49 protein-coding genes, 1 tRNA gene, 2 rRNA genes, 1 other RNA gene and 2 riboswitches are annotated in these 49266 nt (G+C 50.0%); of the genes, 38 read left to right on the top strand and 15 right to left on the bottom strand.

What is annotated here, in order from left to right; genetic code table 11:
• The 13 genes from ACAN56_RS34185 to ACAN56_RS34245 all read left to right on the top strand — a co-directional run.
• A 23S ribosomal RNA gene (locus ACAN56_RS34185) occupies window positions 1-101 on the top strand; the annotation flags it as partial.
• A 77-nt stretch (window positions 102-178) separates the two neighbouring features.
• A 5S ribosomal RNA gene (rrf, locus tag ACAN56_RS34190) occupies window positions 179-295 on the top strand.
• A gap of 430 nt (window positions 296-725) precedes the next feature.
• Window positions 726-2183, top strand: coding sequence for an IMP dehydrogenase (guaB, locus tag ACAN56_RS34195; RefSeq protein WP_038584466.1), 1458 nt, complete (start codon window positions 726-728; stop codon window positions 2181-2183).
• A 127-nt stretch (window positions 2184-2310) separates the two neighbouring features.
• Window positions 2311-3702, top strand: coding sequence for a D-alanyl-D-alanine carboxypeptidase family protein (locus tag ACAN56_RS34200; RefSeq protein ID WP_038584469.1), 1392 nt, complete (start codon window positions 2311-2313; stop codon window positions 3700-3702).
• Window positions 3703-3808: 106 nt separating this feature from the next.
• Window positions 3809-4690 (top strand): pyridoxal 5'-phosphate synthase lyase subunit PdxS, encoded by an 882-nt coding sequence (gene pdxS, locus ACAN56_RS34205; RefSeq protein WP_038584472.1) that lies wholly within the window; start codon window positions 3809-3811, stop codon window positions 4688-4690.
• A 19-nt stretch (window positions 4691-4709) separates the two neighbouring features.
• A complete protein-coding gene (gene pdxT / locus ACAN56_RS34210) occupies window positions 4710-5294 on the top strand; it encodes a pyridoxal 5'-phosphate synthase glutaminase subunit PdxT (protein WP_038584475.1) in 585 nt (194 codons plus the stop codon).
• A gap of 86 nt (window positions 5295-5380) precedes the next feature.
• Window positions 5381-6667, top strand: coding sequence for a serine--tRNA ligase (gene serS, locus ACAN56_RS34215; protein ID WP_076114073.1), 1287 nt, complete (start codon window positions 5381-5383; stop codon window positions 6665-6667).
• A 67-nt stretch (window positions 6668-6734) separates the two neighbouring features.
• Window positions 6735-6823, top strand: a tRNA-Ser gene (locus ACAN56_RS34220).
• Between the two features lie 221 nt (window positions 6824-7044).
• On the top strand, window positions 7045-7365 hold the full coding sequence (locus ACAN56_RS34225; RefSeq protein WP_379148435.1) for an ArsR/SmtB family transcription factor: 321 nt from the start codon (window positions 7045-7047) through the stop codon (window positions 7363-7365).
• 99 nt (window positions 7366-7464) lie between these two features.
• Window positions 7465-7983, top strand: coding sequence for an SRPBCC family protein (locus ACAN56_RS34230; protein ID WP_379148437.1), 519 nt, complete (start codon window positions 7465-7467; stop codon window positions 7981-7983).
• Between the two features lie 143 nt (window positions 7984-8126).
• Window positions 8127-8468 (top strand): hypothetical protein, encoded by a 342-nt coding sequence (locus ACAN56_RS34235; RefSeq protein WP_038584483.1) that lies wholly within the window; start codon window positions 8127-8129, stop codon window positions 8466-8468.
• 14 nt (window positions 8469-8482) lie between these two features.
• Window positions 8483-8632 (top strand): small acid-soluble spore protein P, encoded by a 150-nt coding sequence (locus ACAN56_RS34240; RefSeq protein WP_038584486.1) that lies wholly within the window; start codon window positions 8483-8485, stop codon window positions 8630-8632.
• A gap of 104 nt (window positions 8633-8736) precedes the next feature.
• The gene (locus tag ACAN56_RS34245) at window positions 8737-9828 is read left to right on the top strand and encodes a hypothetical protein (RefSeq protein ID WP_038584489.1); all 1092 of its coding nucleotides are present in this window, start codon (window positions 8737-8739) and stop codon (window positions 9826-9828) included.
• Window positions 9829-9926: 98 nt separating this feature from the next.
• Here ACAN56_RS34245 and ACAN56_RS34250 read toward each other — a convergent pair whose 3' ends face one another.
• Window positions 9927-10505, bottom strand: coding sequence for a GNAT family N-acetyltransferase (locus ACAN56_RS34250; protein ID WP_379148441.1), 579 nt, complete (start codon window positions 10503-10505; stop codon window positions 9927-9929).
• A 30-nt stretch (window positions 10506-10535) separates the two neighbouring features.
• Window positions 10536-11039, bottom strand: coding sequence for a tRNA adenosine(34) deaminase TadA (gene tadA, locus ACAN56_RS34255; protein ID WP_379148444.1), 504 nt, complete (start codon window positions 11037-11039; stop codon window positions 10536-10538).
• Window positions 11040-11359: 320 nt separating this feature from the next.
• Between tadA and ACAN56_RS34260 the strand changes: the two genes are divergently transcribed.
• Window positions 11360-13687 (top strand): ATP-binding protein, encoded by a 2328-nt coding sequence (locus ACAN56_RS34260; protein WP_379148446.1) that lies wholly within the window; start codon window positions 11360-11362, stop codon window positions 13685-13687.
• Window positions 13677-14378, top strand: coding sequence for a 23S rRNA pseudouridine(2604) synthase RluF (rluF, locus tag ACAN56_RS34265; protein WP_038584496.1), 702 nt, complete (start codon window positions 13677-13679; stop codon window positions 14376-14378). Before ACAN56_RS34260 ends, rluF begins: the two co-directional genes overlap by 11 nt.
• Window positions 14379-14469: 91 nt before the next feature.
• Here rluF and motB read toward each other — a convergent pair whose 3' ends face one another.
• Together motB and motA are read right to left on the bottom strand one after the other, a co-directional pair.
• Window positions 14470-15285, bottom strand: a complete 816-nt coding sequence (gene motB / locus ACAN56_RS34270) for a flagellar motor protein MotB (protein ID WP_341119302.1) — start codon at window positions 15283-15285, stop codon at window positions 14470-14472.
• Window positions 15269-16069, bottom strand: a complete 801-nt coding sequence (gene motA / locus ACAN56_RS34275; protein ID WP_341119303.1) for a flagellar motor stator protein MotA — start codon at window positions 16067-16069, stop codon at window positions 15269-15271. The genes motB and motA overlap by 17 nt, the downstream gene beginning before the upstream one ends.
• Before the next feature lie 204 nt (window positions 16070-16273).
• Here motA and ACAN56_RS34280 point away from each other — a divergent pair, with 204 nt between their 5' ends.
• Window positions 16274-16567 (top strand): hypothetical protein, encoded by a 294-nt coding sequence (locus ACAN56_RS34280; RefSeq protein ID WP_038584505.1) that lies wholly within the window; start codon window positions 16274-16276, stop codon window positions 16565-16567.
• Between the two features lie 235 nt (window positions 16568-16802).
• A complete protein-coding gene (locus ACAN56_RS34285; protein WP_038584508.1) occupies window positions 16803-17090 on the top strand; it encodes a 4a-hydroxytetrahydrobiopterin dehydratase in 288 nt (95 codons plus the stop codon).
• 103 nt (window positions 17091-17193) lie between these two features.
• On the opposite strand, the gene ACAN56_RS34290 is transcribed toward ACAN56_RS34285, so the two are convergent.
• From ACAN56_RS34290 to ACAN56_RS34315, 6 genes are all read right to left on the bottom strand, one after another.
• Window positions 17194-17550 (bottom strand): c-type cytochrome, encoded by a 357-nt coding sequence (locus ACAN56_RS34290; protein WP_038598290.1) that lies wholly within the window; start codon window positions 17548-17550, stop codon window positions 17194-17196.
• A gap of 106 nt (window positions 17551-17656) precedes the next feature.
• Window positions 17657-18163 carry a GNAT family N-acetyltransferase gene (locus tag ACAN56_RS34295; protein ID WP_379148452.1) on the bottom strand — a complete coding sequence of 169 codons (507 nt, stop codon included), beginning with the start codon at window positions 18161-18163 and terminating at the stop codon, window positions 17657-17659.
• A gap of 262 nt (window positions 18164-18425) precedes the next feature.
• Window positions 18426-18917: a C40 family peptidase gene (locus tag ACAN56_RS34300; protein WP_038584516.1), complete on the bottom strand. Its 492-nt coding sequence runs from the start codon at window positions 18915-18917 to the stop codon at window positions 18426-18428.
• Between the two features lie 5 nt (window positions 18918-18922).
• Window positions 18923-19065, bottom strand: a riboswitch (cyclic di-AMP (ydaO/yuaA leader).
• A gap of 385 nt (window positions 19066-19450) precedes the next feature.
• The gene (locus ACAN56_RS34305; protein ID WP_052092407.1) at window positions 19451-19879 is read right to left on the bottom strand and encodes a C40 family peptidase; all 429 of its coding nucleotides are present in this window, start codon (window positions 19877-19879) and stop codon (window positions 19451-19453) included.
• A 57-nt stretch (window positions 19880-19936) separates the two neighbouring features.
• Window positions 19937-20075, bottom strand: a riboswitch (cyclic di-AMP (ydaO/yuaA leader).
• Between the two features lie 220 nt (window positions 20076-20295).
• Window positions 20296-21126, bottom strand: a complete 831-nt coding sequence (locus ACAN56_RS34310) for a hypothetical protein (protein WP_038584522.1) — start codon at window positions 21124-21126, stop codon at window positions 20296-20298.
• A gap of 11 nt (window positions 21127-21137) precedes the next feature.
• Window positions 21138-23165 (bottom strand): M1 family metallopeptidase, encoded by a 2028-nt coding sequence (locus tag ACAN56_RS34315; protein ID WP_379148457.1) that lies wholly within the window; start codon window positions 23163-23165, stop codon window positions 21138-21140.
• A gap of 105 nt (window positions 23166-23270) precedes the next feature.
• On the opposite strand from ACAN56_RS34315, the gene ACAN56_RS34320 reads away from it, so the two are divergent.
• Entirely contained in the window at window positions 23271-23777 is a 507-nt protein-coding gene (locus ACAN56_RS34320) for a YwhD family protein (protein ID WP_038584525.1), read from the top strand.
• Between the two features lie 115 nt (window positions 23778-23892).
• Here the strand turns inward: ACAN56_RS34320 and ACAN56_RS34325 are convergent, their stop codons facing one another.
• From ACAN56_RS34325 to ACAN56_RS34335, 3 genes are all read right to left on the bottom strand, one after another.
• Window positions 23893-24363, bottom strand: coding sequence for an AbrB/MazE/SpoVT family DNA-binding domain-containing protein (locus ACAN56_RS34325; protein ID WP_038584528.1), 471 nt, complete (start codon window positions 24361-24363; stop codon window positions 23893-23895).
• A gap of 217 nt (window positions 24364-24580) precedes the next feature.
• Complete coding sequence (locus ACAN56_RS34330) at window positions 24581-25261, bottom strand: DNA-3-methyladenine glycosylase (RefSeq protein ID WP_341119306.1); 681 nt, start codon at window positions 25259-25261, stop codon at window positions 24581-24583.
• Window positions 25262-25364: 103 nt separating this feature from the next.
• Window positions 25365-27434 (bottom strand): transglycosylase domain-containing protein, encoded by a 2070-nt coding sequence (locus tag ACAN56_RS34335; RefSeq protein ID WP_038584531.1) that lies wholly within the window; start codon window positions 27432-27434, stop codon window positions 25365-25367.
• A gap of 270 nt (window positions 27435-27704) precedes the next feature.
• Between ACAN56_RS34335 and ACAN56_RS34340 the strand changes: the two genes are divergently transcribed.
• The 6 genes from ACAN56_RS34340 to argS all read left to right on the top strand — a co-directional run bounded on the left by ACAN56_RS34340 (window position 27705) and on the right by argS (window position 33601).
• Window positions 27705-28883 (top strand): beta propeller repeat protein, encoded by a 1179-nt coding sequence (locus ACAN56_RS34340; protein WP_052091736.1) that lies wholly within the window; start codon window positions 27705-27707, stop codon window positions 28881-28883.
• Window positions 28884-29093: 210 nt separating this feature from the next.
• Window positions 29094-29951, top strand: a complete 858-nt coding sequence (locus ACAN56_RS34345) for a carbon-nitrogen hydrolase family protein (protein WP_379148461.1) — start codon at window positions 29094-29096, stop codon at window positions 29949-29951.
• 15 nt (window positions 29952-29966) lie between these two features.
• The gene (locus ACAN56_RS34350) at window positions 29967-30644 is read left to right on the top strand and encodes a GNAT family N-acetyltransferase (RefSeq protein WP_038584537.1); all 678 of its coding nucleotides are present in this window, start codon (window positions 29967-29969) and stop codon (window positions 30642-30644) included.
• Between the two features lie 43 nt (window positions 30645-30687).
• The gene (locus ACAN56_RS34355; protein ID WP_038584540.1) at window positions 30688-31359 is read left to right on the top strand and encodes a hypothetical protein; all 672 of its coding nucleotides are present in this window, start codon (window positions 30688-30690) and stop codon (window positions 31357-31359) included.
• 116 nt (window positions 31360-31475) lie between these two features.
• A complete protein-coding gene (locus tag ACAN56_RS34360) occupies window positions 31476-31919 on the top strand; it encodes a YwiB family protein (protein WP_038584542.1) in 444 nt (147 codons plus the stop codon).
• The gene (gene argS / locus ACAN56_RS34365) at window positions 31916-33601 is read left to right on the top strand and encodes an arginine--tRNA ligase (protein WP_379148467.1); all 1686 of its coding nucleotides are present in this window, start codon (window positions 31916-31918) and stop codon (window positions 33599-33601) included. Before ACAN56_RS34360 ends, argS begins: the two co-directional genes overlap by 4 nt.
• A 379-nt stretch (window positions 33602-33980) precedes the next feature.
• Here the strand turns inward: argS and ACAN56_RS34370 are convergent, their stop codons facing one another.
• Window positions 33981-35156, bottom strand: coding sequence for a S8 family peptidase (locus tag ACAN56_RS34370; protein WP_038584547.1), 1176 nt, complete (start codon window positions 35154-35156; stop codon window positions 33981-33983).
• 607 nt (window positions 35157-35763) lie between these two features.
• Between ACAN56_RS34370 and rpoE the strand changes: the two genes are divergently transcribed.
• From rpoE to ACAN56_RS34440, 14 genes are all read left to right on the top strand, one after another.
• Window positions 35764-36324 (top strand): DNA-directed RNA polymerase subunit delta, encoded by a 561-nt coding sequence (gene rpoE / locus ACAN56_RS34375; RefSeq protein WP_038584553.1) that lies wholly within the window; start codon window positions 35764-35766, stop codon window positions 36322-36324.
• Between the two features lie 296 nt (window positions 36325-36620).
• Entirely contained in the window at window positions 36621-38228 is a 1608-nt protein-coding gene (pyrG, locus tag ACAN56_RS34380) for a CTP synthase (RefSeq protein WP_038584556.1), read from the top strand.
• Between the two features lie 502 nt (window positions 38229-38730).
• Window positions 38731-39117 carry a response regulator gene (locus tag ACAN56_RS34385; RefSeq protein ID WP_038584563.1) on the top strand — a complete coding sequence of 129 codons (387 nt, stop codon included), beginning with the start codon at window positions 38731-38733 and terminating at the stop codon, window positions 39115-39117.
• Between the two features lie 207 nt (window positions 39118-39324).
• The gene (gene fba / locus ACAN56_RS34390; RefSeq protein WP_038584566.1) at window positions 39325-40179 is read left to right on the top strand and encodes a class II fructose-1,6-bisphosphate aldolase; all 855 of its coding nucleotides are present in this window, start codon (window positions 39325-39327) and stop codon (window positions 40177-40179) included.
• A 236-nt stretch (window positions 40180-40415) separates the two neighbouring features.
• On the top strand, window positions 40416-41669 hold the full coding sequence (murA, locus tag ACAN56_RS34395) for a UDP-N-acetylglucosamine 1-carboxyvinyltransferase (protein WP_038584569.1): 1254 nt from the start codon (window positions 40416-40418) through the stop codon (window positions 41667-41669).
• Window positions 41670-41819: 150 nt separating this feature from the next.
• Entirely contained in the window at window positions 41820-43178 is a 1359-nt protein-coding gene (gene rho / locus ACAN56_RS34400; RefSeq protein WP_038584572.1) for a transcription termination factor Rho, read from the top strand.
• A gap of 24 nt (window positions 43179-43202) precedes the next feature.
• Entirely contained in the window at window positions 43203-44480 is a 1278-nt protein-coding gene (locus tag ACAN56_RS34405; RefSeq protein WP_038584575.1) for a radical SAM family protein, read from the top strand.
• 117 nt (window positions 44481-44597) lie between these two features.
• The gene (gene rpmE, locus ACAN56_RS34410; protein ID WP_038598301.1) at window positions 44598-44795 is read left to right on the top strand and encodes a 50S ribosomal protein L31; all 198 of its coding nucleotides are present in this window, start codon (window positions 44598-44600) and stop codon (window positions 44793-44795) included.
• A gap of 140 nt (window positions 44796-44935) precedes the next feature.
• Window positions 44936-45204: signal recognition particle sRNA large type (ffs, locus tag ACAN56_RS34415), an RNA gene on the top strand.
• A 145-nt stretch (window positions 45205-45349) separates the two neighbouring features.
• Complete coding sequence (gene dnaX / locus ACAN56_RS34420; RefSeq protein WP_379148478.1) at window positions 45350-47125, top strand: DNA polymerase III subunit gamma/tau; 1776 nt, start codon at window positions 45350-45352, stop codon at window positions 47123-47125.
• Window positions 47126-47174: 49 nt separating this feature from the next.
• Entirely contained in the window at window positions 47175-47486 is a 312-nt protein-coding gene (locus ACAN56_RS34425; RefSeq protein ID WP_038584581.1) for a YbaB/EbfC family nucleoid-associated protein, read from the top strand.
• Between the two features lie 36 nt (window positions 47487-47522).
• Window positions 47523-48119, top strand: coding sequence for a recombination mediator RecR (recR, locus tag ACAN56_RS34430; protein WP_038584584.1), 597 nt, complete (start codon window positions 47523-47525; stop codon window positions 48117-48119).
• A gap of 235 nt (window positions 48120-48354) precedes the next feature.
• Complete coding sequence (locus ACAN56_RS34435; RefSeq protein WP_038584586.1) at window positions 48355-48612, top strand: hypothetical protein; 258 nt, start codon at window positions 48355-48357, stop codon at window positions 48610-48612.
• A gap of 31 nt (window positions 48613-48643) precedes the next feature.
• On the top strand, window positions 48644-48910 hold the full coding sequence (locus tag ACAN56_RS34440) for a pro-sigmaK processing inhibitor BofA family protein (protein ID WP_038584589.1): 267 nt from the start codon (window positions 48644-48646) through the stop codon (window positions 48908-48910).
• A gap of 58 nt (window positions 48911-48968) precedes the next feature.
• On the opposite strand, the gene ACAN56_RS34445 is transcribed toward ACAN56_RS34440, so the two are convergent.
• Window positions 48969-49266 (bottom strand): hypothetical protein (locus tag ACAN56_RS34445; protein WP_379148483.1); only part of this gene is annotated, 298 nt, incomplete at its 5' end.

A 49266-nucleotide genomic window follows, 5' to 3' on the forward strand; every position in this document is an offset into this window, starting at 1 on the left:
ATTAGTAAGACCCCTTGAAGACGACGAGGTAGATAGGTTGGAGGTGGAAGTGCAGCAATGCATGGAGCTGACCAATACTAATCGGTCGAGGGCTTATCCAAGAATTAAGACGCAGATTTGTTTCGGATTCAGTTTTCAGGAATTAAAGTTCCTGAAGCATTTACGCTGTAAATGCCCGTTTGGTGGCGATAGCGGAGGGGTTCCACGCGTACCCATCCCGAACACGACCGTTAAGCCCTCCAGCGCCGATGGTACTTGGACCGAAGGGTCCTGGGAGAGTAGGACGCCGCCAAGCACACAAAGCCATTGTTGAGTTTCTCAACAGTGGCTTTTTTGTTGGGTTAAAGTGCAAATGGTGGTAGTTAAAGCAATATATAGGCTAATCCCACGCCCTAAAACTACGAATGTACATATACAATAAATGGGTTCTTACAGTGATAATGTCCACTGGATACGGACTTTCGTCCAAGAATTCGCTTACCCGGTGACCGTTTTCCGATTCCCTCCTCCGATGATGTAATATTCTTGACAGGCCAAAAACCCTTTGCTAAGATGGCAATAATATATTTTTGGACAAGCATCTCAAACGTTAATTGAAGATACGGATATGTATAACTTCGCTGTTTAGTTCGGTGTCTATCGGATATGGACTTCAAACCGGAGTTTCTTCATTTATAAAGTTTGTGGGCGGTTAGAATAAAGATAATCGAGGAGGAATGACCCAGGTGTGGGAAGATAAGTTTGGTAAAGAAGGTTTGACGTTTGACGATGTGCTGTTGGTGCCGCGCAAATCCGAGGTACTGCCGAAGGAAGTGGATCTGGCCACGGTACTGAGCAAAAATGTGAAGCTGAATATCCCTCTGATGAGTGCAGGCATGGATACAGTCACAGAAGCAGCTATGGCGATTGCAATTGCCCGCGAGGGAGGCATTGGCATTATTCATAAGAATATGTCAGTGGAGCAGCAGGCTGAAGAAGTAGACCGGGTAAAGCGCTCCGAGAGCGGTGTTATTACTAATCCCTTTTCTCTAACGCCAGAACACTGGGTTTCCGACGCTGAAGTCCTGATGGGTAAATACCGTATTTCCGGAGTACCTATCGTTGATGAAAGCAACAAGCTGGTTGGGATTCTGACCAATAGAGATCTGCGTTTCATTCATGATTTTAATATTCAAATTAAAGAAGTGATGACCCATGAGAATCTGGTCACTGCTGCGGTTGGCACTACTCTCCAGGAAGCAGAAGGTATCCTTCAACGCCATAAGATCGAGAAACTGCCGCTTGTAGATGAGAACAACATTCTTAAAGGTTTGATCACGATTAAAGATATAGAAAAAGCAATTCAATTCCCGAATGGAGCAAAAGATGCTCACGGCCGTCTGCTGGTGGGTGCGGCAATTGGTATTTCCAAAGATACTTTTGAACGTACAGAGGCGTTGGTGAAAGCCGGCGTGGATCTGATTACGGTAGATTCCGCACACGGGCATCATATTAATATTATTGATGCTGTCCGCAAATTGCGTGAACTGTACCCGGATCTTACAATTGTTGCCGGTAACGTGGCAACCGGAGACGCAACCCGTGAATTGATTGAAGCTGGCGCTTCTGTAGTCAAAGTGGGTATTGGACCGGGATCAATTTGTACCACACGCGTAATTGCCGGTATCGGTGTTCCGCAAATTACGGCCATTTACGATTGTGCAACGGTTGCCCGTGAGTACGGCATTCCGATTATTGCTGACGGGGGTATCAAATATTCCGGTGAGGTTACCAAAGCGATTGCTGCGGGAGCATCTGCCGTTATGATGGGAAGCCTGTTCGCCGGAACGGAAGAAAGCCCGGGCGAATCTGAGATTTATCAGGGACGTAAATTCAAGGTATACCGCGGCATGGGCAGTATGAGCGCCATGAAGCAGGGCAGTAAAGACCGTTACTTCCAGGATGATGACAAGAAGCTAGTTCCAGAAGGTATTGAAGGAAGAGTGGCTTTCAAAGGTTCGCTCTCTGATACGGTTCATCAGCTGATCGGCGGGCTTCGTTCTGGTATGGGGTATTGTGGAACGAAGACACTGGAGGAACTGCGCAATGATACATCTTTCATTCGGATTACAGGAGCCGGATTGCGCGAAAGTCACCCTCATGATGTACAAATCACCAAGGAAGCTCCCAACTATTCCCTATAATTAGGCGGTTTCGATAAATTACGGACAGACAGGACTAAATTCGTCCTGTCTGTCTTTTTTTGCAGGTACCCCTGTGTTAGAATAGAACAAGCAATGGATATGAGGATCAAAAGGAGAGTAGTAATCATTGAAGCACAAGCGAAAATTTAGCAGTAAACAATTTGTGATTAAGACAGCGACAGTAGGTCTGCTTTTAAATATGTTAGCTTCTCCAGTACATTCGGTGTTCGCTGATGAAGTGAAGACACCGGCAACGACAGAAAAGGGTACTGCCGCCGGCACTACTGCGGCGAAAGCTGCAGTCAAGATTCCTAGTATAGAATCACTGAAGCTCGAAGTGGATTCGGCAGTGTTGATCGAACCAACTACAGGCGAGGTGCTTTTGTCCCTGAATGCCGATAAGCCTTTGCCTCCGGCAAGCATGACGAAGATGATGACCGAATATCTGGTTGCAGATGCCGTGAAGAATGGCCAGATTTCCTGGGATCAGAAAGTAGTTGTTCAGGAAAATGCCTCCAAGCAGATCGGCTCGCGTATTTTTTTGGCTGAAGGCGATGAACATACGGTAAGAGAGCTATACATAGCAATGGCCGTTGGTTCTGCTAATGATGCCACCGTAGCGTTGGCTGAGCTTGTTTCGTCATCCGAGCAGGAATTTGTAGCTCTAATGAATGAAACTGCAAAGAAGATGGGAATGAAGACGGCTTACTTTATCAATTCTACCGGTCTTGACCGTGCCGATATGCCGGCTAAGTTCCAGCCCAAAGTCGATCGTGAAACCGTAATGTCAGCCATGGACGCAGCGATTCTTGCCAAATATATCGTCACGGACCACCCTGATTTCACAGAATTCACAACCATTCAGTCTTACAAGTTCCGTCAACGGGATGACAAACCGATGGTTAACTACAACTGGATGCTGGAAGCGAACAAGGATATCGCCAACTTTAAGGCATACGCTTATCCCGGCCTTGACGGGCTGAAGACAGGACATACCAACAACGCCGGCAACTGTTTCACCGGTACGGCTGTTCGCGACGGTATGCGGCTGATCAGTGTGGTTATGGGCGCCAACTCGGAAGCACACCGTTTCACGGAAACGAAGAAAGTACTTGATTTTGGCTTCAATAATTTCGAAATCAAACAGGTAGTGGCCCCTAAAGCCGTCATTGCCGGCAATGAAACAGTGCCTGTGCAAAAAGGCAAAAACAAAGATGTGTCCATCGTTACCGATGCCGGAGTTACTTTTATCGTGCCTAAAGGAACGGTTGCACCACAGATTAACACAGCGGTTGCCGTTAATGATGCAGCAACACTGGTAGCCCCGATTGCCAATGCTTCCAAAGTGGGCAAGGTTACTTACTCCTACAAGGTTGAAGGAATGTCTCAGGTTCAGGAGAAGACGGTCAATCTAATTACCGCAGAGGAAGCGGAGAAGGCTGGCTGGTTCAAGCTGCTGATGAGAGCAATAGGCGAATTTTTCAGCGATTTGTTTACAGGAATTAAGAACCTGTTCTAGGGCAGTAATGTCTGGTGCAGTGAATAATCCGAGTAAATAGGTTGTATATATAGCCGCCTTGCGGTAAAGTGGCAAGTTAGATAAGATCAATCGGGAGGCTTGAATCATGGAAACTGGAACATCGCGAGTTAAAAGAGGCATGGCAGAAATGCAAAAAGGCGGCGTCATTATGGACGTCATGAATGCAGAGCAAGCGAAAATTGCCGAGGCTGCGGGTGCAGTAGCTGTAATGGCTCTGGAACGCGTACCTTCTGATATCCGCGCAGCAGGCGGTGTAGCCCGGATGGCTGATCCTACAATCGTAGAAGAGGTTATCAAAGTGGTGAGCATTCCCGTTATGGCCAAAGCCCGTATCGGTCATTATGTAGAAGCGAAGGTTCTTGAATCTCTGGGCGTGGATTATTTGGATGAAAGCGAAGTGCTCACGCCTGCCGATGAAGTATTCCATATCAACAAACGTGAGTTTACAGTCCCTTTTGTCTGCGGAGCGAAAGATCTGGGTGAAGCGCTGCGACGTATTAATGAAGGAGCTTCGATGATCCGCACCAAGGGTGAACCGGGAACGGGCAACATTGTTGAAGCCGTGCGCCATATGCGTGTTATCAACAGCCAGATCCGCAAGGTAACCAACTTGTCCAAAGACGAGCTTTTTCACGAAGCTAAGACTTTAGGTGTTCCTTACGAGCTGCTGCTTGAAGTTCACGAGCTCGGCAAGCTGCCGGTTGTTAACTTTGCCGCAGGCGGTGTAGCTACTCCGGCTGATGCAGCCTTGATGATGCATCTGGGTGCGGATGGCGTATTCGTCGGTTCCGGTATATTCAAATCGGACAACCCCGAGAAATTCGCCCGGGCGATTGTGGAGGCAACTACTCACTTCACAGACTATAAACTGATCGCTGAAGTATCCAAGAACCTTGGCACGCCAATGAAGGGGATTGATATCGCAACTCTGACCCCGGCTGAACGTATGTCGGAGCGCGGCCGTTAATAGAGAGAAGGTTGTCCGGATGAAAATAGGAGTGCTGGCGCTTCAAGGCGCCGTAACAGAACATATTGTCAGTATAGAAAAAGCCGGGGCTGAGGGCCTGCCCATCAAGCGTGTAGAGCAGCTGGCTGAGGTCCAGGGGCTCATTATACCTGGTGGAGAGAGCACCACGATAGGCAAGCTGATGCGCAAGTATGGCTTCATTGAAGCGATACGCGATTTTGCAGGCTTGGGCAAGCCTATTTTTGGAACATGTGCCGGCATGATTGTACTGGCGAAGAGAATCGCCGGCGGTGAGCCCGGACATCTCGAACTGATGGACATTACCGTTGCCCGGAATGCCTTTGGCCGCCAGCGGGAAAGTTTTGAATGTGATCTGGAGGTTAAAGGGATAAATGAGCCGGTGCGTGCCGTCTTTATCCGCGCTCCTCTTATTAATGAAACGGGTCCGAATGTGGATGTGCTCACGGTTTACAATGATGAGATTGTAACTGCGCGTGAAGGCAATCTGCTGGTCTCCTCCTTTCATCCGGAACTGACAGAAGATTACCGGCTGCACCAGTATTTTGCCGATATGGTAGAGGCAAGTCTGGCAGCCAAACAATAGAACTGCATATAAGAACATTCTGACTCTTTCAGTGCTGCAAAACAGCAATTTGAAAGAGTTTAGGCTGTTTTCAGGAGGGAAACTTTGTGCTAGATGTAAAAGTATTGCGCAGTGATTACGCAAAGGTAGAAGATGCGCTTAACAAACGCGGTAAATCGCTCGATTTGATCGCCGGATTTCCGCAGCTGGATCTGCGCCGCCGTGAGCTGCTGCAAGAGACAGAGGGTTTGAAGAACCGCCGGAACATTGTTTCCGGTGATGTTGCCAAGAAGAAGAAAAACGGCGAGCCGGCTGATGATTTAATTGCAGAGATGCGGACCGTTTCTGACCGCATTAAAGAACTCGATGATGAAGTGCGTGTTCTGGAGACTCAGATTGACGAACTGACGATGAGTATCCCGAACATTCCGCATGAATCTGTACCAGTAGGCAAATCCGAGGAAGAGAATGTTGAATTGCGCCGCTGGTCGCAGCCAAGAGAATTCGGATTCACTCCAAAATCACATTGGGAGCTGGCACAGCAGCTGGATATCATTGATTTTGAAGCTGCTGCTAAGGTAACCGGCTCCAGATTTGTTTTCTATAAGGGACTTGGAGCTCGTCTTGAACGTGCCCTGATTAACTTTATGATGGACCTTCACAGTGGAGAGCATAATTATGAAGAGATGCTGCCGCCGTATATCGTCAACAAGGATAGCTTATATGGTACAGGCCAGCTTCCGAAGTTTGAAGAGGATCTGTTCAAGCTGCGGGATACCGAGTACTACTTAATTCCTACGGCTGAAGTCCCAGTGACGAATTACTATCGTGAGGAGATTTTGACAGCGGCAGACCTACCCAAATATCATGTCGCTTACAGCTCCTGTTTCCGTTCTGAAGCAGGGTCGGCAGGACGTGATACCCGCGGACTTATCCGCCAGCACCAGTTCAACAAGGTGGAGCTGGTGAAGCTCACCACCCCTGAGACCTCGTATGAGGAGCTTGAGAAGATGACAGCGGATGCGGAGCGTGTACTGCAGCTTCTGGGGCTGCCATACCGTGTCCTGGGCCTATGCACTGGAGATATGGGCTTTACATCGGCTAAGACTTACGATTTGGAGGTTTGGCTGCCGGAGAGCGGCATGTACCGTGAAATCTCCTCTTGCTCCAATACGGAGGACTTCCAGGCGCGCCGGGCGAATATCCGTTTCCGCAAGGAACCCAAATCCAAGCCGGAGTTTGTTCATACGCTGAATGGCTCTGCACTGGCTGTCGGCCGGACGGTCGCCGCTATTCTGGAGAACTACCAGCAAGAAGATGGCAGCGTCCAGATTCCAGAGGCCCTTCAGCCGTATATGCGTAATGTAAAATGTATTAGTCCTAAAGTTTCTTAATAAAACAGTTGCTTAATGTTTGTATAGTGTGGTATAATTCCTAATGCATGTGAAATTTAGATGCATTGGAGAGGTACCGAAGCGGTCATAACGGGGCGGTCTTGAAAACCGTTAGGGTGCAAGCCCACATGGGTTCGAATCCCATCCTCTCCGCCATTTCCTTTAATTGAATGAATTTACAGATAGAAGCCGCCTTCCTTGGAAGGCGGCTTTTTTGTACAGCAGGTTGAGAAAAATAAGGTTGTGGAATTTAATTTTTTAAATATTCCTTTACAGGAATATTCCCGTGATGGTATATTTATATCGAGCAAGGGAATACAAAAGCCAGACACTTAATGAAGGGTACGTACCTTCACAGCTAAGAATGGATGATGACTATGAATTCGAATGTCATGAGTGCCTTGGCAGAGCCTAACCGCCTGCAGATTGTTGAGCTTTTGCGCGAACGCCCGCTAACTGTAGGGGAAATCGCTGAAAGGCTGCAACTGCGCCAGCCTCAAGCATCCAAACATTTGCGTGTTCTAAGTGAGGCTGGCATCGTGGAGGCCCGGGTGGACGCTAACCGCCGGATCTATAGCCTGCTGCCGGAACCTTTTCAGGAGCTGGAGAATTGGCTGAGGAGCTATCGCCACATCTGGGAGGAGCGGTTCGACCGGCTGGATGACTATTTACAGAAAGTACAAGGTAGCAAGCAGTAGAAGAGCAGCAAGATTGAATAAGAGATGATGGATGAGCTTTGCGAACGCTGTGGCAGAACTGTCTTAACCCACTAAGGAAGATCGAGGAGGAAATTAAAAATGGCAAATGAAATGGTATCCAAGGTAGAGGATAAGGTACTTATTCTGGAACGTGAGTTCAAAGCCCCTCGGGAGCTGGTATTTCAGGCGTTTTCGCAAGCAGAGCATCTGAAGCATTGGTGGGGGCCGAGAGGCTGGTCGCTGCCGGTATGCCATATGGATTTCCGCGTGGGCGGAGTCTGGCATTATTGTATGAAGTGCGAGGACAAGAACCAGGGTGATTTCTATGGTATGGAATCATGGGGCAAGGGTGTGTACCGTGAGATCGTTGCACCAGAGAAGATCGTGTATGTAGATTATTTCTCCGATGCGGAGGGCAACGTTGCAGATGATATGCCTGAGACGCTCGTTACCCTAATCTTCGTCGAAACAGAAGATGGGACTAAAGTCATTAATCGCGCGGAATATGCGACAGCAGAAGCACTGCAGCAGGTGCTGGATATGGGTATGCTGCAGGGCATCACAGATACCTGGAACAGACTGGTTGAGCATTTGGACTCGATCCGGAAGATCGGTTAAAGGATAAAAGTCCTGCATATACGAAGGTCATTCCTCTTAGAAGGAGTGATCTTTTTTTATTCTTATTTATGGAACCTGTTCCAGAGGGAATAAAAATCCTCTTTTCTCCGCAATGTATTAAAGAAGGGAGGCTGATAAGAACAATGAACCGACAATTACAACTGGACCAGCAAAGTCTGGTTACCGCATGGCAGGAGCGTCTGCCTGCACTGATGGAGGATGGAGACAGCTTTAGTGTGCAGGGAGATGCAGCTGACCAGAACAGTCTGCTGATTCATTTCAATGCGGCAGGGCGGCAGGATTATTCTCTTGATTTTCGCTGCACTTATGTCGATAGCCGTGAAGTGGCTGTGAATCTGATTGATGCCGAGCAGAGCGGAAGGAATACCGATGAGCGTACCGATGCCGTACAATTACTGGCCCAGCAGTATACAAGACAGATTCATGAATGTGCACAAGCGCTACAAGATTTAACTAATCCATAGGAGGGGAATAAGAAATGAGCAAGCCTAAAAGTATGCCGGTTCCCGGGGTAGACACCAATCATGAGCCTAGAGGAGAACATCATTCTTCAGCGCCCAAGCCGCTTTCCGGCTCCAAAAAGGTCAAACAGGCTAACCATGTAGATCATCATAATCCGCAGGGATAACACCTTCGGAAAAGAAAGGAGAAATGAACTGTTTCCCCTTTTTGCCAAATGGTTTATCATTAGGAAGGGGAAACAATTTTTTTACATGGGAGAGGAGAACAACAATGAACAAAAAATGGGGGTTATCCGCTTCCGCATTGCTGCTTGCAGCTGCAATTATTTTGCCGGGATGCGCGAACAAACAAGAGGCACCAAAAGAGGCCCTGAAATCGGCCGCCGCTAAAGCGACTGCATTGACTTCATATGAAATGAAGAGCAAGCTAGTCATTAACAACCTGACAGTGGAAGCCGGTGAAGGTACAACGGATGCCACGACAGGTATGGTGCTCAGTATGCTGAAGAACGCTGATATTTCCGTGAATGGGGTATACCAAGCGGATCCGATGCAGACAGAAATGACTATGGTACTGAACCTGAAGGGTGATATGGCGATGTCCTTTAACATCCCTATGGTAATGACCGCAGAGAAGATGTACGTCAAAGTACCGTCGATTCCGTTCTTGCCGCTTCCGGAGACAATTGTAGGGAAGTACGTAGAGCTTGACCTGAAGGAACTGGCAGAGCAGGGCGGCACCGAATGGAGCCCGGCTTCAGTAGACACGCAAAAAATGCAAAAGCTCTCCAATGAAGTGGTAAGCACACTGTTGGCCGAGTATGATGAAGAGAAATATTTTACCGACATCAAACCTAAAGATGCAGCATTGCCGGAGGACGTCAAGGCTAAACAAGTGGTTCAGTTCCAGGTGACCAATGACAATGTCAAAGAAGCACTTACAATCCTCGTGAATAATGCACTGCCGAAGATTATTGATATTGTGGGTAAGGAAGAATACAAGACTATGCTGCAAATTGACGAGGCTGATTTAGCCAAAGCCAAAGAAGAACTGCAGTCCAGCGAGACCCGTGCCGAGGTCGACAAAGGATTGGCTGATTTGAACAAGTATCTTACGATCAACCAATTCAAACTCGATACCGCGATCGACAAAGATAGCTTCCCTGTATACCAGAACCTGTTGATGGATATCATCGTCAAAGATCCTGAGCAAGGAACGAATGTCAGCCTGTCATTAACCGGAAGCAACCAATACAGCAAAGTTAATGAGAAGCAGACCTTCACGATTGGCATCCCGCAGGGCGATGATGTAGTTACAATGGAAGAGCTGCAACAGCAGTTCGGTGGAATGGGCACTTATTAATCTAAGCAACATAGAAATCCCGCATGAGTGCGTATTGTTCGCGCTCATGCGGGATTTTTTTGTCCAAATATAAGAATTTATATGCTTCACGCTTTAAATTATCCTTCTATTTCTCGCTGAAACGGATAGTAATCATCAGCCAGAATAGCGTAGGTGCGGTGGTCCTGCCACTGACCATTGATTTTAATGAAACGCCGGGCAATTCCTTCTGCCTGAAACCCGTTCTTCTCCAATACACGGCGGGAGCCTTCGTTATGCAGCAGGATGCAAGCCTGTACCCGATGCAGCCCAAGAGCATGGAAGGCATACTCCAGGATTAAGCCTACAGCGGCGCTGGTATACCCTTTTCCTTGTACCTCATGGTCAATAAAATAGCCGATATCGGCATATTGTCCGACGCCACGTACCACATTGGAAATGGTAACCTGCCCAATTAATTGTCCGTCCAGCAGGAAGATGCCAAACATATAGGCTCTATCCTGACGGGCATCCTCCAAACGCTGGCCAACGAGCTGCTTCTGGCTTTCAAGGGTAAAATAATCGTCCTCGCGCAGTGGTTCAAACGGCTGATGCTGTACCTTGTTGCGCAGGCGCAGCTGAAGCAGCTCATCTGCATCCTGGAGCTGCAGCAGGGAGAGATAGATACCTTGAGACGTATTGTACAGTTTAAGAGACATATAATCCTCCTTGGTCATTTTTGCGAATAACTATAGCTTGGACGGCTTCTGGCGCAAGCGGCGGAAAAAGGAAGTCAGCAGATCCGCACACTCCTCCTGCAAGATACCTTGAATGACTTCGGTCCGGTGATTGAACCGCGGTTCCTCCAGGAGATTCATGAGGGTGCCTGCACAGCCGGCTTTAGGGTCTGTTGTGCCATATACCGTGAGAGGGACTCTAGATTGAACCATGGCCCCCGCACACATCGGACAGGGCTCAAGGGTAACGTAGAGCCGGCAATCGAGCAGCCTCCAGGAGTTCAAAGCTATACTGGCCTCGCGGATGGCCACCATTTCAGCATGAGCCGTGGAGTCCATTGTGGTCTCACGCAGATTGTAGCCGCGCCCGATGATTTCGCCATGGCGGACAATTACTGCTCCGATGGGCACCTCGCCCAGTGCCTCTGCTTTGCGGGCTTCCGCAATCGCCTCCCGCATCCAATATTCATGAGCCTCCTGCTCTTCGGGCGGCAGTTCATCAAGTAATATATTCAAGTGCATCTTCCCTTCGTATTCTGTACCTTGTGCAACGAACAAATATTCGTTCTGAACAAATTGTGTATAAGTCTGTGGATAACCGCCGACTTATACACAATATTGTACACATCAGAATTTAATAAATTGTTTATATGTGTATAGCCTGTGGATTAACCTTATGTTTTTCTTATCCATTGTAGAGAAACTCCCTATAAAATTCAATGCTTCGCAAAATATGCCCCGTCTCTGAAATGTCTTTTCAAATGGATAGGCAAAAGGTATGATATTCATGAACACTCCGCTAGGATTTACCAGCGGATAAGAGGTGAAAAAGCAGCTTGTCCATAAAAACAAAATTATCGGCTATTATTTTTGGTTCGGTACTGCTGATCTTGGCGCTCAATCTTACACTGAATCTTTACGCGGCCCGGGATAATCTGCGTATTGAAAGTGAAAATAATATGAAGATGACCGCCATGCAGGTTGCCGTTTCAGTCGAACAGAGCAGCTATAGCTCGAACTATGTGCAGTATCAGCTGGCCCAGAACCTGCGGATGGCCGCCATTTTAGCCTCTGAAGAGCTTGACCCGGATATCAAGAATGTGAAGAATGAACAGCTGGTGTACCTGGCGGATAAGCTCGGTGTGTCTAATATTTCACTTCTGGTCAAGACTGATGATGATATAGTGGTTGCCAAATCGTCTGATCCTAATGAGATTGGACTGCCTACCAAAGGAATGGGGTATTGGTACGTCGCATTTCTCGAGCTGTTTGCCGGTCAGAAAGTATCCGTTCAGCAGGGGCAGAGCCTTGAGAATTTCTGGTCCGGACCTTTTGAATATTCGACTTCCAATCCTAAGTTCATTGAAAAGTGGGGATATTATCACGATGCCTCGACTAACTACATCATAGATCCTTACATACGCAGTACAGCAGTGAGTGATTACGTCAAAATTATGAATCCCGACGAGATCGTTCAGCAGTCCAAAGAGGTCAATCCGGGACTTCTGGAGGTCACAGGAATCAATCCCAAAACCTTTGCCTCTGCAAGCATGATGCCTAATGGTGAAGACCGCGTGAATGAGAAGCTGCGCAGCCGTCCTATTAAATTCGGCACCTATATCTTTGGCAATGTGGAGGAGGATAAGTCGGCGATGATGGCAGCCCTCGGCAAAGGGCAGCCGGTCACGCTGGATACGGAGGCTCTTGGCAAAAGAGTGCTCAAAAGCTTCATTCCGATCAGCCAGCCGGGTGCTGATGATTATGTTGTCTCTGTAGTCATGGACTATTCGGTCATTTCTTCGGTCATCAAAGACCAATTGTTCAATAATATCACTACTTCATTGTTGCTGCTTATCATTTTTTTCGTGTGCAGCTATGTGCTTGCCGGCGTGGTAACCCGTCCGATTCAGGATATTCTGGCCAAGGTCAATGATGTGGCCAAAGGCAAATTTGAGCCGCCGTTAAAGGTGGGCAGCCGCGATGAGCTGGGACAGCTGGCCCACAGGATTAATGCGATGACCTCCCATCTTTCCCAGCATACGAACCGGCTAGGGCAGACACTGGAAGAGAACCGGGCGGTTAAAGAACATTTGGAATCGGTGATTAACGGCACCTCCGATGCGATTCATACTGTAGATATGGATGGACGGATCACCAGTACGAACAGAGCATTTGAGGATCTGTACGGCTGGAGTGCCGCAGATGTCCTGGTTAAGCCGCTTTATCTGGTGCCGGCTACGGTGCAGAAACAGGAAGAAGAAAGGCTGAGGGAGCTGAAGAATGGCGCTGTTCTGCCTCCGGTAGAGACTGTAAGGCTGAAGCGGGACGGCTCGATGGTCGAAGTTAGTGTCAGCACCTCGATCATTCGTGACGAAGAGGGACGCCCACAGGCCTTTGTCCACGTATCCCGTGACATGACAGAGCGCAACCGGATCGAAGAGCTGCTGAGACGCTCAGAGAAGCTGACTACGGTGGGACAGCTGGCCGCCGGGGTTGCCCATGAAATCCGTAATCCGCTGACAACGCTACGGGGATTCCTGCAGCTTCAACAAGAAAAGCAGGTACTGGTTCCGCTGCACATTGACTTAATGCTCTCCGAACTGGAACGAATTAATCTCATTGTGAGTGAATTTCTGATTTTGGCCAAGCCGCAGGCAGTTCACTTTCAGCAAAAGGATGTCCGGCACATTCTAAATGATGTAATTTCCCTTCTGAGCAGCCAGGCCCATCTCTTTGGCATAGAGTTTGAGTCACGGTTTGCAGAGCTGCCGGCAACGGTGCATTGCGAGGAGAACCAGCTCAAGCAGGTGTTTATTAATATCGTCAAGAATGCCATTGAAGCCATGCCGGACGGTGGAACCATCACGCTGGAGCAGTATATGGATGAAGACTCCGTTGTTATTGTGATCTCTGACGAGGGAGGCGGCATTCCCGATTATATGCTGCCCAAGCTGGGCGAGCCGTTCTATACCAATAAAGAGTCAGGGACGGGACTTGGGCTGATGGTCAGCCAGCGGATTATCCAGGCTCACAAAGGCAGTCTGGAGATTCGCAGTGAATACGGTTGCGGGACGGAGGTTATTATTAAACTGCCCGCACCAGTTGAACCTGCTGCAGAGCAGGGCATGAATAAAGAACGGAGTGAAGACAATCATGAGAATTAATAAATTCATCAGTGAGACAGGCTATTGTTCACGCCGTGAAGCAGACAAGCTGGTGGAAGGCGGCAGGGTTACCATTAACGGTGAGCCGGCCGTACTCGGCAGCCAGGCCGTTCCGGGCGATGAAGTACGGATTGATGGCAAGCCGCTGGAAACGGGAAGCCAGATCGTCTACATTGCGCTTAATAAGCCGGTAGGCATCACATCGACCACGGAAAGCCACATTCAGGGGAATATCGTTGACTTTGTCGGGCATCAGGAGCGCATCTTTCCGATCGGCCGGTTGGACAAGGACTCAGAGGGGTTAATTTTGCTTACCAATGATGGAGACATCGTTAACAAGATATTGCGGGCCGAAGGCAAGCATGAGAAGGAGTACGTAGTCACTGTAGACCGGCCTGTCACGCCTTCCTTCATTTCCGGGATGTCGAGTGGAGTGAAGATCCTGGGCGGCAGAACGCTGCCCTGTGAAGTGACAAGAATGACAGAGCGGGTATTCCGCATTATCCTGACTGAAGGCAAGAACCGGCAAATACGCCGCATGTGCAGCGCCTTTGGCTATGAGGTCAGAAAGCTGCAGCGCATCCGGGTCATGAATATCCGCCTTGGGACGCTGCAAACCGGAGAGTGGCGTGAGCTGTCGCCTCAGGAGAAGCAAGAGCTCGGGGAAATGCTAAACTATGAGCTGCAGTAGCCAGTAAGAAAGTGCTGCCGAAGAAAGCAAAGAGCTGTTCCAGAAGATCTCCCGCGGGATCTTTGGAACAGCTCTTTTATCTGAGTGCCTATTATTGGTTAGGGAGGGTAACGCCCTTTGGTTCAGTAACTTCTTGATATTTGCGCAGGATAGAAACTTCTACGCGGCGGTTCTTGGCCCGTCCGGCAGTTGTGTCATTTGGGGCGATTGGATGGTATTCCCCGTATCCGATAGGACTGAATTTAACGGGATTCAGATTCGGATTCAGCAGCAGAATTTTCATGAAATGCAGTGCACGGTCTACGCTGAGGTCCCAGTTAGATGAGTAGCTGCTATTGGAAATTGGAATATTATCCGTATGCCCTTGTACAAGGACGTCATAATCAGGAAATTGCTGCAGCATGTTCGAGATTGATTTGGCAAGCTGGCGGGAATCATCCTTTACGTCAGCCTGTCCTGAAGCAAACAGAGCGTTGTCGCTGATGGTAATCATCAATTGCGATTGATTCAGCTTGGTGCTGAGCAAATCGGTCAGCCCGTTCTTTTCAATATATTGATCAAACTGCTTTTTTAGTTTCTCCAGATCCTCTTGCTCTTTCGCCCGCAGCTTGGCCATGTCGGATTCGCCGGTATTCTTATCAATAACACTGTTCATTTTATCTTGTTTACCCTGATCAAGCTGGGTATTTGTCGGGGCATCGGAACGATATTCCAGAACACCGCCACCACCGCTGAGCGCAGAGCTGAAGGCGTCAGCCATGTCTTCAAATTTCTTGGCGTCTGTAGCACTCATGGCATACATAACGAGGAACAGCGCCACCAGAAGCGTCATCAGGTCGGAATAGGGTAATAGCCAGGATTCATCGGCATGCTCTTCGTGTTCTTCATGTCTAGTCTTTTTGCTCATTTGAGCCGCCTCCCTTTTCGATTAGCTTGACGCGTTCAGAAGGTGTTAGGAAGACGGAAAGCTTCTGATTGATAGCGATTGTCGATACTCCGGATTGAATAGACAGCAGACCCTCTACCATCATCAGCCGGATTTCAATTTCACGCTTAGAAATTCTTTTGAGCTTGTTGGACATAGGATGCCACATTACATAACCGGTGAAAATACCGAGCAATGTAGCAATAAAGGCTCCGGCAATTGCGTGGGCCAGAACGTCCATGTCACTCATATCCGCCAGAGCGGCAATCAGCCCGATAACGGCACCCAATACCCCTAGGGTAGGAGCGTACATCCCCGCTTGTGAGAAGATCAGGGCTCCCGCTTTATGTCGATCTTCTGTAGCATGAATATCTTCCATTAACACATCGCGGACAAATTCCTGGTCGTTGCCGTCGATAATCATCCGCATACCGTTACGGAGGAAGTTATCTTCGATCTCATCGACCTTGGACTCCAGCGCCAACAGACCTTCGCGCCGGGTAATGGAAGCCCATTCCATGAACATTGTAATCAGTTCAGCTTTGCTGACCATCTTTTTCTTAATAAAGAGGATCTTGAACAGCTTGGGTACATTCTTGACCTCCGACATGGGAAAGGCCACAAAGATTGAGGCAGTCGTACCAAGAAAGATAATGACATAAGCTGCCGGATTTTCCAAGCTGGTAAGCGGGGCATGCTTGAGCATCATTCCCCAGACAACTGCGATGAGACCAAATACTAAGCCTAGTAATGTTGAAATTTCCATTTATGCACCTCGTCCATGAGAATTAAGAAGTGATCCGTTCAGACCGCATATTTCATCCTTGAACAGCGGCGGGACACCCTGCACGTAACCAAATCACGTATATTCTTATTTATCGACAGCATTCCGTTTTTTGTGAAGTCATTTTTTCGGCTATAATGATAAGGTAAGTTATTATTCATCTGTGAAGAAAACGGAGTGATACACGTGGGTGTGAAACATGGAAGAGATTACAGCGAGATTCTTAGTGATTTGACAGAAGCAGTCGGACGTATTTCTGATGGGTATGTGTTTTTTGAGATGGAGCCGGATGAATGGCAGGAACTGCCGCAGGAATCCAAGCTGGAGGTATGGGAAGCGCTCGCAGAGGATCTGTTCTATGCGCTGGGCAACGAGCCTGTTATCCAGGTAGGCAGTGGTGTGGTTATCTATGACAAGGAGACGCACCGTATCAATATTTTGCTGGGTGAAGAGGATTTGGCCTCGGTTGTACTCGTTTAGAGCAGCAGAACAGCAGAGTAACGGGAGGACGGTTTGCCCCCTGTCTGCGGCCCGTGGTAAAATTGTAGATGCCGAGTACTATTTGCCGGGATCTTAGAATACATTAAACCGAAAAAAAGCCTTCATCCTGGTGCATCCCTTGGACTTTACCGAAGCTGAGGGATGTTTTGTTTAAAGGATATGGGGAGCTGGGCTGTACGGACTTTATGGCTAACTTAGTAAGGGAGGAAACAAATTGCATTTTACGGAGGAAGAGCTGCGTGAGCAGGTAAGTAAGCTGGAGGGCTGGAAGCTGGAGCCGAATATGATGGTGCGCAAATATATGTTTAATGAATATATGAAGGGTATCGCCTTTGTGGATGAGGTGGCCGCGATCTCGGAAGCCTTCGATCATCATCCGCATATTACAATTGATTACAAAACGGTAATTCTGCGCTTGTCCGCAAAAGAAGAGAGCGGGCTTGCCGCGCTAGAGTTCCGCCAGGCGCATGAATTTAACGAAGCTTTCGATAAAACGCGTTAGGCGCAGGAGAAACCGACCTATCATAGGAATGGATATAAAAATGCCCGTGCAAGGATGCTCTGAATATCCTTTGTACGGGCATTCTGTATTTTTAAGGTCAGGTTTATTTCTTCTCTGCAAGCCACATGGCAACATTCGCGATCTCTTCGGGAGCAAGCTTATCCTTGAAAGACGGCATTTGGCCGCGTCCCTTCGTAACAATGGTGTAGATTTCTTCTGCGTTATGCTGGCCGCCTTCCTGCTGCAGACTAGGGCCTAGACCGCCCTGTAGCTGATCACCGTGGCAGGTAATGCAGCTTGCCTGTACAATCGCTTCGGCGCTTGCGGCATCCAGTGTGACTTGCGGCATCGTCGGGTTATTTTCTTCGGCGACCTCTGCTTTGCCGGGTAATGTGAACAAGAGCACTACCGCAAAGGCACAGGCTGCGAAAAACAAACCGCCCATGATCCATTTCTGCATCTTCATCCGTCCCCTCCATGTAAGCTGCTTCCTACATTATATAGGATGGTGAAGCGTTATCATAGCATTTGTGTCAAAAAAGTGGACGATTTCAACACTAAAATTTTCAATTTAATGGAACGTTATGTTGTTTATCATAGACCATGCAATAAAATGGCTTATTTCCGGTTGGAGTAAGGCGTTCATAAGTATCCGTGATCGTGAAGCCGCATTTTTGGTATGTTCGGATCGCCCGCTGGTTCCAGGTCAATACTTCCAAATCAATTTCCCGCTCGGGATAACGCTTCAGCGCGGCCTGAACGATGGCTTCCATGAAAATGTGGCCAAGACCGTGTCCGCAAAGTTCGGGGCGCATTCCAATACCCAGCCTGACGACACCCTCCATCGGAAACAACTGCGCAAAGCCGCAAAGGATGCCTTGCTCGTTGACCACGGAAACATACTGGTCTCTGCGTAGCTCTGGATCGCCAAATTCAATGCCAAGCGCCTCCATTTGGGACCAAGGCATCCATTCGTAAATATTATAAGGCGCTTTGTAATTCCATGCGGCGATATTTTCGGCATGGCTGATCTCCATGGGAACTACATGGAATGTAACGGGGGAGCTAATCATAAGGCCACCGGCCTCCTTTCATGGGGAGCAACAGCACTAGCTATACCTAATTATATCCATAACTGGCCTGATTCGACTCAGAAATTTTCTGAAAGGCGGAAACTTGACAAAGTGGTAAAAATATTTTATAAAATGGAGGAAATTTGGGGGAGATTTATGTTTGGCGGATATTGAGAGGGGTAAGTAATTTTATAGACAAAAAAAAACAGGCCCCCTCCAGATTTCGGCAAAAATCATGGAAGAGTACCCGTTTTACGACAACTTATTGTACGTCATCATTGTCTTGGGAATCAGAAGTAACGGATTGGTAAGCATCTGTACTCATGATCCGTTTGGCGCCAACGTAGCGGTTGACGTAGTAGCTGTCACTCATCGTGCTGATGGTTACACCACGGGAGGATGAAGCATGTGCGAATTTGCCTTCACCGACATAAATGCCGACGTGGGATACACCTTTACCGCTTGTATTATAAAATACAAGATCTCCCGCTCTCAGATCATCCCGGGAAATGGCAGTACCCATTTGGTATTGGGAACCGGATTGGTGTGGCAAATTGATACCGATCTTATCAAAAACGTACATTGTAAATCCGGAGCAATCAAAGCCGTTGGTCGATACACCGCCGGATACGTATTTACTTCCGATGGTCTTGTCGATGACTTTATCCATTTTGGAATCCGCGAAAGCGCTTCCTGCTCCGATGGTAAGCATAATGGAAAAGCTAAGTACTGCTGCTGCTAACTTCTTCTTCAAAAGTGAATACCCCTTCCAAATGCCTACGAGGTTAGCTTAAGGGTTCGGTTGAAGGTCCCCTATGACCCCTCTGTGAATAGGAGGTCAATTCACCCAAAATCGGTTCCCCCGTTTCCCTAATGGTTAGGGAACTCGGCATGACTGTTGATTAGGATTAGCTTGTTAACCAATACATGACAAAACCTTTGTAAAACCCGATTCAATAATTACAAAAATGTTACTAAAAACTCACTGCGATAATTGTAACAAAGACTTCGCCAGTTGGCAATCACTTAAAACATATTAATGCATAATATTTACGCTTTTTAAGAGTTATCTTTGCTAAAAAGGTCTTATATTTACGCGCTGAGTAAGCTTTAACTTAGATTTGTTGGGATTTTTAGTAAAAAGGTGTTTCACAGACCTCAAATACGTGTAAAAGGTAGAATAAGGAAGACAAAAAGGAAAAACCCGGAAATGATTACGGCAATAATCAGTTTCCGGATCTCTATAAGTTACAATTATTTATTGGAGGATGAAATTCCTGAGGGATGTCAATCGTAAGCGATAGCTTTGTAAGCTGTTGTGCTCATTACTCGTTTGGCTCCAACGTAGCGGTTGGCCCAGTAGGATTGACTCATTGAACTGATAGTTACACCACGGGATGAAGAGGATTGGGCGAATTTTCCGTTGCCGACATAAATGCCGACATGGGAGACTCCATTGCCAAGGGTATTGAAGAATACCAGGTCGCCGGAACGGAGGTTATTCCGTGATACGGCGGTTCCAACGCTGAATTGTGCTTTGGAAGTGCGGGGCAAGGTAAGGCCAACATTCTTAAATACATATTTGGTGAATCCAGAACAATCAAAGCCGGCAGTGCTTATGCCTCCGGTTTTATACGTCGTTCCCAGTGTTTTTGTAATAACCGTATCCATTCTGGAGTCGGCGAAAGCGCTCCCTGCTCCAAGCGTGAACACCATCACCAGCCCTAATGCTGCTGCGGTGCATTTCTTCTTAAAATTATGACTTTTCAAAAGATGTACTCCTTCCAAGGCCTGCGAGGTTAGCTTAAGGATTCGGTAGAAGGTTCCCCTATGACCCCTCTAAAGCGAGATCAATTCACCCAAAATATGGTTCCCCCACTTCCCGGTGCCGGGAATTTGGCGTTTTATGCACCGAAACAGTGACGTATCGACAAGGTTAAATGCTTAAAGGCACATTCATTTACTTCAAATTAGTTTCAAAAGATTACAAAGTTGTTACTACTGGTACAGGCATCATTGTACCAGAGGATTTACAGTTTTGCAAATACCCTAAATCACGTTGTAACCAAAAGAAGAGTCCCGCCCTTTATCTGGGGCAGTGACTCTTCTATTATGCCAAGGGACTGGCGTAATTATTGTGGAAATGTTTTGCTGCACCAAAGGTGATACTGCCCCGCTATGCTCCACATTTTGAACAGCGTTGAGGGAAGCGGTGAAAATTGCCGGAACAGCAGTGCGGGCAGGCCTGGACAGAAAAGTGCGGTCACTCCGGAGAGCAGCAGCAGAAGCAGGCCGCCGGCGCCGAACAGTGCAGATATACAGGTGGAAGGGAGGATTACCCTCAGGCCAACCAGCAAGGAAGAGAACATGCCTGTTCCTCCGGTGAAGCCAAACTGCATGTACAGCAGCAGAATGCGGATCAGGTAGAAGTACAGGAGCCAGGCCAGAACATAAGGAACCAGTCTCAGCAGCAGGGTATAATCGAGAATACCGCTGAGGAGAAGCCCGTACATTTTGGGGAGAAGCCAATACAGCGGTGCTGCGGCCAGAAGCCATTCCGCTAGACTGAACAGCAGTACGGGGAGTCCGTAAAGCTTCATTCCGGGAAAAAAGAACATTCCCCGCTCCCCTTTGCGCTCCTGGTGCAGCTCATGCAGCAGCCCTGCACGGATAAAGGGGGAGCATAGCAGCCGTAGCGCTGAGAGGGCCAGCAGCAGCCAGAGCCAGCGCAGCACCCCGGGGTCTGTGCCCAATGCAGTCTGTCCTTCGATATAATACAGCAATCTGCCTATTCCGCTGCCGCCGGCGTGTGTATCGGGATAACGGAGCAGCACCGGGATGAGGGCTGACCTGACGAATCTGTACAGGAAATAGCCCCAAAGCAGCCGATAGATAAAAAGCAGAATCAGAATATAAAATTGCTCTTTCATGCTGTACCAGCCGCGGGTTATCGATCTTTTCACAATCCTTCACCTCACCAGACAAGAGTTCCGAGCAGGGTTTCAAGCAGCTTCGTTGCACTAAGCGTCCAGCGGGAGAGCGTCTTTCGCTCCAGCTCCGCCAGTCTAAAATTGTTGAGATGCTTACTCTCCAGCAGAATGGAGTGCTCCGGATCAATCTCTGCGGACAAAAGAGGCGCTTTGTAGGCTAGCTGAAAGGTGGTTTCCTTCTCTGTTCCATTCCAAAACTGCTGGACGGTATAGCCATCCAGGAAGGTGAACTTTATCGGGACGTCACCATACTGATTTCCTTTATTGCTGACCGCTACTGAACTTTCGTAACGGGCATTATCATCGCCGCCCTCTTTTTTAGGGTCAGAGATTTTAATATGATCAATCGAAAAATCCGGAGAACCGCCGCTGTATACATATTGGTCGAAGTAGGCTTGCCAGGATTTTTTGGTCACCTTCTCCACGATTTTCTGGAAGTCAGCGGTAGAAGGATGCCGGAAGCGGAACTTACGGGTATAGGCCGCCATTAGGGTATCCATCGTCTTGGTTCCGACCTGCTGTTCGATATCCTTCAGCACCAGCTTGCCGCGGATGTACACATTTCGGGCATAGGAATCAGCAGGAGTGTATTTCCAGGTTTCCAGGTCAAGCGGCTGGGAGGATGTCACCAGGCTGGCCTGCAGGACATGATTGGATGATACCCCATACTCCTGCTCCATCAGCCTGTCTTCGGCGTAGGAAGTGAAGCTTTCGTCCAGCCAGGCCTCCTCGAATTCATTGCTGGCTAACATCCCGTAGAAATATTGATGGCCGATCTCATGAATGACCGTGCGCTCCAGAGAGGTTCCTGGAGAAGCCTCAGCTGCGCCAAAAGCAGTAACCAGTGTGGGATATTCCATCCCGCCGGCGCCGTTGCCCTCTTTGGGAGGTACGACGATGGATAATGTAGAGTAAGGATAAGGTCCGTACCATTTGCTGAAGTTGGTCAGGGCGGCCTTCGCTGCCTGGAAATAACGCTCCTGCAGATGTTTATGCAGCGGGTCCAGATAAAGCTTGATTCTCACGCCCGGTACATGGTCTGTAGAGAAGGCCTCCTCGGCTACCACAAAGTCCGGAGAAGCGGCCCAGGCGAAGTCATGTACATCATCCGCATAAAATTGGTACACCTTCTGATCCTGCTTCAGCTTGGCGCTCTTGACCGGGAACCCGCTTGCGCCAACGATATAATTGGGGGGGACGGAGATGGTTACATTGTAGATACCGAAATCGCTGTAAAATTCGGATGTTCCGTGATATTGGTGCAGATTCCAGCCTTCCTCTTGTACACCCCGGGTACCGGCAGGTTCATAGACGCTCAGTTTGGGAAACCATTGCCCGGCCATCACGAAATTGCCGGCGGAACCCATGCGGGCGAATATTTTGGGCAGCTTAACTTCAAACTGGACCTTAAGCGTTACGCTTTCCCCTCCGTTAACCGGCTGCGGGAGATGCACCTTTACGAGTGTCTTGTCATTGACATTGCCATCATCAGGCTGCACGTATTGCAGCCGCTGCATGAGCGAGACTCCCTCCGTAGTCCGGAGATCGGTCAGGGTCATGCTGCCAAATCCGTTCGCCGGCATGGCATCACCCCGGAGTTCGCCTCCAGATTCTTTCATAAACGTAGTATCCTCAGAAGCAAATGCGTTTGGATAAAGATGAAAGTAGAGTTCTTGTACCGGTTTTAGGCCCGGGTGAGTCCAGGTCACCGTCTCTGAGGCTCTTAGAGAGGTGGTGTCCGGCAGCAGCTGCACGTCGATATGATACTCCACTACCCGCTGGCTTAACGCCTCCGAGACCGGAAGGGGAGTGCTCTCGGGAAGAACGGGCTGCACGGCTTTGGGCTTAGGCAGGGCAGCGGGGGACTTGGCCTCTTTTTGAACAGCAGCAGTTAGAACGGCAGGGCTGTGCTCTGCACCATACCCTGAAAGGACCCCTATTCCCCCTCCCAGCAGAGTGAGGGCGGACAGGGCCGCAAAGACGATAATGTACCTTAATGACAGTGGCTTCATAACTGTGATTCCTCCCGTGACAAGCATCTACGGGATGTATATGTTTGCATTCGCCGCATTATTAGCTAAAATTAAATTATTAGTGAAAGGAAAGGATGTGCACTTGTGGATAACGTACAACCGGAGGGCAAGAAACAGATTGCCTTAAATATTGTGAATGCCAAGAGCAAACATAAAGGCTTCGGCGCAGGCTCCATTGATTTGAACAATGTATCGCCCGTTATTATTGACGGCGGTGAAGCAGTTATCGATATCGGTGCCATGCATGCCAAGAGTAAGGTAGAGAAGGGGATTAAGTTCTCCATGAACCGCGAGGATGTGCCGGCGGGCAGACAGGTCTGGGTTGTCTGGGTAGCTGTAGACCGTACGGCGGAGGGCCAGTTCTACGGGGGCATTACCGCTTGCGAGATGTGGATTGATACAGAGGCACGGCGCGGCTGGAAAATTCTTGCCGATCATGTGAACAAGCTGGATGCTGCTCTGAAGCGGAAGATCATTCTGGAGGGGCTCGGTACAGTGGAAAGAGCGGCGCTTAAATCACTGCTGATTTCTCATAATGAAGCTTGGTGGAATGCCTCTCCGGAAGAGCTGAAAGCGGCACTGTCGGAATAGGAGATGTCCCCTGCAACATACTTTGTTTCAAGCTAAAAGGCTTGGCCCTCCCGAAACGGGAAAGGCCAAGCCTTTTGAATGCTCATGAGGGATGAATCAAGATGTTTGTGTTCATTTATCTGCCTGCTGCATTGATCTTGCGCTTTAGCTGGCTGACTCTGGCCTGGCTGATGCCAAGAACCTCGGCAAGCTCCTTCTGGTTGGCATACGGATGGTCCGCGATGGCCTTCTCGAGACGCTGGCTCATTTCCTCTGTCTTTGTTCTCCGGCCGCCACGCAGTAATGCAGTGTTGTCTTCAACAGGACTTACCGGTTGCTCTGCCGCATCGGAAACAAGCCCGGGATCTCCCAGCTCTTTGAGGCAGCTGTTGCAAATAAACTGATCTTTAAAGTAAGTTACATGATCAAGGCTTCTGCAAAAAGTGCATTCTGTAGAGGTGTACTTTCTGAGCACAATAATCTCTTCATTCAGAATGAAGAACTCGATAGGATCTCCAATGTCAATATTACGTGTCATGCGGATTTCTACGGGAACCACAATTCTACCAAGACTGTCTAAACTCCGGATCATGCCTGTATCTTTCATCTCATGTCCCTCATTTGCATCTTTATATTTTTGTGTGGATATCTATGATTATAACAGTAATTGTAAGTTAAGAGAACGGGGGAAGCGCATACATTTATAGGAATTTGGCGAATAAAGGGATGAAAAACCTCTGCCTGCGGAGGTCCGCTAGCAGAGGCTGATTAGGGTTCATTATTTTTTACCCAATTCCGGGATACCGAAACAGGCAGGGAAATCTTTAAACTCTGAAAGAGCTGGCCTGCTTATCATTTACCGAAACGTAAGGATTGTTCCTGAGATAGAAACGCCAGGGCAGCTCCGCATATTCTTCAGCATAGGGAATATTGATGCGGGGAGCCTGTACAATATCAAGAGCTTCGGGGCTTGCGCCCTGCTCCAGCCAGAGCGGCCCGCCCGGTACGTCCAGGCGGATTTCATTCAGGCTTTTGTCGATCCGCAGCGCCCGGCAGAGCTTGCCCGGACCGCCCGACAGGTCGGACGGCTTCTTGATGCCTATGCCCCGGTAAGATGCCATCCGCTCCGCATCGGCGGGAGTGAGCGGCTCCACCGCGCGGATTAATACCGCATGCGGATTGTCTTGCGCGGCGGTTACCACATTGAGGCAGTGGTACATACCATATATGAGATATACATAGGCGGTGCCTCCGGAGCTGAACATTACTTCGGTTCTGGCGGTGCGGCGGCCGCCATAAGCATGGCTGCCTTTGTCTTCGGCGCCTCCGTAGCTTTCCGTTTCCACGATGCGGCAGCGTATATCCCCGTCTTCCGTGCGCCGGACCAGGTGCTGGCCAAGAAGAAGCGGCGCGGCCCTAAGCGCTGTATGCGCATAGATCTCCGGGGACAGAAGTGGAGAAGAAGGGAACGCTTCCCTGCCGCTGGCAGCGTTATTCGCATTCATAGATTGATGGCACCTCTCCCTGGCGAAGCAGGGCTTAAAGCCTGTGCTTCTGCCGTTCATTGGTCCCATCGTAGCGCAGACGGGGCAATGGCTGCAACAAGGATCAGTTCATCCACCAGCGTTTAATGTCGCTCCACAAGGAATGTTCATCCTTGGCAGGGACTGCGCTGTCCTTTGATCCGCCGGATGGAGCGGTGTCTTCGCCTGCACCATGCTGGTCACAATATTCCGTAGGTTCTGTACCGCTGATGAAGGTTTCCAGCTCCTTCTCGGGGCAGGCGGCTGTGGCCAGCTTGCCGGATTGCGGGTTAATGTACACGCTGACTACGCCGTCGGGAATCGGAAAAGTTTTTGGCGGGACATTTGCGAGCGCTTTTTCCGTGAACTCCGCAAAAATTGGCGCAGCCCGCCTTCCGTCAGACGTGGCGATTTCACGCCCTTTATCATAGCCCACCCAGACTGCGGTAGACAGCTCGGGGGTGAAGCCGACCATCCAGCCGTCGGTGTCAGTGGTGCCGGTCTTGCCGGCCACGGGACGTTTGATAACGGAGGCAACACGATTTCCCGTACCGCCGCTCTCGAATACACCTTCCATCAGCCGGGTCAGCACATAGGCCGCTGCCGGCTCGACAACCTTTTGCCCCTGGCCCTGTGGAGCTTCATAGAGCAGATTGCCTTTGGAGTCAGTAATCTTGAGGATAGCCGTCACAGGCAGCTTAGCCCCTCCGCCGCCAATCACCGCGAAGGCTGAGGCCATCTCCAGCGGACTGACCGGCGAGGTGCCGAGCGCTAGTGAGGGCACGCTTTGCAGCGGGCTGCCGATACCCATATTAGCGGCCATTTCGGCGACCTTATCCGCCCCTACCTTCATAATGGTATTCACGGCATAAATGTTGTCAGAGGCGGCAATCGCCTGACGCATATTGATCTCTCCAAGATATTTGTCGCCAAAGTTGCGGGGCTGATAGGTTTTGCGGTTATTGTCGTAATGGAACAGCGTCGGCTGGCTGTTAAAGACAGACAGTCCGGTCATCGTCTTGGACGAGAGTGCGGTCAAATACATAATTGGCTTAAAGGAAGATCCCGGCTGGCGCGTTGTGGCCAAGGCATGGTTGAACGGGTTGGTGCGGTAATTTGTGCCTCCGACCATCGCTTTGATATAACCGGTGCGGGGGTCGATGGAGACAAGGGCGGTCTCCAGCTCACTGCTACCGTCCATTCCTTTATCGACAGCATCCTCTGCCGCCTGCTGCATATCGGAATCAAGGGTGGTATAGACTTTCAGCCCGCCCTGGTCCAGCTCATCGCTGCTGATATGGAGGGTGTCGATGACAAGACTGCGCACATAATCGCGAAAATAAGGTGCGGCTACAGTGGTGTCCTTCTGACCCTGAGGCTTGAAATTCAAGCCTTCCCGGGCTGCCGTCTGGGCCTCCGCATCGGTAATATCGCCTACATTGGCCATCGCAGACAAAATGATGCCCTGCCGCTTCTTGGCATTCTCCATATGCGTATACGGCGAATAGTAGGTCGGGCCCTTGGGAATCCCGGCAAGCATGGCGCTCTCGGCCAGATCCAAATCCGCCGCAGCTTTGCCGAAATACATTCGTGCAGCCGCTTCAATGCCGTAGGCTCCATGTCCGTAATAGATTTCATTTAAATACATGTTCAGGATTTCGTCTTTACTAAACTTCATCTCAAGCTGCATCGTATATAAAGCTTCCTTCGCCTTACGGGTCCAGGTCTTCTCATGGGTCAGGTAAAGATTGCGCGCAAGCTGCTGGGTCAGGGTGCTGGCCCCCTGCGTGCGTTTGCCCGCCTCCAGATTGACGAGTACAGCCCGGGCCATACCTTTTAGATCAAAGCCGGAGTGGTCGTAGAACTTACGGTCCTCCACGGCCAGTGTTGCCTGTATGAGCAGCGGAGAAATCTCTTCCAGCTTTACAGGGTCCCGGCTACGCCCATCGTTGGTGAAGGTGGCCAGCACATTGCCCCGGGAATCGAGCAGCTTGGAGCGGATATCATCTCCGATCGGAGGAAGGTCTTTCTGATATAGATAGCCGATCAATGCCCCGGAAGCGAGCAGCAACAGTACGGTCATGACGGCCAGCAGCCGGAACAGCCCGCGGAAGCGGTGTTTCTTTGCCTTGGGTTTATCAGAATCGCGCGGCATGGCATCAGGCTCCTTCTTTATAAATATCTAAATTATAGGAAACGACAGCTGTATTCTTTTTTTCTCATTAATTTTCATTATGGGGAAGGATGGGATCAGATATTCAGGAGACCTGTACTTTGCATCAAAAGAGATAAGAGGGAGCCGTTTGAAGACGGTGACCAAATTGTCTTCTTTTTGTGATTTTCTCTGGTGGATCGAGCAGCGGCGGGGGAGTATAACAGAGTAGTGTTTACTGAAAAGGGTATATATCTTACAGGAGGTGTTCTCATGAATTGGACCCATAAAATACATCACACGGCTTTAACGCTCCTCTCGGCGGGCCTTTTGGCGGTTTCCGGCTGGGGAGCATCCGCTTCACCGGCGCAGGCAGCGTCAGCACCGGCACCTGCCTGCGGCAGCGGTGATCACGGATTGTTGCAGGAATTGCAGGCGAAACTGAGCAGCACCCAAAGCGCACCGCCCAGCTTTAACGATCTCCAGTTTCTGAGCGCAGATACAGGCCGGGCGGCAGGAAACGGCTTTATGATCGGTACGTCGGATGGCGGCTGTCACTTTCAGGAGATCTACAAGGGACAATGGAACTTCCGCCAAATGGATTTCCCGGACAACGTCAAAGGTTGGGCGCTGGCTTCAGTTCAAGATGGTTCAGCGGTCTATCTGATTACAACCTCTGACGGAGGCTCTACCTGGAAGAGACTTTCGGACAAGGCGGTAACTTTTGAGCGAATCGATTTTACAGACAGGATGCACGGCTTTGGGTACAACCGGACCTCTACCTACTACACTGCGGACGGCGGCCTTAGCTGGAGCAAGATCTCAACACCGGCCAACACGAGCGGCGCAGAGTTCAGCAGCCGCAGTAACGGTTGGGCAGTTGTAACTGCACCGGGTTCCGGCTACCGGATCATGAAGACTACGGATGGCGGCTCCACTTGGAAGCTTAGCCTGAAGTCCGCCTTTGACTATCCTGAATCAGGACGAATCTATGCGAAGGGCGATCAAGTATACGCCTTGCTATACGGGGGGAGCGGTATGTCGCAGACCTCTTATTCACTGTATGCCAGCGGTAATAAGGGCAACAGCTGGCGCAGAGTAATTGCCGAGGATTCGGCTGGGGGCGGACCTGCGCCGGGCAGCGGTGCCGAGCCGCTCAAGACTGGACCTGCTTCCGGGAAACCGGGCAACATGCAGCTGGTCGGCAACAGCACCGCTTTTCTGTTCGGCTTCTCTCCGGCGGGAGAGAAGGTAGCCGTTGGCAGGACCTATAACAGCGGCAAGCAGTGGTCAAATCAGCCGGCCATTTCTGGAGTTGACGGAATGATATCCTTTACCGGCAGCAAAGCGGGCTGGATGGCCATGAAAGGCGTCAATAGTTCCTCCCTGTACGCTACGGAAGACGGCGGTACCACCTGGAAGCTGAAATTGACTTTTAAAGGAACAGAATAATTATCCGGCAGCGGGACCGCATGGTCCTGCACGGATGGCGGCTCCTCTGGGGGCCGCTTTTGCATTGCGGACATCTAGTTACTACCCCGGGAAAGTGTGTTTTTTTCGCCGGTATGGTAAAATTTTATGTACTTTCTAAGGAAGGCGCCCGGCGTGTGAAAGGGTTGCTTATCTAAACAATCTTGATTAATCATTAGGAGGACTTCCAATATGGCTTTTCGCGTATCTGCTGTGCAATATCATCTGCATACGATCTCTTCATTTGAGGAGTTTTCCGCTCAATGCGAGCATTACATAAAGACAGCGGAGGAGTATAGCGCCGACTTCATCCTGTTTCCCGAATTTTTGACGACGCAGCTAATGTCCATAGGTGATGAACAGGGCAACGCCCTGGGAATTAACGACCTGCCGCAGTTTACCGGCCGCTACCGGGAAATGTTCTCTGGTTATGCCCGGAAGTACGGTGTACATATTATTGGCGGAACCCATGTACTGCGCAGAAATGGCAAGCTGTACAATGTGGCGCATCTCTTTTATCCGGATGGAAGAATTGCCGAGCAGGCCAAGCTGCACATTACACCTGCAGAAGTCGAAGGCTGGAATATGGGGGCGGGAGAAGGGCTGGAGGTATTCCAGACCGATAAAGGCACCATCGCTATGCTGACCTGCTATGACATTGAATTTCCGGAAATTGTGCGCATGGCCAGAGCCAAAGGTGCAGACGTGATTTTCTGTCCATCCTGTACGGATGACCGCCATGGATTCCACCGGGTAAGATATACGAGCCACGCCCGCGCGATTGAGAATCAGATCTATGTGGTGCTGACGGGGACGGTAGGCTCCTTGCCGACTGTCGACCTGATGCGCGCCAATTTCGGCCAGGCAGCGGTCATTACGCCGAATGATATTCCTTTTCCGCCGCAAGGTCTGCTCGCCGAAGGTGAAATTAATGACGATATGATCATTACCGCCGATCTGGATCTGGAGCTGCTGTACAGTGTGCGCGAGAAAGGTTCTGTAACGACGTGGCGGGACCGCAGGACAGACCTCTACACAGATTGGAAGTAAGGAGTGGAGCACGGTATGTACTACAAAACCTTTTATGCTTTTGACGAAAAAATCCCGGTGCCTGCGGTTATCCGCCAGTATACCGAAGACGATTTTGCCGAGCTGATCACCATTCAGTCCGAAGCATTTCCGCCGCCTTATCCTGCTGAATTATGGTGGAAGCGGGAGCAGCTGCTGAATCATGTGACGCTTTTTCCGGAAGGCGCGCTCGCTGTGGAAGTGAACGGGGAACTGGCTGGCTCGGTGACAGGGCTGAAAATCAATTTTGAGCCGGAGGGTGAAGGGCTTCATCATACGTGGTCGGAGGTTACAGCAGACGGTTATATTACCACGCATCAGCCGGATGGAAATACGCTGTATATCGCCGATCTATGCGTACGTCCCAAATACCGCAAGCTGGGACTCGGCAAGGAACTGGTGCAGTCGCTGTATCACGTTGTGGTAGAGCAGAAGCTGGAGCGGCTACTGGGAGCGGGAAGAATGCCCGGCTATCATCTGCAGGCTTCCCGGATGCCGGCGGAGAAGTATCTGGCCGAAGTGGTTGCCGGCATACTAACTGATCCTGTGATTACCTTCCTGCTGCGCTGCGGGCGGACGCCGGTCGGGGTCGTAGCCGATTATCTGGATGATGAAGAATCGGGCAATTTCGCAGCACTGATGGAATGGCGCAACCCCTTTGTTGCACGTGTATGAAGTCGCAGTGAATTCATAACCGGATGGAGGAGGAAATGGAAATATGGAATATATAAGAATCACCGATATTGGGGACCCGTTGTTCAGACAAGTACATCAATTGCTGGCAGAGGTGTTCCCGCCGGAGGAAGTGCTGGAGTACAGCTTGTGGAAAGCGCCGCTTGAAGATCCCGGGATTCGCGTATTTGCCGCCGTCCATGACGGAGCTGTGGTGGGCACAACGGAATACCGTTATTATCCGGACTGGAATGTGGCAATGACCGACTTCACCATCATTGGCCGGGAGGGTCTGGGGATCGGGCGTTTTCTGGCCCGGAACCGGCTGAAAGACCTGAATAAGCTTGCTGCGGATAGCGGCAAAATGCTGTACGGTATGTTCGCAGAAATCTACGATCCTTACCGGGCGCAACATCATGAGTTTGGAGGCGTTAAGCCGATGGATCCGTTTGTACGCCGTGAGGTGCTGTCGCACTTAGGCTATAAACGTCTTGATTTTCCTTATGTACATCCCTCGTGGATGGGCGACGGGGAGGCGGTAACCGGACTGGATCTTTGTTTCATGCCCGCAGATGAGGAGCAGGACCGGCTGGATGCATCTTTGGTTGCCGATTTCCTGACCCGCTATTATGCTGTGCTGGAGGATAAGCCTGAGGCCTGGCTGTCCATGGTGGAAGGTCTGCGTGCCCAGGATAAGCTTGAACTGCTGCCGCTTTAATTATTCCTCATGGCGAATTAGCCATTGAATTGCTCTCTTGAACTGGATATAGTGTACAATGGGAAAGCGAATATGACTTTGATTAAATATAAGAAAGAATAAGCGAGGAACACGTGATGGCTGAAGTACAGTCCGACAAATACGGTGTTTCTGTGACACTGGAAAGCCTGCAGGACGGGCAGCGAAATGTTGTAAAAGCAGCCGGAGAAGTTACTGCCAGAGGGCCGCAGCTATATATCCGTTATGAAGAATCCAGTCAGGGCCCGCAGGGCGAGGCTGTTTCCGTCCGCACCACCATAAAGATTTCAGACAGTGAGCTGAAGCTGATCCGTCACGGCGGAATCCAGTCCGAGCAGTCTTTTGCGCCGGGGCGCCGCCTGCCGGGATTCTACCGTTCCCCTTACACACAGTTCAATCTCTCTACAGAAACGCGGAAGCTGGACATGGTCCGGAACGGGCGGTCGCTGACGGTTTCATGGGAATATGATCTGTACGTTTACGAGGAGTTATCAGGACAGTTCGCGATCAGTTTGCATATACAGGAGGAACCACAATCATGACACAAAGTTCAAATCCGCTTCAGCTTGCCAATGAACGGGTGAAAGAAGCCATCGCCGATGCAGTTGTTGCCGCAGGCCTGGTGACCAGAGAAGAGCTTCCCGCTATCGTGCTGGAAGTGCCGAAGGACAAAGCGCATGGCGATCTGGCAACCAACGCCGCAATGCAGCTTACCAAGATTGCGAAGCGCAATCCGCGGCAGATCGCTGAGGCGATCATTGAGCACCTGGACACAGGTCGTGCTTCTATTGAAAAAGCAGAAATTGCCGGACCGGGATTCATCAACTTTACTTTGTCCAAGAGCTACCTTTATCCGGTAATCGCTCTTGCCCACGAGCAGGGTGACAACTACGGCCGCATAGATGTTGGCCATGGGCAGAAGGTTGAAGTGGAATTCGTCAGCGCGAATCCTACCGGCAGCCTGCACCTGGGGCATGCCCGCGGTGCTGCTGTCGGCGACGCGCTCTGCAACGTGCTGGATTATGCCGGCTACAAAGTAACCCGTGAGTACTATATCAACGATGCCGGCAACCAGGTGGCCAATCTGTGCAAGTCGATTGAGACCCGCTACCTGCAGGAGCTGGGCCAGCCGGCTGAAATGCCGGAGGACGGCTACCATGGCGAAGACATCAAGGGATTTGCCAAAGAGCTTGTGGCTGAGAAGGGGGATTCCCTGCTTGCGATGACTCCGGGGGACCGTGCCGCTTTCTTCCGCACTTACGGCCTGACCAAGGAGCTGGACAAAATCAAACGCGACCTCGGCCGCTTCCGCGTCAACTTCGACATCTGGTTCAGCGAAACCTCGCTGTATGAGAATGGACAGGTGCTGCGTTCACTCGATGAGCTGCGCGATCGCGGAGAGGTATATGAGCTGGACGGGGCAACCTGGCTGCAGACGACCAAATACGGCGATGACAAGGACCGCGTACTGATCAAGAACGACGGAACCTATACCTATCTCACGCCTGATATTGCTTACCACAGCGATAAATATAGCCGCGGCTACGATAAAATGATCAATATCTGGGGCGCTGACCATCACGGCTACATTCCGCGGATGAAGGCGGCGATGTCGGCCCTTGGCAACGATTCGGAGAAGCTTGTGGTGCTGATTGCCCAAATGGTCAGTCTGTTCCAGAACGGCGAAAAGGTCAAAATGTCGAAACGTACCGGCAAAGCGGTTACGATGGAAGACTTAATGGAAGAAGTTGGACTCGACGCGATCCGTTATTTCTTCACGATGCGCAGCATGGATTCGCATCTGGACTTCGATATGGACCTGGCAATTTCCACGTCCAATGAAAATCCTGTATTCTACGTTCAATACGCGCATGCGCGGATCTGCAGTATTTTCCGCCAGGCGGAAGAGCAGGGCATCACATTGCCGGATTACGCCGATATCGATTATACGAAGCTGACGGCAGCTCATGAATATGATCTGCTCCGCAAAATCGGCGAATTACCGGCGGAGATTGCCATTGCTGCCGAAGGCTATGCGCCGCACCGCCTGATCCGCTACGTCTACGATCTGGCTGCGCTGTTCCACAGCTATTACAAAGCCGAGCGCGTGATTACCGAGGATGCCGCACAGACCGTGGCCCGTCTCGCCCTGCTGGGCGCTGCGCGCACGACGATTTCCAACGTGCTGCGCCTTGTCGGTGTCACTGCGCCTGACCGCATGTAGCTGCAGCTTGCGCCAGCAAACTTAAAAGCTCCGCCTTCCGGTGAAAGGAAGGCGGAGCTTTTTGCGTGAGGCAGTACCGGCGCCGCCGGGTCCTGCCTTGAATAACGCCGGACCGGGAACCGCCCGCAATCTGGGCGGCCCCCGGTCCGGGCTGGTTGCAGGCCCCCGTGCCGGAGGGGCCTGCTGCTGCGCGCCGCCGCAGAGCGCAGCGGCGGCATTTGCCGCCCGTTGCCTACGCCTTCGCGGCGGCGGCAACGGGCTTAGCCCGTGCGCCCGCCCGCAGCAGGCGCAGGGCATCGGCCGCGCCGCCGCCCAGGNCGGAGGGGCCTGCTGCTGCGCGCCGCCGCAGAGCGCAGCGGCGGCATTTGCCGCCCGTTGCCTACGCCTTCGCGGCGGCGGCAACGGGCTTAGCCCGTGCGCCCGCCCGCAGCAGGCGCAGGGCATCGGCCGCGCCGCCGCCCAGGGAAGCGCGGCGCTGGCCCTTGCGCAGCCGCACCGGCGAAGCCGTGCGGCGCAGCAGCAGCTTCAGCTCGCGCGGCGTAAGCGACGGCCGCAGCGCGAGCAGCAGTGCAGCGGCACCGGTGACATGCGAGGTCGCCATGGAGGTGCCGCTCATCTCTTTGTAGCCCTCCCTCAGCCAGCAGGAGGGCACGCTTTCGCCTGGTCCGTACACATCGATGTACGGACCGCGGTTGCTGAAGGCCGCTACGCGGTGCCTTCTGTCCAGGGCGCCGACGGCGATCGTCTCGGGGTAGCGGGCGGGATAGTCCCCGCCCCGTTTGCCGTCATTGCCGGAGGAGGCGATGATAGCGATCCCGGCCCGATAGGCCTTGATCACCACATCATGAAGTGCTTTGCTTCTTGTTTTCATCCCGAAGCTCATATTGATAATGTCGATCTTGTTCTGTACACACCAGTCGATTCCAAGGACAATATCCGACACATAGGCCGAGCCGCTGTGGTCAAAGGCTTTGACCGGATACACCAGTGCCCGCGGGGCTACGCCCATCATTCCGCGCGTGCCGCCCGCTGCGGCCAGTGTACCGGCAATATGAGTGCCATGCCCGTTATCATCGAGCGGCAGCATGCCGCGGTGCAGCAGATTCACACCGGAGGCCAGGGAATGCTTCAAATCGGGATGGCGGTAATCGGCCCCCGTGTCAATGACGCCTATTTTCACATGCACTCCGGTTGATTTGGACCAGGCCTGGGGAGCATGTATCGCCTTCACCCCCCATGGCATGACGGCGGTTCCGCTCTTGTCCGGGGACGCGGAGTGGACCTGTATCCGCAGGTCATCTTCAATACGCAGCAAATCGGAGAATTTATCCATCAGTCTTTCTGCACCCGCAGCAGGCAGAAAGAAGGCCCGAATCAGCGGGGAAACCTGAACCTGCCGCAGCCCGGGCCGCTTTTTCTTCAGCGCCTTCCACTGTGACAGCGCTCCGGCATACTGGCGGGCATCGTTAAAGGTAACAATACGCCGCTCAGTAGTATTTTTGGGGGCAGCCGATATCTCATCAAGCAGCATCTGCCAAAATCCGTAATAGTCCATAAGTTATACGCCGTCCCCTCCTCGGTGCCGTGCTGCCATATTGTATGAAAGAAGGCGGACGTCCGAATGGGAACTTGCCCTTTTTTAGCGAAATGGGCTGCCCATCGTGTCAAAAGGCGGCGCTTCACATAAAATAAACGGAAGAGATCTAAACCTCTCTTTGCAACATCCCGTAAGGAGCCGATCCTTGGCGTGGATACAGTCATGCGCGGAGGAATTTCCTCCGCCTTTTTTAGCAAATAAGGAGTATGAGCTTGGCGCTATACTTTCTTCATATCTTTTGTACAGAACCGGCTGTGTGTCTCTTTCAAAAAAGAAGGTTTATCACAGATTTCCTGGCGCTGGGACAGCCGGGTACATATGATCAGATCGAACTGCTTTGTTCGTGCCCGTGCAAGCAGTGGCTGCAACATCCGAAAGCGCTTCAAACCTTCCGGAACGCCAGAAACAAATCTCCATACCAGGACCGCAAAGCGAATCTTCCGGCCTCTCACCGCAATTGACTTGCAATTTGCTGGCAAATAGGTTTTACTTAGGTTTGTTAATGGATATGATAAATTAAGTATGATTTGTAAAGTGAACAATGCGTGAGAGGAAGTGTCCTTTAGTGAGTACGCCACTCAATTTAAAGCTGGACCCTGAGAAAGTTAAAGAAATACCGATGGTGGACCTGGCTTTCCTGGTGCTTAAAGCAGCCAACACACCTTTTTATTACCGTGACCTGATGGTTGAAGTAGCCAAGCTGCGCGGTATGACCGAGCAAGAAAGCCAAGATACTATTGCCCAGTTATATACCGAGATTAACATTGACGGGCGTTTTGCCTGTGTCGGAACCAACCTGTGGGGGCTGAAACGCTGGTACCCTCTGGAACGCTCCGATGATCCTGTCGGCAATACCAAACGCGTTCGTATCATCAACGATGAAGACGACGATTTGGAAGATGATGATTTTGCCGAAGAAGAAGAGAACTATGCTGCTGAGGAAGAGGACTTCGACGTTATCGACGAAGATCGCGACGACCTCTATTCAGACGACGACAGCGAAGAAGAAGTTGACGAGGATGTTGTCATTGATGAAGATGACATTGACGAAGACGAAGTGGATGAAGATGACTCCGAAGACGGCGAAGGCGAAGATGCCGACGAGGACGAGAACGACGAATTTTAGAATAGTGCGCTAGGGCAGAATTCCTCCCTTGACATGGGTAGGACCGTCAGAGTAAACTATTGCATGGGCTTATAATGAACGTTAATATTATTTTCTAAAATAAAAAGTGCCCCGGCTCTACGGGTGTCACTTTTTTGTTTTTTTAGATGGTTTTTCCGTGATTGGATGAACGCATCCCTGGTTTTTTGGGATGGCAGAAGTAACTTTTAAGTTCCCCGTTTTGATGATGGAAAAAAGGGTTACGATAAACAAATGCGTCGCCTGAATTTCTGGACTTTATTTAGGAGGGTTTTACAGTGACAAAGTATATTTTTGTAACGGGTGGCGTTGTGTCTTCCCTGGGCAAGGGCATCACCGCTGCTTCGCTGGGCAGGCTGCTCAAGAACAGAGGTCTGAAGGTGACGATCCAGAAATTTGATCCTTATATCAATGTAGACCCTGGAACTATGAGTCCTTATCAGCACGGGGAAGTATTTGTCACCGATGATGGTGCGGAGACTGACCTCGATCTTGGACACTATGAACGGTTTATTGATATCAATCTGTCAAAGAACAGCAATGTGACGACAGGTAAAATTTATTCCTCCGTAATCAGCAAAGAACGGCGCGGGGAATATTTGGGCGGCACGGTTCAGGTTATTCCTCACATCACGAATGAAATCAAGGAACGGGTATACCGCGCCGGCCGCGAGACTGGTTCTGATGTAGTTATTACCGAGATCGGTGGTACTGTGGGCGACATTGAGAGCCTTCCGTTCCTGGAAGCTATCCGTCAGATTAAGGGTGATATTGGCCGGGAAAATGTAATGTATATCCACGTAACCTTGATTCCTTATATTAAGGCTGCGGGTGAAGTAAAGACAAAGCCGACACAACATAGTGTCAAGGAGCTGCGCAGCATTGGGATTCAGCCGAATGTGATCGTATGCCGTACGGAATATCCGCTTTCTGAAGACATGAAGGCCAAAATTGCCTTGTTCTGTGACATCGACGCCAATGCAGTAGTTGAGTGCCGTGATGCTTCCACGCTGTATGAGGTTCCGCTTAACCTGCGTGATGAAGGTCTGGATGAGATTGTGGTTAATCATTTGAAGCTGACTACACCTGCGCCGGATATGCGTGAATGGGAAAGCATGCTGGAGCGGATCCAGAAGCTGGAACACACCGTGGAGATCGCTATTGTCGGCAAGTATGTTGCTTTGCATGATGCATATCTGAGTGTGGTGGAGTCGCTTTCGCATGCAGGTTTCGCAGCCAATGCGGAAGTGAAGCTCCGCTGGGTGGACGCCGAGATGGTGACCGACGAGAATGTAGACGAACTGCTTGGCGGAGTAGGCGGCATTCTGGTGCCAGGCGGCTTCGGCGACCGGGGGATTGAAGGTAAAATCTCCGCAATCCGTTATGCCCGTAAGCAATTGATCCCGTTCTTCGGGATTTGCCTGGGAATGCAGGTTTCCGTTATCGAATACGGCCGTTCCGTGTTGGGACTGGCAGGGGCGAACAGTTCGGAGATTGATCCGACTACATCGCATCCGCTGATTGATCTGCTCCCTGAGCAGAAGGATATCGAAGATATGGGCGGCACCATGCGTCTTGGACTGTATCCTTGCAAGCTTTTGCCGGATTCACTGGCTATGTCCTGCTATGATGATGAACTGGTCTATGAACGCCACCGTCATCGGTATGAGTTCAATAACGCCTACCGCGACGAAATTGAAAAAGCGGGTCTCGTGATCTCCGGGACTTCACCTGATGGACGTCTGGTGGAAATTGTGGAGCTTCCGGGTCATCCTTGGTTCCTGTCGGTACAATTCCATCCGGAATTCACTTCCCGTCCGAACCGTCCGCAGCCGCTCTTCCGTGAATTTGTCAAAGCTTCGCTGACTCATTCCGAACAACTGTAATTCATATGTCAAACCGGCCTTCACGGGCCTTTGAAAGCCTCCATCTGGAGGCTTTCTTCAAAATATAAGAATTTATATGCTACACGCTATAAATTATCCTTCTATTTCTCGCTGAAACGGATACCGTCCTTTTGAGGACGGCAAAGCCGTTTCCACTTGAAATATAGGACAGTTATAGGTTGTGCGCTATACCTTTTCCTTCATTTCTGCAAAAACGGATGTCGTCCTTCGTTAAGGACGGCAAAGCCGTTTTTTTTTAGTTATAAGGGTTTGAATACCTTTTCTGATGTTGAGAAATTTAATTTTTATAGTTTTGAATTTACCATTCCCGGGTAGTCAGTATTTAACCATTATATGGATTGTATTTACCCATTTTATCCAATTAGCAGGATTTTGGCTGTAAAGCACGAATTATAGGTTTCGTATAGACTAAGTTGTAGTGGGCCGTTAGCTGTGCGGAGCGCGGTATAGTCAATCTGCCTTAAATCTGGGAGGGTATGATATGGAAAAGAAGAAAGTATTAATTGTCGACGATCAGAACGGAATCCGGATTCTTCTCATGGAAGTCTTTAATAGCGAAGGGTATACCACTTTTCAAGCAGCTAACGGAAAATTGGCACTGGACATTGTTCGTAGTGAATCCCCAGACTTGGTTCTGCTTGATATGAAGATTCCGGGAATGGACGGACTCGAAATCCTGAAGCATTTGAAGGAAATCAATCCGGCCATAAAGGTGATTATGATGACTGCCTACGGAGAGCTGGATATGATTAAGGAAGCGACGAAACTCGGGGCACTGATGCACTTTACCAAACCTTTTGACATTGATGAGATGCGGGTAGCCGTGAACATGCATCTTAACAGCAAGTCGATAGACCAGTGCAGCTAGTGTTGGAGTAGGCCGTTTGGGATACTCCTGAAATGGACAATCTAAAAAGGATGAGTTCCGCTGGGATATGGGCTGGATGAATATCGTCCCACCGGGACATTTTTTTGTGTACCCTATTTAGTATTTAACACAGGATGTGCTATAATAAGCCTGTATGTGATGTCGGCTTATATATAAGCAACCAACATTCTTAGGAGGATTGAAACCATGCCATTAGTATCTATGACAGACATGTTAAACAAAGCACTTGAAGGAAAATATGCAGTAGGCCAGTTCAACATCAACAACCTGGAGTGGACTCAAGCGATTCTTGGTGCCGCAGAAGAAGAGAAATCACCGGTTATCCTTGGTGTATCCGAAGGCGCAGCTCGTCACATGGGCGGGTTCTACACTGTTGTAAAGATGGTTGAAGGTCTTGTTCATGACATGAAAATCACCGTTCCTGTAGCGATTCACCTGGATCACGGTTCTAGCTTTGACAAATGTAAGGAAGCCATTGATGCCGGATTTACTTCCGTAATGATCGACGGTTCCCACCACCCAATCAGCGAAAACATTGAAATGACTAAAAAAGTCGTTGACTATGCACACGCTAAAGGTGTTTCGGTAGAAGCCGAAGTAGGTACAGTTGGCGGACAAGAAGATGACGTTATCGGCGGCATTCAATATGCTGACCTGAACGAATGCGTAAGCATCGTTAAAGAAACCGGCATCGACACTTTGGCTCCAGCACTTGGTTCCGTACACGGTCCTTACCATGGCGAGCCTAACCTCGGATTCAAAGAAATGGAAGAAATCCGCAACGCGGTTAAACTTCCACTGGTTCTGCACGGTGGTACAGGTATCCCTGAGCACGATATCAAGAAATCGATCTCCCTGGGTACTTCCAAAATCAACGTAAACACTGAGAACCAAATCGCATTTGCTAAAGTAGTTCGCGAAGTTCTTGCTGCTAAACCTGATGCTTACGATCCACGTACATTTATCGCACCAGGCCGCGATGCCATCAAACAAACCGTTATTGGTAAAATCCGCGAGTTCGGATCCAGCAACAAAGCGTAATTTATTTCCGCCCTTAGCGGACGAGCTACCCTTGTTAAGAGTGCTCTTTCCTTTGTGCATCTGCACAGATTAATATCTTTATGCACCGGGACAGGTTATTTAACGCTGTCCAGTTGAATAGTTTGATATGGAAAGCACACCGCTTAGCCGGTGTCTTTCCATTTTATTCACCAAAAATGCCACAGCAGGTATTGCCGGATAAGTTGCAATACACGTAGGGGGAACCAGATAAATCTATGGAAAAATTAATGATTGGCGGTGGACGTCCGCTAGAGGGCGTTGTAACCATCAGCGGAGCGAAGAATAGCGCAATTGCGCTTATTCCTGCGGCGATTTTAGCCGAATCTGAAGTTGTTCTGGATAATTTGCCCTCCCTTAGTGATGTGGCTGTTTACTCTGAAATTCTGGAAGAGCTTGGTGCGACTGTGTCGTGGTCAGGCAACCAGATGAGAATTGATCCCTCCCGTATCGTCTCCATTCCAATGCCTAACGGCCCCGTTAAGAAATTGCGGGCTTCATATTATATGATGGGAGCGCTTCTTGGAAGATTCAAAGAAGCGACAATTGGTCTTCCCGGCGGCTGTAATTTTGAACCCCGCCCAATTGACCAGCACATCAAAGGTTTTGAGGCGCTGGGAGCGACCGTGACCAATGATCATGGTTCGATTCATCTTTATGCTAAGGAACTGCGCGGTGCGAAAATTTATCTGGATGTATCCAGCGTTGGAGCGACCATTAACATTATGCTTGCGGCTTCACGGGCCAAAGGCTCTACAATTATTGAAAATGCGGCTAAAGAGCCTGAGATTATAGATGTAGCTACCCTATTAAACTCTATGGGCGCAGTTATTAAAGGCGCCGGTACCGAAACCATCCGGATCGAAGGCGTTACGGAGATGCATGGCTGCCGTCATTCCATCATTCCCGACCGGATTCAAGCTGGGACATATATGATTGCTGCTGCAGCAACGCGCGGCAACGTGTTAATAGATAACGTTATCCCCAAACATTTGGAGGCATTAACCGCCAAACTGCTGGAGATGGGCGTAGAAATTGAAGAACTGGACGAAAGCATTCGTGTGATCGGCAGAGCCCGATATGAGCATGTCGATGTTAAGGCTTTGGTATACCCCGGTTTTGCCACCGATCTTCAATCCCCGATGACAAGTATATTGACCCAGGCTGAGGGAGTTAGCGTCCTTAGCGATTTTGTCTACAGCAACCGGTTTAAGCATGTGCCGGAACTCGTGCGGATGGGCGCAAAGATCCGCGTAGAAGGGCGATCAGCCATTATTGAAGGCGGCAAGCTTAACGCTGCTAAAGTAAAGGCTGCCGATTTGCGCGCGGGTGCGGCGCTGGTCATTGCCGGACTGACTGTTCAGGAAGGCATTACCGAGGTTACGGGTGTGGAATATATTGACCGCGGATATGATAATCTTGTTAGCAATCTGCGCAATTTGGGTGCCGAGGTCTGGCGCGAGAATGAATAGAAATTGAGGTTGCCCGAGGAATTGGGAGGAGTAATATTTGCCTCTAAACTGCATATCTCCTTCCAATTTGGGTAATCCTATCCTAATGAGCAATTTAATAGACTCATATTTTGCCCGAACTCATACAAAAATTGAATAGGTGGTTATTACATGGATCTTCAAATTTCCGATCTGGAAGAAATGAAGCTGACCGATCTGTATAAGCTGGCTAAGAAATACCAGATTCCCTACTACGGAACGCTGAAGAAACGGGAACTGATCTTTGCGATTCTTCGTGCACAAGCGGAGCAAAGCGGGCTCATGTTCATGGAAGGCGTACTGGAGATTTTGCCTGAGGGTTATGGTTTCCTGAGGCCGATTAACTATTTGCCCAGCGCGGAAGATATTTATATCTCGGCTTCGCAAATTCGCAAATTTGATTTAAGAAGCGGCGATCTTGTTTCCGGGAAATGCCGCACACCGAAAGAAAATGAACGTTACTTTGGATTGCTTCAAGTAAATGCCGTGAATGGCGAGAATCCTGCCAGTGCAGCGGAGCGCTTGCATTTCCCGGCGCTGACACCTCTTTATCCGCAAGACAAGCTGCCGCTCGAAACATCCCCTACTCATTTATCTACCCGAATAATGGATTTACTTGCTCCTGTAGGTTTGGGGCAGCGCGGTTTGATTGTAGCACCTCCCAAAGCAGGAAAAACGCTCCTTCTGAAAGAAATAGCCAACAGTATCTCCACTAATAATCCCGAGATTGAACTGTTTGTACTGCTGATTGATGAACGTCCCGAAGAAGTAACTGATATGCAGCGCTCTGTAAAAGGCGAAGTGGTTGCATCCACATTTGATGAGCTTCCGGAGAATCATATTAAGGTAGCTGAGCTTGTCCTGCAGCGGGCACTGCGTTTGGTTGAGCATAAAAAGGATGTTGTTATTCTGCTGGATAGCATTACCCGGTTGGCACGCGCCTATAACCTTGTGGTTCCTCCATCCGGCCGGACACTTAGCGGGGGGATAGATCCTGCGGCGTTCCACCGTCCGAAGCGTTTCTTTGGTTCTGCGCGGAATGTAGAAGAAGGCGGAAGCCTGACGATCCTTGCAACAGCATTGATTGATACCGGATCGCGTATGGATGATATCATTTATGAAGAATTTAAAGGTACGGGCAACATGGAGCTGCATTTGGACCGCAAGCTGGCGGAACGACGTATCTTCCCGGCAATCGACATCCGCCGTTCAGGCACACGCCGCGAAGAGGTGCTGCTGAGCAAGGAAGAACTCGACACCATTTGGGCGATCCGCAAAAATATGAACGAGTCGTACGATTTTGTAGAGGGATTCATCAAAAAGCTGCGTGACACCAAGACCAATGCCGAATTCCTGGCGTCTTTTGATGTGGCCGGAAGCAAAGAGGGTTCATCGGCAAGCGGTACTGCCAGCAATGGCGGAACTTCTAATAGCGGTTCGTCGGCGCGCCGGACAACACGGCCCAAGACACCTACTGTCCCTACAACCTGAGAATTAATATAAGAGGAGACTAACATGTATTTGGTATATGCCGACGGGCAAGGAAACGTATATGATCATCCCGAGCTGTACGGGCTTGCCCGCAGCGGAGATATGATTGTTGAGATGCTGGAGGAAGAATTGATTCCGCTGCCGGAAGGCGCGACGCTGGTAGGACTGCCTAATACGCGGGCAGTAGGCATGAACCCCGAGACAGGGGAAATGCTGCCGTTGCCGGAAGGTTCCCAGGCTGTAGGCGCACTGTTGCCGCAGGGTTTTACAAGACTTTGTCTTCCTGGTTATGTCAAGACAGACAAGTCATATAAGCTTCCGCTGTTCGGATATTCCGCTGTAGTGTGGAAGGATGGCGGCTTCTACGTAGCTGCTGAACTTACGGATGATCCCGAACAATGGAACCCTTTGAATTGTGACCGGGAGAATGTGGAAGCCGGAGTCGGTGATTTGACCGCCAAGTATCCGGAGAACCGTCTATATGATCATCTTTCCAACTGCGCGCTGGGCTATGAATGCCTGACTTCCTCAAATACCTTTTTAGGTCGTTGGGAAGGTGCGGTTCCGGTCTCCTATTCTTGCAATGCCGGGTGCTTTGGCTGTATTTCCGAACAGCCTGATGACAGCGGGTTTGTATCGCCGCAGACCCGTATGAACTTCCGGCCTACGGTGGATGAAATTTCTCAAGTCATGCTGGAGCATCTGAAGACGCCTCAGTCCATCATCAGCTTCGGTCAGGGTTGTGAAGGCGAGCCTTCCACACAGGCCAAATTAATTATTGAGTCTATTCGTGAAGTGCGTTCGGTTACTGATATGGGCTACATCAATATCAACACCAACGCCGGGCTGAGCGACCATATCCGCGGGATTGTTGATGCAGGGCTTGATTTGATGCGGGTGAGTACGATCAGTGCCTTGGATGACCATTACAACGCTTATTACAAGCCTCGCGGCTACACTTTGGCAAATGTGGAGAAGTCGTTGAAATACGCTGCGGCGCAGGGTGTATATACGTCTATCAATTATCTGATTTTCCCCGGGGTCACGGATCGCGAGGAAGAAATTGAGGCGATGGTGGAGTTTGTAAGACGTACAGATCTGAAACTGATTCAGATGCGTAATCTGAACATTGATCCCGAGAGCTATTTAGAACTCATTCCTCCGGCGCAAGGCGAAATTCTGGGGATGAAGACCATGCTTGAGATTTTCCGCGAGGAACTTCCGGGTGTGGTTATAGGCTCCTTCACTCATGTCCCTCCAGCGGATTTGGCCCGTGCCAAACAGCGCAGAGTCCATATGTAGCACGGAAATATGGGCTTCAAACATATTGCAGACTTCTACCTTTCATGCTAAAATACCGTTGTATGTTTAATAACTCTGGGTCCGCATGAGTCCTAGGGCATGAGAGGTGAAATTCAAATGCAACAAGCAATCCAACCCAAGTACAACCTTACTAAGGTAACCTGCGCATGTGGCAACACATTCGAATCCGGTTCTGTTAAACAAGAGCTGCGCGTCGAAATTTGCTCTAACTGCCATCCGTTCTTCACTGGCAAGCAGAAATTCCTTGATGCCGGTGGTCGCGTTGATAAATTCAAGAAGAAATACGGTATCTAATCAGCCTTGCCTTTCAGTGGCATAAGATTGGACTGCCCCTTGGCTTTTTAGCCAGGGGGTTTTTATATACCAGAGGAAAAGAATGCCGTTTCCGCTTGCCGGGTTGATTTTTACCGGGCGGTGAGCTATACTTATCTTCGCCGTGCTAGACGGGGAGGTAGCGGTGCCCTGTAACTCGCAATCCGCTGTAGCGAGGTTGAATTCCTGTTAGAGGTGCTGTCGATGTGAGGCCTTGGTCCCTATGGACTGTGTTGACGGTTGGGTCCTCCGCAATGAGTGCTTGTGAACCTGGTCAGGTCCGGAAGGAAGCAGCCATAAGCAAGTTTACTCTTGTGCCGGAGGGTAGCCTAGCCCGAGCAGTCTTGTAGGGTTGCCGCTTGGATCGCAGCCATCAATAACAGGTGCACGGTTTTATATTATGAACATATCGTTAATGATAGCGTCTTTGCCACAAGCAAAGATGCTTTTTGTTTTTGGTCAAAGTCTGGGGAATATAGTATAATAAATTAGCGACAAATGCCGGAAAGCGGCAGCCTAAGAAAGGGTAATGCATAGTGGAACATATCGCGCTGTACCGTGCTTGGCGGCCGCAGTCGTTTCAAGACATGGTAGGACAACAGCACATTATCCAGACGCTGCAGAATGCGATTCGTGAACAGCGGGTTTCGCATGCCTACCTGTTCAGCGGCCCGCGGGGAACTGGCAAGACGAGTGCTGCCAAAGTGCTCGCCAAAGCGGTCAATTGCGAGCGCGGTCCGGGTCCGGAGCCATGCAATGAATGTCCATCCTGTGTGCGGATTTCCGCTGGCAACGTAATGGATGTGCAGGAAATTGATGCGGCCTCCAACCGGGGTGTTGAAGAGATTCGCGATCTGCGGGATAAGGTGAAATATGCGCCTACCGAAGTACGCCGTAAAGTGTATATTATTGATGAAGTGCATATGCTGACAACAGAAGCGTTCAACGCTCTGCTAAAGACGCTGGAGGAGCCGCCGCCCCATGTCATGTTCATTTTGGCGACGACAGAACCTCACAAATTGCCGGCAACGATTATTTCCCGCTGCCAGCGTTTTGACTTTCGCAGAGTATCGCTCGAAGAGCAGAGTGGCCGACTAACTGAAATCTGTGAGAAGGAAGGCATTACTGCAGATGCGGATGCATTGCAGTACATTGCCCGTCTTTCCGATGGGGGGATGCGCGATGCTCTCAGCATACTGGACCAGATTTCTTCCTTTACAGACGGCAATGTGACTTACCAGCAAGTGCTGGGGATGACGGGGGGGATTCCTTCCGAGCAGTTTGCCCGCCTTGCAACAGCCATTCTGGAAGGTGATATGGGTCTGCTTCTGGAACTTGTCGAGCAGCTTATGCACGAAGGCAAAAGCGCCGACAAATGTCTGGAGAACCTGCTGTATTATTTCCGTGATCTGCTGATGATCAAGATGGTGCCGGGCGCGGATCAGCTAACAGACCGGGTTCTCAATCCTGCTGAATTCCGCGACATGGCAGCAGCGTTCTCCCGGGAGCGGCTGTTTGAAATTGTCGAGACCCTGAACCACTATCTGGGAGAAATGAAATATGCCACTCATCCGCAGACTTTGTTTGAAGTGGCGCTGATGAAGTTATGCAGCTTGCAGCAGGGCGGAGGAGCTCCGATTCTGGCGGCTGCCCCTGGCTCAGCGACCTCCCTGCAGTCTTCAGGGGGCAGCTCCTCCGTGGATTCGGGGGAACTGGAGCTTCTTAAGCGTCAGATTGCCGCATTGGAGAAGAAGCTCGAGCAGGCTATGCAGTCCGGAGGGATATCCGGTAACGGCTCAAGAGATCAGGCTTCCGCCCAGAAGCCAGCCCAAAGCTCAGCTTCACGAATCTCCTCGCCCTCCAAGCTGCCTCCGCAGCTGGATAAATTCATCGCCGGTAAAGACAGTGCTGATTTCGCCTCGGTGTTTAAACAATGGAGCGTCGTCTTGCAAGGGGTGAAGGAGGAGAAGGTAACCGTGCATGCCTGGTTTGTTGACGGTGAGCCTGTGTCCGTAATGGAAGATGCGGTGCTTGTGGCCTTTAAGAACACAATTCACCGGGACACCACAGAGAAACCTGCCAACAGACAGGTGATTGAGAATGTGTTAGCTGCACGGCTGGGTAAACCCTACCGGTTGGTCACGATACTTCTGCGCGACTGGAATGAAGCGGCGCAGAAGTCTGCTGCACAACCGGGCAAGGAGGAGCTTCGTCTCGAGCATGAGCATGAAACTGCGGAGACAAAGACTGAACCATGGATTGACGAGGCTATCCAGCTCTTTGGAGAAGACCTTGTTGTCATAAAAGAGTAGCATTTAAGCCTATGAGCGCAAAAAGCGCATTCCAAAGGAGAGACGACTTATGAATAATATGAACCAAATGATGAAACAGGTTAAAAAAATGCAGGAGCAAATGCTCAAAGCCCAAGAAGAACTGGGAAGCAAGACGATCGAAGGTTCTTCCGGCGGCGGCGTGGTTACTGTTCAAGTGAATGGCCATAAGAAGCTGCTGTCCATGCAAATCAAACCAGAGGCTGTTGATCCGGAAGATATCGAAATGCTGCAGGATCTTGTCATCACCGCTGTAAACGACGCCCTTACCCAGGCTGAAGAGCTGGCTAACAATGACATGGGTAAATTCACCGGCGGAATGAAGATCCCTGGCTTATTCTAGGCCTACTCCACTCCAGACCAAAGGAGAACCATCAATTTGTATTATCCAGAACCGCTAGCCAAGCTGATTGAAGCTTTTACACGTTTGCCCGGGATCGGCCCGAAGACAGCAGCCCGGCTGGCTTTTCATGTACTCAACATGAAAGAGGATGAAGTTATTGATTTTGCCAAAGCGCTTGTCAGTGTCAAACGCAATCTTCATTACTGCTCGGTCTGCTGCAACATTACGGACACCGATCCATGCCGTATATGTCAGGACAAAACCCGAGATACCTCAGTGATCTGTGTGGTACAAGACTCCAAGGATCTTGTAGCCATAGAGAGAACCAAGGAGTTCGACGGTTACTATCATGTGCTTCAGGGTGCGATTTCACCGATGGAGGGCATAGGTCCTGATGATATAAGACTCAAGGAACTGTTGACCCGTCTGAGCGACGAGAGAGTGAAAGAGCTTATTATGGCCACTAACCCCAATATTGAGGGTGAAGCTACGGCCATGTATATCTCCCGTCTGGTCCGTCCGTTCGATATTAAAATCACCAGAATAGCCCATGGCTTGCCCGTGGGGGGCGATCTGGAGTATGCGGACGAGGTTACCTTATCCAAAGCTTTGGAAGGCCGTCGTGAGCTCTAAGCAGTTCTGACATCATAATCAGCGAAGGAAGCCCGTGAGGGCTTCTTTTTTGTATATACGAGGGCGCATACGTCCTGAACGATACATTACATACAAGATAAGCTATGAACCGCCGTCTTGCTTTGTGGGACTTTTTTAGTTCTAAGTTTGTCCCCATCTTTATATGAATGAGAATATGCAAGACGCGGAAGCCGCGTTATCAAAGCATAGAATTATTCTTGAGGGGGAATCGCAAATGGGTTGGTGGGGCTCCAGAAAGCAGGGAAACGACGCAAAAGATGTTCAGGTGTCAGACTTGGATGAGCATTGGAATGTATACCTTGAGGTGTGCAAGGCACAAGCGGAGTGGCAAAGAGCCTATTTGATGTTTGATGAGGCGCTGGGTCAGGATCAAATTGATTACGCGATATATATTCTGGAGGCAGCTGAACGCAAATATCAGATTCATCTTAAGCATGCTAAAAGCTTGGGGCTTAACCGCAGTCTATTATAAGTTTGGACAAGACATGTAAAGGGGGAGCACAATGCTAAGATTGGCTGCAATGGGCGTATTGATATTATCCGGGTTATTATTGATATTAATAGTTTTCCGTAAAAAATTGGGCTGGGCCTGGCTTAGTTTGTTTGGAACTCATCTTATTCTTGCTGCACTGGGCATTTATATAGTGAATTTCTCCGGATTGCTTACGGAAGTTTATCTTCCTTTAAACCCGGCAACCATAGGCGCAGTAACGATTCTTGGACTTCCGGGAGTCCTGATGCTGCTCGGTTTAAAAATAACTTTGTTTTAATGGTTGACGCATGTTATTAATTTATGATACATTAAGTCTCGGCCCTTTGGACAAGATATCACTTGATAACTTGCCAATAAGGAAAGCGAAAAAAGAAATTAAAAAAACGCTTGACTGAAGTGAGGGTGCTGTGATATATTATAAAGGTCGCTGCTGACAAGCAACGACGACGAAAAAAGAGGCATTGATCTTTGAAAACTGAACAACGAGTGAGTGGGAAATCACGCAAGTGAGATCCAAAACTGATGAGTTTCACAGCGTATTTATACGCTTTAGAAATTTCATCTTGAGAATGTAAATTCTCGTCAGATGTTTCAAATTGAGCAATCGCTCTTTCTAAATACCAATTTGGAGAG

The sequence above is a fragment of the Paenibacillus paludis genome, from assembly GCF_042610515.1.
Taxonomy (GTDB): Bacteria; Bacillota; Bacilli; order Paenibacillales; family Paenibacillaceae; genus Paenibacillus_AQ.

Excerpts from the sequence above, each read along its gene's own strand:
- pdxS (WP_038584472.1), top strand. The coding sequence starts at position 3,809 with ATGGAAACTGGAACATCGCGAGTTAAAAGAGGCATGGCAGAAATGCAA.
- pdxT (WP_038584475.1), top strand. The coding sequence starts at position 4,710 with ATGAAAATAGGAGTGCTGGCGCTTCAAGGCGCCGTAACAGAACATATT.
- ACAN56_RS34225 (WP_379148435.1), top strand. The coding sequence starts at position 7,045 with ATGAATTCGAATGTCATGAGTGCCTTGGCAGAGCCTAACCGCCTGCAG.
- ACAN56_RS34230 (WP_379148437.1), top strand. The coding sequence starts at position 7,465 with ATGGCAAATGAAATGGTATCCAAGGTAGAGGATAAGGTACTTATTCTG.
- ACAN56_RS34235 (WP_038584483.1), top strand. The coding sequence starts at position 8,127 with ATGAACCGACAATTACAACTGGACCAGCAAAGTCTGGTTACCGCATGG.
- ACAN56_RS34240 (WP_038584486.1), top strand. The coding sequence starts at position 8,483 with ATGAGCAAGCCTAAAAGTATGCCGGTTCCCGGGGTAGACACCAATCAT.
- ACAN56_RS34245 (WP_038584489.1), top strand. The coding sequence starts at position 8,737 with ATGAACAAAAAATGGGGGTTATCCGCTTCCGCATTGCTGCTTGCAGCT.
- ACAN56_RS34250 (WP_379148441.1), bottom strand. The coding sequence starts at position 10,505 with ATGTCTCTTAAACTGTACAATACGTCTCAAGGTATCTATCTCTCCCTG.
- rluF (WP_038584496.1), top strand. The coding sequence starts at position 13,677 with ATGAGAATTAATAAATTCATCAGTGAGACAGGCTATTGTTCACGCCGT.
- motB (WP_341119302.1), bottom strand. The coding sequence starts at position 15,285 with ATGAGCAAAAAGACTAGACATGAAGAACACGAAGAGCATGCCGATGAA.
- motA (WP_341119303.1), bottom strand. The coding sequence starts at position 16,069 with ATGGAAATTTCAACATTACTAGGCTTAGTATTTGGTCTCATCGCAGTT.
- ACAN56_RS34290 (WP_038598290.1), bottom strand. The coding sequence starts at position 17,550 with ATGCAGAAATGGATCATGGGCGGTTTGTTTTTCGCAGCCTGTGCCTTT.
- ACAN56_RS34295 (WP_379148452.1), bottom strand. The coding sequence starts at position 18,163 with ATGATTAGCTCCCCCGTTACATTCCATGTAGTTCCCATGGAGATCAGC.
- ACAN56_RS34305 (WP_052092407.1), bottom strand. The coding sequence starts at position 19,879 with ATGGTGTTCACGCTTGGAGCAGGGAGCGCTTTCGCCGACTCCAGAATG.
- ACAN56_RS34315 (WP_379148457.1), bottom strand. The coding sequence starts at position 23,165 with ATGAAGCCACTGTCATTAAGGTACATTATCGTCTTTGCGGCCCTGTCC.
- ACAN56_RS34325 (WP_038584528.1), bottom strand. The coding sequence starts at position 24,363 with ATGAAAGATACAGGCATGATCCGGAGTTTAGACAGTCTTGGTAGAATT.
- ACAN56_RS34330 (WP_341119306.1), bottom strand. The coding sequence starts at position 25,261 with ATGAATGCGAATAACGCTGCCAGCGGCAGGGAAGCGTTCCCTTCTTCT.
- ACAN56_RS34335 (WP_038584531.1), bottom strand. The coding sequence starts at position 27,434 with ATGCCGCGCGATTCTGATAAACCCAAGGCAAAGAAACACCGCTTCCGC.
- ACAN56_RS34340 (WP_052091736.1), top strand. The coding sequence starts at position 27,705 with ATGAATTGGACCCATAAAATACATCACACGGCTTTAACGCTCCTCTCG.
- ACAN56_RS34345 (WP_379148461.1), top strand. The coding sequence starts at position 29,094 with ATGGCTTTTCGCGTATCTGCTGTGCAATATCATCTGCATACGATCTCT.
- ACAN56_RS34350 (WP_038584537.1), top strand. The coding sequence starts at position 29,967 with ATGTACTACAAAACCTTTTATGCTTTTGACGAAAAAATCCCGGTGCCT.
- ACAN56_RS34355 (WP_038584540.1), top strand. The coding sequence starts at position 30,688 with ATGGAATATATAAGAATCACCGATATTGGGGACCCGTTGTTCAGACAA.
- ACAN56_RS34360 (WP_038584542.1), top strand. The coding sequence starts at position 31,476 with ATGGCTGAAGTACAGTCCGACAAATACGGTGTTTCTGTGACACTGGAA.
- argS (WP_379148467.1), top strand. The coding sequence starts at position 31,916 with ATGACACAAAGTTCAAATCCGCTTCAGCTTGCCAATGAACGGGTGAAA.
- ACAN56_RS34370 (WP_038584547.1), bottom strand. The coding sequence starts at position 35,156 with ATGGACTATTACGGATTTTGGCAGATGCTGCTTGATGAGATATCGGCT.
- ACAN56_RS34385 (WP_038584563.1), top strand. The coding sequence starts at position 38,731 with ATGGAAAAGAAGAAAGTATTAATTGTCGACGATCAGAACGGAATCCGG.
- fba (WP_038584566.1), top strand. The coding sequence starts at position 39,325 with ATGCCATTAGTATCTATGACAGACATGTTAAACAAAGCACTTGAAGGA.
- murA (WP_038584569.1), top strand. The coding sequence starts at position 40,416 with ATGGAAAAATTAATGATTGGCGGTGGACGTCCGCTAGAGGGCGTTGTA.
- rho (WP_038584572.1), top strand. The coding sequence starts at position 41,820 with ATGGATCTTCAAATTTCCGATCTGGAAGAAATGAAGCTGACCGATCTG.
- ACAN56_RS34405 (WP_038584575.1), top strand. The coding sequence starts at position 43,203 with ATGTATTTGGTATATGCCGACGGGCAAGGAAACGTATATGATCATCCC.
- rpmE (WP_038598301.1), top strand. The coding sequence starts at position 44,598 with ATGCAACAAGCAATCCAACCCAAGTACAACCTTACTAAGGTAACCTGC.
- ACAN56_RS34425 (WP_038584581.1), top strand. The coding sequence starts at position 47,175 with ATGAATAATATGAACCAAATGATGAAACAGGTTAAAAAAATGCAGGAG.
- ACAN56_RS34435 (WP_038584586.1), top strand. The coding sequence starts at position 48,355 with ATGGGTTGGTGGGGCTCCAGAAAGCAGGGAAACGACGCAAAAGATGTT.
- ACAN56_RS34440 (WP_038584589.1), top strand. The coding sequence starts at position 48,644 with ATGCTAAGATTGGCTGCAATGGGCGTATTGATATTATCCGGGTTATTA.